This is a genomic window from Shinella sp. (genome assembly GCF_035998705.1).
Classification (GTDB): domain Bacteria; phylum Pseudomonadota; class Alphaproteobacteria; order Rhizobiales; family Rhizobiaceae; genus Shinella.
Map to the genome: position 1 here is coordinate 1 of NZ_DASYHH010000016.1, position 56,072 is coordinate 56,072.

The 56,072-nt window shown below is 63.7% G+C and carries 57 protein-coding genes (1 of these 57 running past the window's edge); 34 read left to right on the forward strand and 23 right to left on the reverse strand.

The annotated features are described in order from the left end of the window. The 9 genes from VGN93_RS12460 to VGN93_RS12500 all read left to right on the forward strand — a co-directional run. Positions 1-618: formyltetrahydrofolate deformylase (locus VGN93_RS12460; protein WP_327507749.1), on the forward strand; the 618-nt coding region annotated here is incomplete at its 5' end. Positions 619-751: 133 nt separating this feature from the next. Then, positions 752-1,885 (forward strand): aminomethyltransferase family protein, encoded by a 1,134-nt coding sequence (locus tag VGN93_RS12465; RefSeq protein WP_319314985.1) that lies wholly within the window; start codon positions 752-754, stop codon positions 1,883-1,885. Positions 1,886-1,895: 10 nt separating this feature from the next. Continuing rightward, on the forward strand, positions 1,896-2,501 hold the full coding sequence (locus tag VGN93_RS12470; protein ID WP_319314988.1) for a dimethylamine monooxygenase subunit DmmA family protein: 606 nt from the start codon (positions 1,896-1,898) through the stop codon (positions 2,499-2,501). 14 nt (positions 2,502-2,515) lie between these two features. Beyond that, the gene (locus tag VGN93_RS12475; RefSeq protein ID WP_413818633.1) at positions 2,516-3,463 is read left to right on the forward strand and encodes a PDR/VanB family oxidoreductase; all 948 of its coding nucleotides are present in this window, start codon (positions 2,516-2,518) and stop codon (positions 3,461-3,463) included. Between the two features lie 121 nt (positions 3,464-3,584). Beyond that, positions 3,585-4,625 (forward strand): DUF3445 domain-containing protein, encoded by a 1,041-nt coding sequence (locus tag VGN93_RS12480; protein ID WP_319314994.1) that lies wholly within the window; start codon positions 3,585-3,587, stop codon positions 4,623-4,625. A 45-nt stretch (positions 4,626-4,670) separates the two neighbouring features. Continuing rightward, positions 4,671-6,008 (forward strand): NAD(P)/FAD-dependent oxidoreductase, encoded by a 1,338-nt coding sequence (locus tag VGN93_RS12485; RefSeq protein WP_319314997.1) that lies wholly within the window; start codon positions 4,671-4,673, stop codon positions 6,006-6,008. 80 nt (positions 6,009-6,088) lie between these two features. Further along, the gene (locus VGN93_RS12490; RefSeq protein WP_319314998.1) at positions 6,089-6,688 is read left to right on the forward strand and encodes a PAS domain-containing protein; all 600 of its coding nucleotides are present in this window, start codon (positions 6,089-6,091) and stop codon (positions 6,686-6,688) included. Between the two features lie 104 nt (positions 6,689-6,792). Continuing rightward, entirely contained in the window at positions 6,793-7,059 is a 267-nt protein-coding gene (locus VGN93_RS12495) for a type II toxin-antitoxin system ParD family antitoxin (RefSeq protein ID WP_319315001.1), read from the forward strand. Then, positions 7,052-7,342 (forward strand): type II toxin-antitoxin system RelE/ParE family toxin, encoded by a 291-nt coding sequence (locus tag VGN93_RS12500; protein WP_327507750.1) that lies wholly within the window; start codon positions 7,052-7,054, stop codon positions 7,340-7,342. Before VGN93_RS12495 ends, VGN93_RS12500 begins: the two co-directional genes overlap by 8 nt. A gap of 3 nt (positions 7,343-7,345) precedes the next feature. Here VGN93_RS12500 and VGN93_RS12505 read toward each other — a convergent pair whose 3' ends face one another. Then, the gene (locus tag VGN93_RS12505; RefSeq protein WP_414714088.1) at positions 7,346-9,715 is read right to left on the reverse strand and encodes a DUF1989 domain-containing protein; all 2,370 of its coding nucleotides are present in this window, start codon (positions 9,713-9,715) and stop codon (positions 7,346-7,348) included. 290 nt (positions 9,716-10,005) lie between these two features. On the opposite strand from VGN93_RS12505, the gene VGN93_RS12510 reads away from it, so the two are divergent. Further along, complete coding sequence (locus VGN93_RS12510) at positions 10,006-11,793, forward strand: APC family permease (RefSeq protein ID WP_319315007.1); 1,788 nt, start codon at positions 10,006-10,008, stop codon at positions 11,791-11,793. Between the two features lie 58 nt (positions 11,794-11,851). Here the strand turns inward: VGN93_RS12510 and VGN93_RS12515 are convergent, their stop codons facing one another. From VGN93_RS12515 to VGN93_RS12550, 8 genes are all read right to left on the reverse strand, one after another. Next, the gene (locus VGN93_RS12515; RefSeq protein ID WP_319315009.1) at positions 11,852-12,034 is read right to left on the reverse strand and encodes a hypothetical protein; all 183 of its coding nucleotides are present in this window, start codon (positions 12,032-12,034) and stop codon (positions 11,852-11,854) included. A gap of 238 nt (positions 12,035-12,272) precedes the next feature. After that, the gene (locus VGN93_RS12520; protein WP_319315012.1) at positions 12,273-13,418 is read right to left on the reverse strand and encodes an NAD(P)/FAD-dependent oxidoreductase; all 1,146 of its coding nucleotides are present in this window, start codon (positions 13,416-13,418) and stop codon (positions 12,273-12,275) included. Between the two features lie 12 nt (positions 13,419-13,430). Beyond that, positions 13,431-14,216, reverse strand: coding sequence for an alpha/beta hydrolase (locus tag VGN93_RS12525; RefSeq protein WP_319315015.1), 786 nt, complete (start codon positions 14,214-14,216; stop codon positions 13,431-13,433). Between the two features lie 39 nt (positions 14,217-14,255). Continuing rightward, positions 14,256-14,960: an ABC transporter ATP-binding protein gene (locus tag VGN93_RS12530; RefSeq protein ID WP_319315667.1), complete on the reverse strand. Its 705-nt coding sequence runs from the start codon at positions 14,958-14,960 to the stop codon at positions 14,256-14,258. Positions 14,961-14,977: 17 nt separating this feature from the next. Then, complete coding sequence (locus tag VGN93_RS12535; RefSeq protein WP_319315018.1) at positions 14,978-15,697, reverse strand: ABC transporter ATP-binding protein; 720 nt, start codon at positions 15,695-15,697, stop codon at positions 14,978-14,980. Next, positions 15,694-16,602 carry a branched-chain amino acid ABC transporter permease gene (locus VGN93_RS12540; protein ID WP_319315021.1) on the reverse strand — a complete coding sequence of 303 codons (909 nt, stop codon included), beginning with the start codon at positions 16,600-16,602 and terminating at the stop codon, positions 15,694-15,696. The genes VGN93_RS12535 and VGN93_RS12540 overlap by 4 nt, the downstream gene beginning before the upstream one ends. After that, on the reverse strand, positions 16,599-17,477 hold the full coding sequence (locus tag VGN93_RS12545) for a branched-chain amino acid ABC transporter permease (RefSeq protein WP_319315024.1): 879 nt from the start codon (positions 17,475-17,477) through the stop codon (positions 16,599-16,601). The genes VGN93_RS12540 and VGN93_RS12545 overlap by 4 nt, the downstream gene beginning before the upstream one ends. Before the next feature lie 74 nt (positions 17,478-17,551). Next, positions 17,552-18,730, reverse strand: a complete 1,179-nt coding sequence (locus VGN93_RS12550; protein ID WP_319315025.1) for an amino acid ABC transporter substrate-binding protein — start codon at positions 18,728-18,730, stop codon at positions 17,552-17,554. A 307-nt stretch (positions 18,731-19,037) separates the two neighbouring features. Between VGN93_RS12550 and VGN93_RS12555 the strand changes: the two genes are divergently transcribed. Beyond that, positions 19,038-19,688 carry a TetR/AcrR family transcriptional regulator gene (locus VGN93_RS12555; RefSeq protein ID WP_319315670.1) on the forward strand — a complete coding sequence of 217 codons (651 nt, stop codon included), beginning with the start codon at positions 19,038-19,040 and terminating at the stop codon, positions 19,686-19,688. 35 nt (positions 19,689-19,723) lie between these two features. On the opposite strand, the gene VGN93_RS12560 is transcribed toward VGN93_RS12555, so the two are convergent. Next, positions 19,724-20,029 carry a hypothetical protein gene (locus tag VGN93_RS12560; RefSeq protein WP_319315028.1) on the reverse strand — a complete coding sequence of 102 codons (306 nt, stop codon included), beginning with the start codon at positions 20,027-20,029 and terminating at the stop codon, positions 19,724-19,726. A gap of 162 nt (positions 20,030-20,191) precedes the next feature. On the opposite strand from VGN93_RS12560, the gene VGN93_RS12565 reads away from it, so the two are divergent. Next, entirely contained in the window at positions 20,192-20,722 is a 531-nt protein-coding gene (locus tag VGN93_RS12565) for a dihydrofolate reductase family protein (protein ID WP_327507751.1), read from the forward strand. Between the two features lie 36 nt (positions 20,723-20,758). Here VGN93_RS12565 and VGN93_RS12570 read toward each other — a convergent pair whose 3' ends face one another. The 4 genes from VGN93_RS12570 to VGN93_RS12585 all read right to left on the reverse strand — a co-directional run bounded on the left by VGN93_RS12570 (position 20,759) and on the right by VGN93_RS12585 (position 22,514). Then, positions 20,759-20,890 (reverse strand): hypothetical protein, encoded by a 132-nt coding sequence (locus VGN93_RS12570; protein ID WP_319315033.1) that lies wholly within the window; start codon positions 20,888-20,890, stop codon positions 20,759-20,761. Between the two features lie 37 nt (positions 20,891-20,927). Next, a complete protein-coding gene (locus VGN93_RS12575) occupies positions 20,928-21,359 on the reverse strand; it encodes a GFA family protein (RefSeq protein ID WP_319315036.1) in 432 nt (143 codons plus the stop codon). A gap of 93 nt (positions 21,360-21,452) precedes the next feature. Next, the gene (locus VGN93_RS12580) at positions 21,453-22,349 is read right to left on the reverse strand and encodes a hypothetical protein (RefSeq protein ID WP_319315039.1); all 897 of its coding nucleotides are present in this window, start codon (positions 22,347-22,349) and stop codon (positions 21,453-21,455) included. A 9-nt stretch (positions 22,350-22,358) separates the two neighbouring features. Then, a complete protein-coding gene (locus tag VGN93_RS12585; RefSeq protein ID WP_319315042.1) occupies positions 22,359-22,514 on the reverse strand; it encodes a hypothetical protein in 156 nt (51 codons plus the stop codon). 108 nt (positions 22,515-22,622) lie between these two features. Between VGN93_RS12585 and VGN93_RS12590 the strand changes: the two genes are divergently transcribed. The 4 genes from VGN93_RS12590 to VGN93_RS12605 all read left to right on the forward strand — a co-directional run bounded on the left by VGN93_RS12590 (position 22,623) and on the right by VGN93_RS12605 (position 26,785). Next, positions 22,623-22,937, forward strand: a complete 315-nt coding sequence (locus tag VGN93_RS12590) for a PepSY domain-containing protein (RefSeq protein WP_319315044.1) — start codon at positions 22,623-22,625, stop codon at positions 22,935-22,937. Positions 22,938-22,959: 22 nt separating this feature from the next. Then, a complete protein-coding gene (locus VGN93_RS12595; protein ID WP_319315047.1) occupies positions 22,960-23,553 on the forward strand; it encodes a general stress protein in 594 nt (197 codons plus the stop codon). A 59-nt stretch (positions 23,554-23,612) separates the two neighbouring features. Continuing rightward, positions 23,613-24,308 (forward strand): DUF72 domain-containing protein, encoded by a 696-nt coding sequence (locus VGN93_RS12600; protein WP_319315050.1) that lies wholly within the window; start codon positions 23,613-23,615, stop codon positions 24,306-24,308. A gap of 275 nt (positions 24,309-24,583) precedes the next feature. Further along, positions 24,584-26,785 carry a methyl-accepting chemotaxis protein gene (locus VGN93_RS12605; protein ID WP_327507752.1) on the forward strand — a complete coding sequence of 734 codons (2,202 nt, stop codon included), beginning with the start codon at positions 24,584-24,586 and terminating at the stop codon, positions 26,783-26,785. A gap of 350 nt (positions 26,786-27,135) precedes the next feature. On the opposite strand, the gene VGN93_RS12610 is transcribed toward VGN93_RS12605, so the two are convergent. From VGN93_RS12610 to VGN93_RS12645, 8 genes are all read right to left on the reverse strand, one after another. Next, positions 27,136-28,110 carry a threonine/serine dehydratase gene (locus VGN93_RS12610; protein WP_319315055.1) on the reverse strand — a complete coding sequence of 325 codons (975 nt, stop codon included), beginning with the start codon at positions 28,108-28,110 and terminating at the stop codon, positions 27,136-27,138. A 365-nt stretch (positions 28,111-28,475) separates the two neighbouring features. Then, a complete protein-coding gene (locus VGN93_RS12615; protein ID WP_319315058.1) occupies positions 28,476-28,970 on the reverse strand; it encodes a ferritin-like domain-containing protein in 495 nt (164 codons plus the stop codon). A gap of 168 nt (positions 28,971-29,138) precedes the next feature. After that, positions 29,139-29,306, reverse strand: coding sequence for a Thivi_2564 family membrane protein (locus tag VGN93_RS12620; protein ID WP_257951385.1), 168 nt, complete (start codon positions 29,304-29,306; stop codon positions 29,139-29,141). A gap of 224 nt (positions 29,307-29,530) precedes the next feature. Continuing rightward, positions 29,531-30,562: a ribosome small subunit-dependent GTPase A gene (gene rsgA / locus VGN93_RS12625; protein WP_327507753.1), complete on the reverse strand. Its 1,032-nt coding sequence runs from the start codon at positions 30,560-30,562 to the stop codon at positions 29,531-29,533. Between the two features lie 349 nt (positions 30,563-30,911). Then, a complete protein-coding gene (ssuD, locus tag VGN93_RS12630; protein WP_319315066.1) occupies positions 30,912-32,081 on the reverse strand; it encodes an FMNH2-dependent alkanesulfonate monooxygenase in 1,170 nt (389 codons plus the stop codon). A 165-nt stretch (positions 32,082-32,246) separates the two neighbouring features. Beyond that, a complete protein-coding gene (locus tag VGN93_RS12635; protein WP_327507754.1) occupies positions 32,247-33,302 on the reverse strand; it encodes an amino acid ABC transporter permease in 1,056 nt (351 codons plus the stop codon). Then, a complete protein-coding gene (locus VGN93_RS12640) occupies positions 33,299-34,513 on the reverse strand; it encodes an ABC transporter permease subunit (RefSeq protein ID WP_327507755.1) in 1,215 nt (404 codons plus the stop codon). Before VGN93_RS12640 ends, VGN93_RS12635 begins: the two co-directional genes overlap by 4 nt. Next, positions 34,513-35,475 (reverse strand): amino acid ABC transporter substrate-binding protein, encoded by a 963-nt coding sequence (locus VGN93_RS12645; RefSeq protein WP_414714090.1) that lies wholly within the window; start codon positions 35,473-35,475, stop codon positions 34,513-34,515. The genes VGN93_RS12640 and VGN93_RS12645 overlap by 1 nt, the downstream gene beginning before the upstream one ends. 542 nt (positions 35,476-36,017) lie before the next feature. Between VGN93_RS12645 and VGN93_RS12650 the strand changes: the two genes are divergently transcribed. The 18 genes from VGN93_RS12650 to VGN93_RS12735 all read left to right on the forward strand — a co-directional run bounded on the left by VGN93_RS12650 (position 36,018) and on the right by VGN93_RS12735 (position 55,234). Continuing rightward, positions 36,018-37,052 (forward strand): ABC transporter substrate-binding protein, encoded by a 1,035-nt coding sequence (locus tag VGN93_RS12650; protein WP_327507757.1) that lies wholly within the window; start codon positions 36,018-36,020, stop codon positions 37,050-37,052. Between the two features lie 4 nt (positions 37,053-37,056). Beyond that, positions 37,057-38,058: an ABC transporter permease gene (locus VGN93_RS12655; RefSeq protein WP_327507758.1), complete on the forward strand. Its 1,002-nt coding sequence runs from the start codon at positions 37,057-37,059 to the stop codon at positions 38,056-38,058. After that, entirely contained in the window at positions 38,058-38,846 is a 789-nt protein-coding gene (locus tag VGN93_RS12660) for an ABC transporter ATP-binding protein (protein WP_327507759.1), read from the forward strand. Before VGN93_RS12655 ends, VGN93_RS12660 begins: the two co-directional genes overlap by 1 nt. Beyond that, positions 38,836-39,135 (forward strand): hypothetical protein, encoded by a 300-nt coding sequence (locus VGN93_RS12665; protein WP_327507760.1) that lies wholly within the window; start codon positions 38,836-38,838, stop codon positions 39,133-39,135. The genes VGN93_RS12660 and VGN93_RS12665 overlap by 11 nt, the downstream gene beginning before the upstream one ends. A 26-nt stretch (positions 39,136-39,161) precedes the next feature. After that, positions 39,162-40,523: an O-acetylhomoserine aminocarboxypropyltransferase/cysteine synthase family protein gene (locus tag VGN93_RS12670; RefSeq protein WP_327507761.1), complete on the forward strand. Its 1,362-nt coding sequence runs from the start codon at positions 39,162-39,164 to the stop codon at positions 40,521-40,523. A 216-nt stretch (positions 40,524-40,739) separates the two neighbouring features. After that, positions 40,740-41,972: an acyl-CoA dehydrogenase family protein gene (locus VGN93_RS12675; RefSeq protein WP_327507762.1), complete on the forward strand. Its 1,233-nt coding sequence runs from the start codon at positions 40,740-40,742 to the stop codon at positions 41,970-41,972. Positions 41,973-41,977: 5 nt separating this feature from the next. Further along, the gene (locus VGN93_RS12680; RefSeq protein ID WP_327507763.1) at positions 41,978-43,051 is read left to right on the forward strand and encodes a methionine ABC transporter ATP-binding protein; all 1,074 of its coding nucleotides are present in this window, start codon (positions 41,978-41,980) and stop codon (positions 43,049-43,051) included. Beyond that, positions 43,041-43,700 (forward strand): methionine ABC transporter permease, encoded by a 660-nt coding sequence (locus VGN93_RS12685; protein ID WP_327507764.1) that lies wholly within the window; start codon positions 43,041-43,043, stop codon positions 43,698-43,700. The genes VGN93_RS12680 and VGN93_RS12685 overlap by 11 nt, the downstream gene beginning before the upstream one ends. Positions 43,701-43,719: 19 nt before the next feature. Next, positions 43,720-44,532, forward strand: coding sequence for a MetQ/NlpA family ABC transporter substrate-binding protein (locus tag VGN93_RS12690; RefSeq protein ID WP_327507765.1), 813 nt, complete (start codon positions 43,720-43,722; stop codon positions 44,530-44,532). Between the two features lie 75 nt (positions 44,533-44,607). Next, complete coding sequence (locus VGN93_RS12695) at positions 44,608-45,873, forward strand: SfnB family sulfur acquisition oxidoreductase (RefSeq protein WP_327507766.1); 1,266 nt, start codon at positions 44,608-44,610, stop codon at positions 45,871-45,873. Positions 45,874-45,881: 8 nt separating this feature from the next. After that, complete coding sequence (locus VGN93_RS12700) at positions 45,882-47,276, forward strand: LLM class flavin-dependent oxidoreductase (protein WP_327507767.1); 1,395 nt, start codon at positions 45,882-45,884, stop codon at positions 47,274-47,276. Next, positions 47,273-48,313: an isopenicillin N synthase family dioxygenase gene (locus VGN93_RS12705; RefSeq protein ID WP_327507768.1), complete on the forward strand. Its 1,041-nt coding sequence runs from the start codon at positions 47,273-47,275 to the stop codon at positions 48,311-48,313. Before VGN93_RS12700 ends, VGN93_RS12705 begins: the two co-directional genes overlap by 4 nt. A gap of 54 nt (positions 48,314-48,367) precedes the next feature. Further along, on the forward strand, positions 48,368-49,216 hold the full coding sequence (gene cysE / locus VGN93_RS12710) for a serine O-acetyltransferase (RefSeq protein WP_327507769.1): 849 nt from the start codon (positions 48,368-48,370) through the stop codon (positions 49,214-49,216). 148 nt (positions 49,217-49,364) lie between these two features. Then, entirely contained in the window at positions 49,365-50,369 is a 1,005-nt protein-coding gene (locus VGN93_RS12715) for a sugar ABC transporter substrate-binding protein (RefSeq protein ID WP_327507770.1), read from the forward strand. Positions 50,370-50,438: 69 nt separating this feature from the next. Beyond that, a complete protein-coding gene (locus VGN93_RS12720; protein ID WP_327507771.1) occupies positions 50,439-51,974 on the forward strand; it encodes a sugar ABC transporter ATP-binding protein in 1,536 nt (511 codons plus the stop codon). Beyond that, positions 51,964-53,010 carry an ABC transporter permease gene (locus VGN93_RS12725; protein WP_327507772.1) on the forward strand — a complete coding sequence of 349 codons (1,047 nt, stop codon included), beginning with the start codon at positions 51,964-51,966 and terminating at the stop codon, positions 53,008-53,010. The genes VGN93_RS12720 and VGN93_RS12725 overlap by 11 nt, the downstream gene beginning before the upstream one ends. Before the next feature lies 1 nt (position 53,011). Next, positions 53,012-53,989 carry an ABC transporter permease gene (locus VGN93_RS12730; protein WP_327507773.1) on the forward strand — a complete coding sequence of 326 codons (978 nt, stop codon included), beginning with the start codon at positions 53,012-53,014 and terminating at the stop codon, positions 53,987-53,989. Between the two features lie 30 nt (positions 53,990-54,019). After that, entirely contained in the window at positions 54,020-55,234 is a 1,215-nt protein-coding gene (locus VGN93_RS12735) for an SfnB family sulfur acquisition oxidoreductase (protein WP_327507774.1), read from the forward strand. Positions 55,235-55,414: 180 nt separating this feature from the next. On the opposite strand, the gene VGN93_RS12740 is transcribed toward VGN93_RS12735, so the two are convergent. Beyond that, on the reverse strand, positions 55,415-56,072 hold the 3' portion of the coding sequence (locus VGN93_RS12740; RefSeq protein ID WP_327507775.1) for an acyl-CoA dehydrogenase family protein. 554 nt of this gene lie beyond the right edge of the window; 658 of the gene's 1,212 nt are visible here — the last part of the coding sequence; the start codon falls outside the window, past its right edge — the gene reads right to left on this strand; it ends in the stop codon at positions 55,415-55,417.

The window sequence follows — 56,072 nt, forward strand, 5'->3', positions numbered from 1 at the left end:
CTCATGGTGTCGCGCTTCGGCCATTGCCTGAACGACCTGCTCTACCGCTGGAAGATCGGCGCGCTGCCGATCGACATCGTCGGCGTCGTCTCCAACCACTTCGATTACCAGAAGGTCATCGTCAACCACGACATCCCCTTCTACCACATCAAGGTGACGAAGGAGAACAAGCCGCAGGCTGAAGCCCGGCTGATGGAAGTGGTCGAGCAGTCCGGCGCCGAGCTCATCGTGCTCGCCCGCTACATGCAGGTCCTGTCCGATGCCGTCTGCAAGAAGATGTCGGGCCGCATCATCAACATCCACCACTCGTTCCTGCCGTCCTTCAAGGGGGCGAACCCCTACAAGCAGGCCTTCGAGCGCGGCGTGAAGCTGATCGGTGCGACGGCGCACTACGTCACGGAAGACCTCGACGAAGGTCCGATCATCGAGCAGGACGTGGCGCGCATCACGCATGCGCAGTCGGCGGAGGATTATGTCTCGATCGGCCGCGACGTGGAGAGCCAGGTTCTGGCCCGCGCGGTGCACGCGCATATCCACCACCGCGTGTTCATGAACGGCAACAAGACCATCGTCTTCCCGCCGAGCCCCGGCTCCTACGCTTCCGAGCGCATGGGGTGAAGCGCCTGTGGTCGTGGACCACCATGGTTCATGCGTGGCGATGGCGATACTCGATTTAACACTCTTGCGAGTTTAAGCGGCGGCGGTATACTCAGGAAATAAATATTCCGCAAAAGAAAATGGGAACGAGGATATGAGTCTTAGCTGGCGTTTTTCCGCCCTTGCAGACCGGCATCGGGCACTGGGATCGAACCTCGAGGACTGGAGCGGCATGGGAACCGCCTGGACCTACGACAAGGACATCTACGAAGAGCACATCGCCGTGCGCACCAAGGCCGGCATCATGGATGTCTCAGGCCTGAAAAAGGTCCATCTCGTCGGCCCGCATGCCATCGCCATCCTGGAATATATCACCACCCGCGACATGACGAAGGTCTATCCCGGCAAGTCGGTCTATGCCTGCATGCTCAACGAGCGCGGCCATTTCACCGACGATTGCATCGTCTACCGCACCGGTCCCAATTCCTGGATGCTGGTGCACGGCTCGGGCTCCGGCTTCGAGGAAATCGTCAAGCAGGCACAGGGCCGCAATTGCGCCGTGCTGTTCGATGACGACCTGCACGACCTGTCGCTCCAGGGGCCGCTTGCCGTCGACTATCTCGAAAAATACGTGCCCGGCATCCGCGATCTCAAATATTTCCACCACATGCAGACGACGCTGTTCGGCGCCCCGGTGATGATCTCGCGCACCGGCTATACCGGCGAGCGCGGCTATGAAATCTTCGTGCGCGGCCAGGATGCCGGCATGGTCTGGGACCGGATCGTCGATGAAGGCAAGGCGATGGGCATCATCCCCGTCTGCTTCAGCGTTCTCGACATGCTGCGCGTCGAAAGCTACCTGCTGTTCTACCCCTACGACAATTCGCAGATGTACCCCTTCGCCAATGAGCAGCCCGGCGACAGCCTGTGGGAACTCGGCCTCGATTTCACCGTCAGCCCCGGCAAGACCGGATTTCGCGGCGCCGAGGAACATGCCCGCCTCAAGGGCAAGGAGCGCTTCAAGATCTTCGGTCTGCTGGTCGAGGCCGATGGTCCGACCGATCTCGGCGACGAGGTCTGGGCCGGTGACAAAAAGGTCGGCGTCATCACCTGCCCGTCCTATTCCAAGCTCACCAACCGCTCCATGGCGATCATGCGCGTCGACGTTCCCTATGCCGTGCAGGGCACCAAGCTCGAGGTGAGGGGCAAGACCGTCAACGCACCGGCCATCGCCCACACGATCACCTTCGACGATCCGAAGAAGACGAAACGGACGGCGCAAGGCTGAGGATATCGGCATGCTCGTACAAGGGATCAAAAGCAGGCCGGAATATAAGGGGCTCGATATTGATCCCCATGCCAAACGCCACCTCTTCGTCCTCGAGGGCGAAGGGGCCAAGGCGCTGATCGATCAGGTCGGGGCCAAGGGCAACGACTTCCTGGCAAAGTCGGAAATCCTCTATCTGGCGGCGGGCGCGGCCCCCAAGGCCTATGACATTGCGCTTTCGGCGCTCTCGCCCGATGTCTTCTGGCAGGCGCCGACGCTTCAGCCGCTGCTCTTTCGCCTGCGCGCCTGTCTCGATCTCGCGCGCATGGGAACGCGGCTCTATATCGCCGGCACCGAGGGCTTCATCGGCCAGATCATGCAGGTGGCGATCGAGTTTGGCATCGACTACCATTCGATCCACACCGAACATCGCGGCTCGACGGCGCGTCGGGTGCAATGCGTGCATTGCAAGGGTATCACCGACAATGTGACGACCAGCCCCTTTGCCTGCAGCCATTGCGGGCTGCCGCTTCTGGTGCGCGACCACTACTCCAGGCGCCTCGGAGCCTTCCAGGGTGTCAATATCGATGCAGAAGAACCGGGTACGGCGCCTGCCCCTGAGGAGATGTTCCCGTGAGCCTCAATACCGACATGCCTGTCCGGGTCGCGGCGGTGACGCAGGTGACCGATCTGGTCAAACGCTTCCGCTTCGAGCGGCTGGACGGCCATCCGATGCCGTTCTTCTCCGGCGGCGCCCATGTCGTCGTCTCGATGAACGACAATGGTCTCCTGCGCCGCAACCCCTATTCGCTGATGTCCAGTCCCGACGACAACAGCGCCTATCAAATCAGCGTGCTCCGGGTTCCCAATTCCCGCGGCGGCTCGATCTTCATGCACGAACAGGTGAGGCCCGGCGATCAACTGACCGTCAGCCAGCCGGTCAATCTCTTCGCGCCGGACCATCGCGGCCGCAAGCATATCCTGATTGCCGGCGGTATCGGCATCACGCCGTTCATCGCCATGATGGAACAGTTCAGCCGCGACACCATCGCGTTCGAACTGCACTACGCCATCCGCTCGCGCTCGCACGGCGCCTACTGGCAGCAACTGCTCGACCGCTACGGCCCGCGGCGGATCAAAATCTATGTCGACGAGGAAAAGACATTCATCCCCGTCGCCGAGATAGCCGACAACCAGCCGCTCGGCACGCATCTCTATGTCTGCGGCCCGGCCGGCATGATCGACGGCGTGCTGATGACGGCGCTGAAGGCCGGGTGGCCGAAGGAAAACCTGCATTCGGAACGGTTCCTTGCGCCGCCCGCCGGACTACCGTTCCAGGTCTACCTGGAGCGATCCAACATCCACATGACCGTCGGCGAACACCAGAGCATCCTGGAAGCGGCCGAGGCCCATGGCTGCGATGCGCCCTATATGTGCCGCGGCGGCGCCTGCGGCCAATGCGAGACGGAAGTGCTCTCCTGTGACGGCACTTTGCAGCACAACGACATCTACCTGTCGGACGAGGAAAAGGCGTCCGGCAAGAAGGTCATGATCTGCGTTTCGCGGTTCAGCGGCCAGCAACTCGTTCTTCAATTGTAGCCTAGAGCATTTCCGCTTTTCTTCGAAACGCGAAAACACTCTAATCTTTTGCTTTTACGCAATTCCGGACGCAAAACCGCTTCGCACTTTTGCTGGAATTGCTCTAAGGGGGACCGGACAGATGACCATCACGTTCAGGAGCGAAACGTTCCGCGACGACTTCACCTTCCGCAACAGCCTCTACAACATCAAGCGCTTTCCTTTTCCCTTCGACCGCGATGAATACATGTACTCCGTCAACATGGAGCCGCATGTGCGGGGCAGGGCGGACAGCGTTTTCGAAAACCTGATCGATGTCGACGAGCACTACGTCGCCGAGATGCAGGACCGGGCGATGGTGCTGAAGGAGGATCCACTGCGCTGCCAGGCGCTGCCGCATATGATGGCGGCGCAATGGGATGTGCTGGAGCTGTTGATGGAGCACCAGGCGCAGGATTACCCCGAGCATTTCACGCTGACGAAAGACGGTGATCGCTGGCGCTGGATCAACCGGCCGATGGGCATCGACGACACCTTCACCTTCGGCGATCCGGCGACACTTCCCCATCCGCCGATGGAATACATCACCCGGCAGGCCCAGGGCGATTTCTGCATCGTCGATCAGCGCGACAACAATCTCTGGATGGATGCCGGTATGGTCACCACCCAAGCCGACTGGTCGCTGGATTTCGACATCGGCATGAATTTTATGGAATGGCACGGTCCCGTGCCGCTCGCCCACCAGATCGGTGTGTTCGACCGGGCGCTGAAATTCCTGCTCAACCTGCAACAGGGCAAGCCGACGCGGCGCCTCAACTGGACGATGACGGTCAATCCGCGGCTCGATACCTCGCCGGAGAACTATCACAAATGGGGGCCGGACCGCACGACGGTGACGCCGGAGAATGTCGGCGACAAGATGCACCTTCGCGTCGAGTTGCAGAGCCTCTGGCGCCTGCCGCGCTCCAACGCCATCCTCTTCGTCATTCGCTGCTACCTGATCAGCCTGAACGAACTGGTGACCGTGCCCAAATGGGGCCGCCGCCTGCCGCGCGTGCTGAAAAGCCTGCCGCCGGAGATCGTCGACTACAAGGGCCTGACCCGCAACCGCCCGATCATGATCGACTGGTTGGCGCAGTATGACGACGGGGCGCCGACAAGTGCAGGAATCCATCCGGATTGACGGTCTTCACAAAGCCTACAACGACATAAAAGGGAACAGACACATATGACCAGAGTAGCCGTGATCGGCGCAGGGCCATCGGGCCTTGCACAATTGAGAGCCTTCCAGTCCGCCGCCCAGAAGGGTGCGGACATCCCCGAAGTTGTCTGCTTCGAAAAGCAGGCCGACTGGGGCGGTCTGTGGAACTACACCTGGCGCACCGGGCTCGATGAATATGGCGAGCCGGTCCATGGCAGCATGTACCGCTATCTCTGGTCGAACGGCCCCAAGGAGTGCCTGGAGTTCGCCGACTATTCCTTCGAGGAACATTTCGGCAAGCCGATCGGCTCCTATCCGCCCCGCGCCGTGCTGTGGGACTATATCAAGGGCCGCGTCGAAAAGGCCGACGTGCGCAAATGGGTGCGCTTCTCCACCCCGGTTCGCATGGTGCGGTTCGACGAGGCGACGAAGAAATTCACGGTGACGGCGCATAACCGCGTCGAGGACCGGATGTATGACGAGGAATTCGACTATGTCGTCGTCGCTTCCGGCCATTTCTCGACCCCGCACGTCCCCTATTTCGAGGGCGTGAAGACTTTTGGCGGTCGCGTGCTGCATGCCCACGATTTCCGCGATGCGCTGGAGTTCAAGGACAAGGACGTGCTGATCGTCGGCCGCAGCTATTCGGCAGAAGACATCGGTTCGCAATGCTGGAAATACGGCGCGAAATCGGTGACCACGAGCTACCGCTCCAAGCCGATGGGCTTCAAATGGCCGGAGCGCTTCGAGGAGCGACCGCTGTTGCAGAAGCTCGTCAACAAGACGGCCCATTTCGCCGACGGATCGACCAAGGAGGTCGATGCCCTGATCCTGTGCACCGGCTACCTCCACCATTTCCCGTTCCTGCCGGATGACCTGCGCCTGAAGACGGCCAACCGGCTTTGGTCCGACAACCTCTACAAGGGCGTCGTCTATGAGGACAATCCGCAGCTGATGTATATCGGCATGCAGGACCAGTTCTATACGTTCAACATGTTCGACGCCCAGGCCTGGTACGCCCGCGACGTCATCATGGGCCGCATCGATCTGCCCTCGAAGGAGGAGATGAAGGCCCATTTCGACACATGGCGTGCCCGCGAGGAAACGCTGGAGGATGCCGAGCAGATGATCTGGTTCCAGGGCGACTATGTCATCGAGCTTCTGGAGCACACCGATTATCCGAAGTTCGACGTCGAGGGCACCAACAAGACCTTCATGGAATGGGAGCATCACAAGGCCGAAAACATCATGGGCTTCCGCGACAACGCCTACAAGTCGCTGATGACCGGCACCTTGGCCCCCAAGCACCATACGCCCTGGCTGGAGGCTATGGACGATACGCTCGAGGTCTATCTGAAGAATTGATCGCGCGTTCGACGACGACAGAGCCGAAGACCATTTCAATGGTCTTCGGCTCATAATTTAAAACAACGGAATATCATCCCATGGACTTTCTGAGCAGCGTTCTCGGTCGCATGAATGGTTTTCTCTACCGGTGCCGGGCGGACGAGCATTATACAATGCTGGAGATGACCGACGGAATCCAGCGGATCTTCGGCTATCCAACCGACGAGATCGTCGGCAATCGCGTGCGCACCTTCACCTCTATCATGTGCGAGGAGGACGTGCCTGCCATGGACGAGGTGGTCGGCAAGGCGCTGGAAAGTCACACCGACTGGACGCTCGAATACCGCATCCGCCACAACGGGGGTCACTATCTCTGGGTCACGGAAACCGGCGGTGGCGTCTGGGATGCGAACGGTGACCTCCTCTATCTCGAAGGCAGCATCGTCAACATCGAATCCCTCTACCAGCGCATCGACGAACAGACCGCCGACATGCGCGCGACCGCCTCGCGCACCGCCGAAATCCTGCATTCCCTGCGCTACCTGAAACTGCTCGCCGTCAACGCCGGCATCGAGGCGGCGCGGGCCGGCACGGCCGGTGCCGGCTTCGCCGTCCTCGCCTCGGAAATGCGCGCCCTTGCCAATGATTCCGAGGCGGTCGCAAGGCAGATCGCGACGGCACAGGGCAAGTCGGGCTGAAGCTCTCCGCTCTTGAGAGCAACGCGATGGGTCGCGCAGCTCACAATAAGCGTTTTTGTGATTTATTCTTATTCATGCTAGGATGCCCAAAAGGAGTGTTCCGCATGGCGACCATGACCATATCCCTGCCTGATCCCATGAAGGAGTGGATCGAGGCCCAGATCAGCAAGGGCGAGTACGCGAGTACCAGCGACTATGTGCGCGATCTCGTGCGCCGCGATCGGTCTCGCAGAGATCAGGAACTGACGATCGAAGACTTGCGCCAGATCGTTTTGGAATCCCGGTCGAGTGGGCCTGGCAAGCAAAGCGTCGATGAGATTTTCGAGAATGCAGAGCGCCTTGCCAGGGCAAGGGGCGTCGTGCGTGATTAGCTACACGCTGACCGAGCGTGCCGAAGATGACCTGCTTACCCTGTTTCTCGATGGCATCGAGATGTTTGGCCTCGCCCAGGCCAATCGCTACAAGGATGAACTGGTACGCTGTTTTCAGTTGATAGCGTCGCGTCCACAGATGGGAAGGCTTGTCCCATCGATCGGCGAGCATGTACGGCGGCACACACATCAGAGCCACATCATTCTCTACGAGGAGGCGACAGATTGCATCCTCATCCTCGCAGTCGTACCTGCAAGGAGCGTGCGCCTTCTGAAACTCTAGACGCTATGACCGCGGCTTGAGCTTCTGCGGATCGTAGTGCGCAAAGGGCACGATTTTCGCCGGCAGCCGTTTCTGCTGGCCGTCCAGCTTGCCGATCTCGACGTCGGTGCCGATTTCCGAATGCAGGGCATCCAACCGCGCCAGCGCGATCGTCTTCTTCAGAAGGGGGGAACGCGTCGAACTGGTGACGACCCCGACCTGTGCCCGGCCGATATGCACCGTGTCGCCATGCCCGACGGCGTCGTTGGCATCGATGTCAAGACCGACCAGCTTGTAGCGCGGGTTCTCCTTGCGCTTGATCAGCGCCTCGCGGCCGATGAAATCCTCGGTCTTCGACTTCAGCGGCACGGTGAAGCCGATGCCGGCTTCGAACGGATCGGTCTGGTCGGAGAAGTCATAATGGGCAAAGACGAGCCCCGCCTCGATGCGCACCATGTCGAGCGCTTCCAGTCCCATCGGCTTCAGCCCATGCTTCTGGCCGGCCTCCCAGACAGCGTCGAACACGGCAAGTGCATCCTTCGGATGACAGAAGATTTCGTAGCCGAGTTCGCCTGTATAGCCGGTGCGCGAAACGACGACCGGCGCACCTTCGAAGTGACCGATGCGGCCGACGGCGAAGCGGAACCATTCGAGTTCGCCGATCGACGGCTGCGAAGGTGCTGTCCAGATGATCTCCTTGATGATCTCGCGGCTGTTCGGCCCCTGGACGGCGAGGTTGTGCATCTGGTCGGTGGAGGAGCGTACCCAGGCCTTGTAGCCCATCTTCTCCGCCTGCTCGCGCAGCCAGATGCCGCTGACGTCGTCGCCGCCGATCCAGCGGAAATTGTTCTGGCCCAGCCGGAACACCGTGCCGTCGTCGATCATGCCGCCATTCTCGTAGCACATGGCCGTGTAGACGACTTGTCCCGGTGACAGCTTGCGGATATCGCGGGTGACGCAATATTGCAGCAGCGCCTCCGCGTCCGGCCCGGTCACCTCGAATTTCCTGAGCGGCGACAGGTCCATCACCACGGCGTTTTCCCGGCAGGCCCAGTATTCCTCGATCGGCCCTTCATTGTTGAAGCGGTTCGCCAGCCAGTAGCCGCGATATTCCACGTGGTTGCGGGTCAGACCTGAGAAGCGGGGATGGAAGGCGGTTTCCTGGGTCATTTCGGGCTCTGCATCGGGGGTCATTCGGATGGCGACGGCGCGCGAGAATTTCTCCCTGTCCGAATAGGTGCGGACATGGATATCGGTCGGATCCCAGCCGTTCGCCGCATCGATATCGTCCGGGCAGGACGACGAGACGCAGACGAGATCGGTCAGCGCGCGCATCAGCACATAATCGCCCGGTCGCGACCAGGGTTCATCAAGATAGAGCTGGTTATGATGGTCGACATTGGTGTTGTAGAAATAGTTGAGCGCTTCCCAGCCCTTGCGCGGCGCGATGCCGTAGGGCGCCAGCGCATGGTTGAAATTGTCGGTGCAGTTGACATGCCCCGGATATCCCATGTCGTCGTAGTAGCGCGAATTGCAGGCGGTGGCGAAGGCATCATGGCGTCCGACCGTATCCTGCACGATTTCCACCAGCGGCTCGAAATCCCGGTCGAACGCCTTCGACGGTAATCCCGGCATCGGGTAGCTGCGCCCGAGAAGCGTGCGCGTCACCGTCGCATCGAGCGCCAGGTCCAGTCCGTTGTCGACCTTGCGGGCCGAAAAAGCCTGGAAATCCGTGCACTGCCGGCCTGAAACATCGATGACCTGGATGAATTCGCCGGCCCGCACGAAATAGGCCGAAGCGCGCGCCGCCTGAATGCGCAGATCCTGTATCGGATCGGCCATCGGCTCCGGCAGCATGTCCGCGTAAGCGCGCTCGATCGTGGAGCGGGCGACCCGCAGGTCGAGCGCGGTCGCGGTGTTCTGTGCTTCTGCGTCCATCGGTGGCGCCGGAGCCGCGACGATGAGCAGGCCGTCCAGCGCAATCGTCAACTCCGCCGAGGCGCCCGGCGAGGAGCTTTCACCGAACAGCACCAATGCCTGCGCGCCAGCGGGGTCGACATTGCGCCGTTTCAATGCGGCGAGCGTCCGCCGCGCGCTGTCCTCGTCCCGCCCGAGAATCTCCAGAAAACCGTCGGCGGATCGCGAGAAGGAGGTACCGAGGCCCGCGGCGTTGAACCGGCCGCCGGCATCAACGAAGCTTACTTCACAAAGCTGCCCGCCTTCGACATCCGTGATGACGACCCGATCGCCGGCAGCGACCTTGACCACCGTCGTGCCACGCCCCTTGACGCGGTAGCGCTCGACGCCGGCCGGTAGCGTCGGGATTCCTGGCCGCAGTATCGTGCTCGGCCTGGGCGGCATCAGGATGCCTGCAAATCGTCCGGACGTGTCCATCTCAGCTCCCACCCCGTGCACAGTCGTTTCGATGCCCTGAAAGGGCCGCCTTATGCACCGGCAATATGGCAAAACTATCCTACGGGAGGCCCCGAAAAGTAAAGAGAGACTTGACCCAGAAGAAAAAAAATTCACTATGAGAATAAGTTGCGGTCGCGAAATTTGGAAACGGGAACAGGTGGTGACACTGCGAAAACGCAGGCGCCACCCGGCGAAACACCGCAGCGTGAGCATCATTCAAGGGGACGCGCGGAACGCGCTTCAAGACAAACTGGTCGAGGAGACTGCTTATGGCATCTATCGTTGAGACCGAGGGATCGGCCGCTGCCCCAGGCACGGGGCTGATCCGCGCGCTGGACTGGAAAGGGGCATTCTGGGTCGCCGCCGGCGTACCGCCGCTGGTGCTGTTTTCCATCGGCGGCATCGCAGGCACGACGGGCAAGCTCGCCTTCGTCGTCTGGATCATTTCCATGGTGATGGGGTTCCTGCAATCCTTCACCTATGCCGAAATCGCGGGCATGTTCGGCAACAAATCGGGTGGCGCTTCGATCTATGGCGCCACTGCCTGGTTGCGCTATTCGAAATTCATCGCGCCGCTATCGGTGTGGTGCAACTGGTTCGCCTGGTCGCCGGTGCTGTCGCTGGGCTGCGCCATCGCGGCGGGATACATCCTCAACGCCCTGTTCCCCATTCCCGGCGCCACATCGCCGGCCGTCCTGGAATGGGTCACGGCCAATATGGCAACGCTGACGGCCGAAAGCCCGCGCGTCGCCGAATGGCTGGCCGCCAACGCCGGAAAAACGCCGCAAGACGCCATCACCGCCCTGTTGTCGACCGACGCGGTTGCGGCCCTGACGCCGGCGATCCGCAACTGGTCGCTTGTCACCTTCGACATTCCGTTCCTTGCGACGGCGAACCTGAACGCCACCTTCGTCATCGGCGGCATCCTGATGCTGATCATCTTCGCGATCCAGCATCGCGGTATCCAGGGAACGGCGAATGTCCAGAAATGGCTCGCCATCGTCGTTCTGCTGCCGCTCCTGATCATCGGCCTCTACCCGATCTTCTCCGGCCAGATCGACAGCGCCAACGTCACCAATCTCGTACCGCCGACAGCCGGTTATTCCGGCATCGATGGTGTGTGGAGCAATGGCGGCTGGACGCTGTTCCTCGGCGGCCTCTATATCGCCGCCTGGTCGACCTACGGCTTTGAAACCGCCGTCTGCTACACCCGCGAACTGAAGAACCCGAAAACCGATACGTTCAAGGCGATCTTCTATTCCGGCCTTCTTTGCTGCCTGTTCTTCTTCCTCATTCCCTTCACCTTCCAGGGCGTGCTTGGCCATGCGGGCATGCTCGCCCCCGGCATCGTCGATGGCACGGGCGTCGCGGAAGCCCTGGCCAGCCTCGTCCATGGTGGCCAGATCGTCACGCAGATCCTCGTTCTCCTGATGATCATGGCGCTGTTCCTCGCCATCATGACCGCAATGGCCGGCTCGTCGCGCACCCTCTATCAGGGCTCGAAGGACGGCTGGCTGCCGAAGTACCTCGATCACGTCAACGAACACGGCGCGCCGACCCGCGCCATGTGGACCGATTTCGGCTTCAACCTCATCCTGCTCGCGATCGCCTCCGACGCGGCCGGCTACTTCTTCGTGCTGGCCGTCTCCAATGTCGGCTACATCATCTTCAACTTCCTCAACCTCAATGCCGGCTGGATCCACCGCATGGATTCCGGCCACATTCCGCGCCCCTGGAAAGCGCCGACCTGGCTGATCGGCCTCAACACCGTTCTCGCCTTCGTCAACGCGCTGTTCCTCGGCGCCGGCGCCAAGGTCTGGGGTTACTCCAACGCGCTCTGGGTCGGCTTCATCTTCGCCGCCCTCATCCTGCCGGTCTTTGCCTATCGCCACTATGTGCGCGACGGCGGAAAATTCCCGGCAGGCGCCATGGAAGACCTTGGCCTCGTCGGCCAGGATCTTGGCGTCAAGAAAGCCGGCATTCTGCCCTATGCGGCGCTCGCAGCCGGCCTCGCCGTGGTCCTCGCCGCAAACGCCTACTTCCAGCTCCCGGCCTGACCGGACAACAGCCAAACAGACGGGCCGCGCATCGCAAGATGGCGCGGCCCGTCTGTTTTCATGGGCGCGCGACATGGCAGATTGGGATATGGACGGGCCCGGGCACGAGAAACGACGGAGGCTCGATCATGCTGACGTCGTCCATCATCGGCATTTCCGTCACGCCGGCTTCAACGAACCCTTCGGCGCGATCGATGATGCTTATTTGGTCAATCACCGTGCAGGCTTGCGCCAGGCGCATAGCTGTGCTGCGGCGGCGCCACTAACGCGCGCTGCGGAATACTGTATAAACAATCCAACGAAGCGATGCACCTCCTCCCGCAGAGCTTCGGATTTCAGGCGCCCCACTCCTCCTCCCAGGGGACGCCTGAGGGAACAGCGGCACTCCTCCTCCCAGTCGCTGTTCATCTATTATCGAAAAGCCTGCCGCTCCTCCCGCGGCAGGCTTTTTGGTTTTTGGCGCTCACTCCAATCGTTCGTCAGCCCAATGTTTCCGTACCCGTCGGGATGCTGCGCGCCGCCCGGAGTATCTCGTTTCGCACCCAGGCGTCGGCCATGCCGTTGCTGACCAGTTTTGCCCGCGTCGCGTCCGGCAGCATCGAGACTTCGCCGTAGAGGCAGGACCAGCGCTGGCAATGTTCGGCAAGCGGACGTTCCTTGGCCTCCCATTGGGCGAGGCGATCCGGAATGTCGCGGCGGTCCGCGATCCCTTCCAGATGCACGGCGAGGGCGAGCGCGCTCTGCATCGCCATGCCGCCGCCCTGGCCGAGGTTCGGCGGCTGCGCATGGGCGGCGTCGCCGATGATGGCCGTGCGGCCCGCAGACCATGAACGAACCTTGACGATGCTGTAGGGCGCCCAGGCGAGCATCTGGTCGGTGCGATCGATCAGGTGAGACCAGCGCGGGAAGGAAGTCTTCCAGCTGTCCTTGTCGAGCGGGCTCTTCTTGCCGGCAAGATCGGTTTTCTGGCAGGTCAGCGCCAGATAGATTTCCCGGTCGTTCAGGGGCGTGATCAGAAAGCGCCGCTCGCCGGACCAGCATTCGATATATTTGCCCTGGCCATCCGGCCCCAGGTCCTCCGGCGTGCCGGGGATGATGGTGCGCAATGCGCCCTCGTCGGTCTGCTGATGAAAAAGCTCCAGCCCCAGCGAGCGGCGGACCATCGACCACACGCCGTCCGCGCCGATCGCCAGATCCGCCTTTTCCGAATGCGCACCAGTGAAATGCAGGTCGCCTTCGCTGCCGGCGCCGATCACCTCGGCGCTCGTGCGGATTTCGACCCCGGCCTTTTCGGCAGCGGCGCGCAGCCCGGCGAGCAGATCCTTTCGGGTAACGGTGATAAGGCGGACGGAGGGCGGAAAATCGCCGGGATCGAGCACGCCGTCGTTATGGCCGCGCTGCTCCATCGCCAGGCCGCGAAACGAGTCCTTGGTGACGACGTCCGCGCCGAGCGCTTCGAGGATCCGGAGGCCGTTTTCCCAGATGTAGATGCCGGCGCCTGCGGCGCGCAGCTCAGGCTGGCGTTCGTAGATGGTCACCGACCAGCCCCTCTGCGCCAGCGCGGTTGCCGCCGTCAACCCTCCGAAGCCGCCGCCCGCGATGATCGCCCTGAATTTCCCCGACATGACATGCTCCTGTTATCGCTTGTAGAAATCGCGGATTGCCGCAGCGACCTGCACCGGGCTTTCGAGCGTCGGGAAATGGGTTTGGCCCGGAATGTGCACCGGCTCGAACCACGGATGTTCGTTGGCGAAATTGCGCTGGAACTGGCGATATTCCTCTGACAGCGGCTGCGAATAGACATGCATGATCTGCGGCTTGTCCTTCAGCGCCTTCATCCGCTCCAGCGGGCTTCCCCACTTGCGATAGGATTTTTCGATTTCGCGGCAGGCCCGCATCCACATCTCGCCCTTGAACCAGGGCATTTCCGTTCTGATGTGGTTGATGACGTCGGCATTGTCGGTGGCGGCCACCCATTCGTCGAAGAAGCTCTGGCGGCCGGCCTGGTAGTTCTCCGGATCCTGCCCGTCCTGCAACTGCTTGAAAAAGCCCGGATGCGGCTCCATCAGCCAGTCGATGACCACGGTGCGGTCGAGCTTGTAGCGATCGCAGAGCTCGATGTTGACCCAGCAGCCGTGCGAGGTCGAGACCAGATGGAAGGTGCCGGGGTCGAGGCGGTCGATGAACTCAGCCATGTCGTCGACCAGGTCGTCCGAGGTGAAGTCGCCGTGCAGCGTCTGTTCGGCGTCGTGGCCGCGATAGTTCGGGCAGAACACGTGGAAATCCTTGGCTAGTTCCGGCGCCAGCGTCTTGAACAGCCGCTCGTCCTGCGCCCAGCCGCTGAGCAGGATCAGCGTTTCCGCCTTTTCGTCCCCGAACTCGGCATAGGTGATGGGGTGGCCGTTGATCGTCATCGTCTTCATTGCGTCACCATTTCCCTTTCATTGTTTCAAAACAGGCTGTCAGCGTCCGAGATACAGCCGGCGGACATCCGGCATGTCGATGAGCTCGCGCCCCGGCCCGGACAGCTGGACGCGGCCGTTTTCGATGATGTAGCCGTGGTCGGCGGCTTCCAGCGCCAGGCGGGAGTTCTGCTCGGAGAGGAGGACCGTGTAGCCGTCCTTCCTCAGCTCCTCGATCACGGCGAAGACCTGCTTGACCATGATCGGCGCCAGCCCCAGCGTCGGTTCGTCGAGCAGGACGATGCGGGGTTTCGCCATCAGCCCGCGGCCGATCGCCAGCATCTGCTGCTCGCCGCCCGACATGCTGCCGGCCAGTTGCCGTCGGCGCTCCTCCAGCCGCGGGAAGCGCCTGAACATCGCCTCCAGTCGTTCGCCGATCCCGTCCCTTGCCCGCGGAGCGATGGCGCCGAGGCGCAGGTTCTGTTCGACCGACAGAAGGGTAAAGACCATGCGGCCTTCCGGCACCAGCACGATGCCGCGGTCGACCCGCTGGTGTGTCGGCACCGTCGTGATGTCCTGCCCGTCGAAGCGGATCGTGCCGGCCCAGGCCGGCAGCAGCCCGGCGATCGCCTTCATCAGCGTCGTCTTGCCGGCACCGTTGGCGCCGACGAGCGCCGTCACCGAGCCCGGCGCGACGGCGATGCCGATATCGCGCAGAATGGTCACCGGGCCGTAGCCGGATGAAAGACCGCTGACGGTCATCAAGGGTTCCGTTGCGCCGCTCATCCGAAATACACCTTCAAGACATCCGGGTTGGCGGCGATCTCGGCCGGCGGGCCGATCGCGATGGGAACGCCGTGGTCGAGCGCCAGGATGCGGTCGGAGAGCTGCATCAGTGCACCCATGACGTGTTCGACGAGCATGATGGTCAGGTTGCGGGCACGCCGCAGCTCCGACAGGGTCTCGATCATCTCCTCGACTTCGGTCGGCGTCAGGCCGGCCATCACCTCGTCGAGCAGCAGCATTTCCGCGCCGGTTGCGAGGGCGCGGGCGATTTCGAGCCGCTTCTGCCCCGAGAGCGTCAGCTCGCCGGCCATCTTTTCGGACGAGGCGGCAAGGCCGACGGCTTCCAGTGCCGCAAGACCCGCTTCCCTTGCCTCCGCATGGCTGCTGCTGGCAGCGGCGCCGTAGAGCGCGGAAACCACGACGTTGTCGAGCACCGAGATGCCGGCGAAGGGCCGGACGATCTGGAACGTCCGGCTGATGCCGAGCCGGCAGATCTGGTCCGGCCGTTTCCCGGTGATGGTGCGGTTGCGGAACGAGACGCTGCCGCTGCTCGGCTTGATCTGTCCGGCGATCACGGCGAACAATGTCGTCTTGCCGGCGCCGTTGGCGCCCATCAGGCCGAAGATCGAGCCTTCCTCGACGGAAAACGAAACGTTGGTCAGCGCCTTCAAACCGCCGAAACTCTTGGAGATGGCCTGGACATCGAGGATCGTCATGCGCGTGCCTTCTTGCGTTCGAAGAGGCCGGAGAGACCGCGCGGCAGGAACAGGATGAACAGGATGAGAAGCAAGCCGAGGATGATCATGTAGAGCTGCGGGAAGCGTGCCCATAGAAGCTCGGAGAGCAGCACGAAGGCGAACGAACCGAGGATCGGTCCGCGCACGGTACCCATGCCGCCGACGATCGCCATGGTGACGATGCTGAAGGAGACCACCGGATCGAAGGCCTGGGCCGCCTCGAAATAGCTGGTGCGCAGCAGGAGCACGCCGCCGACGATGCCCGGAATGATCGCCGCCGCGACGAAGGCGGTCAGCTTCAGCCGGGCCACCGGAACGCCGATCGCCTCGGCTGCCTCCTCGTTTTCACGGATGGCGATCAGGCCGCGGCCGAGCTTGGAATGCCGGATGAAAACGGCCGCGCCAGTGGCGATGACGGCGAGGCCCAGCATGATGTAGTAGAGCGTTTCGAGCGCCGGTGCGTCGAAGATCAGGCGGCTGAACTGCCCGAGGCTCGTCTCGATCTGCACGATGACGTTCTTGGCAAGCTCGGCGAGGCCGAAGGTGAGGATGACGAAATAGGGGCCGCGCACCCGCAGCACGGGCAGGCCGATCACCAGCGCGGCCACGCCGGCGGCAATGCCGGCGCAGGCGAGGGCGACGGGCAGGGGCAGCATGCCGTTGGTCAGGATGAAGACATAGGAGCCGATGCCGCAGAAGACGACATGTCCCAGCGAAACGTAGCCGGTCATCGCCGACAGGATCGACCAGCTCTGCACCAGCGCCACCCACATGGCGAGGTTGAAGGCGATGCCGACCACGTAGTCCATGCCGGCAAGGGGGAGCGCCAGACCGGCAATGACGAGCGCGAGGCCGCCGATAATATCGAAATTGAGCCTGTTCATCGGGTCTGGATCGCCTTTCCGAAAAGGCCTTGCGGGCGCAGCAGCAGCACGCCGACGAACAGCCCGTAGATCAGGATGGAGCGGTAGGTCGCCGAGGTCATAGCAATGCCGAAGGTCTCGATGAAGCCGAGCGCGAAACCCGCGACGATGCCGGCAAAGATGTTGCCGAGGCCGCCGAGCACGATGACGACGAAGGCGGCGATGGTGAACGGAAAGCCCATGAACGGGGTGATCTGCTCCGTCATGCTGACCAGCACGCCCGCCACCCCCGCGATGGCGAACCCGGTGCAGATGGTCACCATCTGCACGCGATCGACATCGACGCCGACCACGGCCGCGGCATCCCGCCGCTCGATGACGGCACGCAGGCTCCAGCCGAACAGGTGGAAGCGCAGGAACAGCAGCATGCCGAGGCAAAGCACCAGCGCCACGCCGAACAGCATCAACCGATTGCCGCTCGCAGCCACGCCGGCGAAACGATGCACCTCGTTGAGATACTGGTAGCCGCGCGCCGTCGAGGTGAAGGCAAGCGAGACGCCGTTCTGCAGGATGACGGACACGCCATAGAACAGGATGAGGGAATTGGCCTCCAGCCGGCGTGCCAGCGCCGGCGTCGCGAGCAGCTTGCGGAAGATGCCGACATAGATCAACCAGCCGAAGCCGCCGCACAGCGCGGCGGCCGCAAACAGCGAAAAGACCGGCGGCATGCCGAGAAGCGACAACATCCAGAAGGCGACATAGGCGCCGATCATCACCAGGTCGCCATGCGCGATATTCAACAGGCGCAGGGTGCCGTAGACGAGGTTGAGGCCGAGAGCGACAAGCGCATAGAGCGAGCCTGCAACCAGCGCTGCAAACAACAATTGGGCTGACAATGTAAGAACTCCAGCGGTTCGGTTCACCGACGGGGGAACGGCCGGTCAGCAGGCGCCGACCGGTGCTGCTGCTTTTACCACCCGGTCTTCGGGCGGAAGTCCTTGGTCTTGATCGCCTCCGGCCAGACCAGTTCCAGGCTGCCATCCTGGATCTGGAGGAGGGATGTCGGGGTCAGGGCGTTCTGAACGCCCTCGAACTTGACCGGACCGTTGATCGTGTCGAAGGTCATGGTCGACACCGCTTCGCGGATCTTTTCCTTGTCCAGGCCGGCCTTGGCGACGGCCTGCTGGAGGATCTCCATCGACATGTAGGCGAGAGCGCTGTCGAGCGCGTCGGGGGCCTCGTTGTACTTGGCCTTGTAGGCGTCGAAGAACGGTTTCGCCTTCGGCCAGGCGGCCTGGTTCGGCGACCAGTGGCCAACGGTGACGATGTTGTTGACGCTATCGCCCAGCGCCTGCTGGTAGGAGCCGAAGGTGGCGCCGATCAGCGACAGCACGAACGGCGCCTTGACGCCGAGTTCCTTGGCTTGCGCGGCGAAGAGGAAAGAGTCCGCCGGATAGCTCAGCATGATCACGGCATCGGCGCCGGAATCGTTGACCTGCGTCAAGAGCGTCGTCAGGTCCTTGATGTCGGGCGGATAGTTTTCGTTGACGGCGACCGTGACGGCCTGCTTTTCCAGTGCCGGCACCAGGAAGCTCTTGATTTCCTGCGACAGCGGCAGGACGTTGGACAGGATCGCCGCCGATGTGACGCCCTTGTTCTTCATGAAGGCCGCCAGTTCTTCGCCGACCTTGTCGGGGATGACGGCCGTCGGGAACCAGATGTAACCCGGCGCGACCTCGCGCAACTGCACCGACGCGGCTGTATTGCCGACCATCGGGAACTTGTGGCGGCTGAGGATCGGCGCCAGCGCCAGGTGGATGGGCGTGCTCCATGGTGCCGCCAGCAGGTCGACCTTGTCCTCGGTGATCAGTTTTTCATAGATGCGCACGGCATTGGCCGGATTGGACTGGTCGTCATAGGTGACGAATTCGACGGGCCGCTTCGTGCCGCCGACATCGAGGCCGCCGGCGGCATTGACCTGGTCCTTCCAGAGTTCGTAGGCGTTGACCTGCGAGGGTGCCGCCTGGGCGAAAAGGCCGGTCAGCGACATGGAATAGCCGATGCGAACCGGTTCTTCGGCCTGCACCGCGCCGGCCGCAAGGATCGCCCCGGCGGTTATGATGGACTTCAGCTTCCGCAGCAATGTCATCGTCGTTCCCCTTGATTTTTTACGTTCCCAAACCGGTCGGTTTTCCGTCCGGCCCTTCTCCAGGAAGATCACATGCGGGCTCACGCCGACGGCATGTCTGCCTGATCAGCCGCAAAGCCTTCCGTTATTTTCTCAATCCTCCGCAGCCTCGCCGTGGCGGTTATCCCGCACTTGATATCTGATAAGCGAATGCTGTTCGGTAATGAAAAGAAAGTCGGCGCGCTTGTCAATACCGAATGGCATTCGTTTTTGAATTGCGTTATCTCAGGGGCAGGCGCGGGGTTGAGCCTGCTGGCAAGTTTTGATTGTGGAAGAGTGGCGAGGTGCGGCGTTGGTACGTTTGAAGAGCGAGGCCGTCAGGGAAGCGATCCTGGCTTCGGCGGCAAAGGAAATTTCGGCCAACGGTTACCTGGATACGACGATCGGCCGGATTGCCAAGGGTGCGGGCATCGCGCCCTCGAACGTCTACGTCTATTTCGAATCCAAGTTGCAGATCTATTTCACCATCTACGAACCTTGGTTCAAGACACAGTTCGCGGTGCTGGAGCGGACGGTCAGCAAACAATCGACGCGGCAAAAGAAGATCAACGCGCTGGTGCAGGGAATATTGCGGGATATTGCCGACGACAAGACCGGTTATACGGCCGCTCTGATGGAGGCTCTGGCGGCGGTGAAGCCGAAGGACAAATATCGCCCCGACCTGCTGGCCTGGGCGGAGGAAAGGATAGAAGACATCGTCGTCCAATCAATCGGCGGCTACCATCATGGACATCCCGATCTCAAGGCGTTCGCGCATCTCATGATGCTGACCTTCGACGGAAGCGCTTTGCGGGCAAAAATCCTGCGTGCGAATGCCCAGGAAGACAAGACCATGGAGGCTGTCGAGGCGATGCTGAAGCAGATCATCATGGTTCCGCAGGACGAACCGGCGGGCCGGGAAAATAGCGCTGCTGTCTAGCGACCGGATCCTTGCCACATGGCGAAACGGGTCCGCTATATCCCCGACCCGTCAAGCTGCTGTGCATCGTCGCCTTCCCAGGGCGAGGGCACGGCGGCGCGGTTGAGACTGGCCGACGGCATCGGCATCCAACACTTCAGCTCCGGTTCGGCATATTCAATGATGGCGCCGGGCGAGGAATCGGAGGCGCGCCAGCCTTCTGCGCCGAACCGATCGCCATTCGACCAGTAGGCGACGTCGACTTCCGCCGGCCCCTGTTCGGATGAGCGGACTGTGATGAGGATCCGGCTACCGTCCCTCGGTGCGCTTGCCATGTGACGCCACCGTTCTGGTTCATCCATCGATTTTCCTCCTGCCTTGCCTCGGATTGAAGTGTCGCCTCGCCATCGAAGGCGGTCAACCCAAACTTTGCACAACCCATGCGCATGCCAAAACCAATTGCAATATAAAACCAGTCAATTTAGCTTGTGACACGGATGCGCCGCTGAGGAGAGGAAGTGGGTATGGCCAAGCTCGTGTTCGGAATGAACCAGTCCCTGGACGGCTATGTGGATCATACGGAGTTCGCGCCAAGTCCTACGCTCTTTCGCCACTTCATCAAGGAGGCCGAGCGGCAGGCGGGCAGTCTGTACGGTCGCCGAATATACGAGATCATGCGTTACTGGGACGAAGACCATCCTGAATGGGATGCAGATAGACGGGCCTTTGCGGCGGCGTGGCGGAAGCAGCCGAAATGGGTCGTCTCGCGCTCGTTGACGGCGGTTGGTCCCAACGCCGCGCTTGTCGAGGGTGATCTCGAAGGAGCGGTCCACAAATTGAAGGCCGAACGCGACGGGGAGATCGAAGTTGCAGGCCCGGACCTGGCGCGAAGCCTCACAGACCTTGGCTTGATCGACGAGTACCGAATCTACCTGCACCCGGTCGTGCTCGGCCGCGGCACGCCGTATTTCGCCGGCCCCCGGCCGCCGCTCCGCCTTATGACGAGTGATCGCATTGGTGAGGATGTGATCAGGCTAACCTACGCTCCTGCCTGAACAGAAGAAGCGCGGCTCGCTGTCTCTCGCCGTGGCTCATCCCCGCAGATCGAGGAAGAACAGAACCATCTCGGCGGCAGCGTCCGGTCCGCGGGGATCCGTATAGGAGCCATCGGCCTTGCCGCCGGACCGGGCATGGCCGGTGCCGTTTACCAGCCAGCATTCCACGGCCGGCCTTCCCGCCTGGCCCGTGACAATGGTTCTTTCATAGGTCCGGCCGCCCAAGCGGCGCCGTCCGGCGGCGCGTATAGGCGTCGACCCTGGCCAGGCCGTCATCCATTTTGATGAACGGGAGGCGTTGGCGCCAGAAGCCGTGCGCTTGGGGCGGGAAACGTTCGGGAGCGTCCATGAAACCGATGCAAACATAGATTTCACCGGGAAGCCCTTCATCCGTATAGGCGATCGACGTGCCGCACTTGCCGCAGAATTGCCTCACCACACCGCGCGTTTTCGAGAATGTCTGCGGCTGGCCCCGCGAGAACGTCACCTGATCATGGCTGTAGCCGATCCATATGGTCATCGGGCCGCCGATCGCCCGGCGGCAATCGTCGTCATGGTCGAAGCATATCCAGAACGGATCGCCCGTAAATGTCGCCGCGATCGCCCCGCAGAAACAATGTCCGTGTTCGGTTCGCATGTTTCACCTCGCAGCAAGTGGATGGGGTGGCTTCACGAACGGATCAGGCGCGAACTTGCCGCGCCTGATCGTTAGGATGCCTTTTTGAAACGCCTAGCGTTCGAAGGCAGCTTGTTCGTCGTCGCGCTGGCGTCCGCCAAGGGCGGCGGCGGCAGAGGCGATGAACGCGCCGACAAGGAGGGATAGGGCGCCCAGCATCGCTGTCGTCGCACCCGCCTTTCGTGCGTCGTCGGCAGCCTTCAGGGCGGCGTTCTTCGCATCCTCGATCTGCTGCAGCGTCTGGTCCACGCGTGCCCTTGCTTCCTCCGGCGTCACGCCGGCGCGTGACGCAACGATGGCGGCAATATAGGCCCGGTCGGCTTCCGGAACGCCATCGCTGACCGCGCCGCGCATCAGGATGCGGGAAACTTCGGCCGTTGCGGACGCGTCGTCGGCCTGCGCCCGGGTGGTCAGATCCTGCGGGCGGAGCAGCAGGTCCGTGAAGTATCCGGTCGCTGCATCCGGTGTCGTCGCATCGCTGTTTGCCGCAGCGGCCGCGCCCGTCGCGGTTGCCGTCACCGCAGCCGTCGAGACGGCCTGCACACCCGTGCCCGCCAGCGACGTGAAGGCGGAGCCGGCCAGACCCATGACGACGACCGTCGCCAGCGCCCAGCTCAGGAAGCCGTGGGCGGTATCGCGGAAGAAGACCTCGTCCGTGTGGACACCAACCCACTTGGTGCGCAGGCGACCGGTGAGATAACCGCCAAATGCCGACGCCAGCCATTGCACCACGACAAACCAGATCGCGGCCGTGACACTGACCGTGGTGAAGGACGCGCTTTCTCCAGCCCAAGGCGAAACCATCGTCAGGCCGACGCCGGAGCCGAGAAGAAGCAGAATGATCGTCGTGGCCGATGCCGCGACCGACCCGCCGATGACGGGACCCCAGGCCAAGGCCGGTGTGCTGGATTCGACGCCGACGTCGGAGACGCCCGATGTATAAAGTGCCATATCCGCCCCCTATCGCAGGAAGAGAACGAGCAGGATGACGATCGGCAGCGGAATGCCAAGAAGCCAGAGAAGAATACCACGACCCATTTTGAAGACCTCCAGTAGTGTGCGAGCGAATGCGCGCAGCGTGATCCCTTCAACTGTTTGAATCGGCTGATGTTCCATGCGCGTGAAAACCTTTTTTTAACATTTTCTATTCGCGATCCGCGGAACCATGTCCGTGATCGGGTGTTTCTAGTGGGCCTGCTCTCAGGTTCCAACGAGGAAAAAATCATGAAAAAACTTCTTCTAGCCGCAGCGCTTGTGGGCGCGTCGACCTTTGGCGCCTTCGCTCAGACCACAACCCCGACGACCGATGGCGACACGCCCGCGGTTGCCACGCCGGATAGCAAGAATGCGACGGCCCCGGTCGAGGGTGCAAACAGCTTCACCGAGGAACAGGCGAAGGAACGCATCATCGAAGGCGGATATGCGGACGTCACGGGCCTCACCCTCGACGACAAGGGCGTGTGGCAGGGCAAGGCGATGAAGGACGGCAAGTCCGTCACTGTCGCGCTCGACTACCAGGGCAACATCGTCGCCAACTAATTCCAGCGTTCAGGAGATTTCCATGAAGACCGTTACCGGACTTTTCGACGACTATTCCGATGCCAGCGCCGCCGTCAGCGCCCTTGAAGCGCGCGGTGTGCCTTCCAGCGATATCAGCATCGTTTCCAACAATGCGGATGAGCGCCATGGCAAGGATTCCAATGCTGCGGAAGGTGCGGGCACAGGCGCCGGCATCGGCGCCGCTGTCGGCGGCGTCGGCGGCCTGCTGACGGGGCTCGGCATCATGGCGATACCCGGCGTCGGCCCTGTCGTTGCGGCAGGCTGGCTTGCGGCCACGGCAGCGGGTGCTGTTGCCGGTGCCGTCGCAGGCGGTGCCGCCGGCGGCCTGATCGGCGCACTGACGTCCTCCGGCGTTCCGGAAGAGCATGCCCACGTTTATGCGGAAGGCGTGCGTCGCGGCGGAACGCTCGTTACCGCGAAGGTCGATGAAAGCCTCCATGCCGAGGCGGAAGCCATCCTTCGCGACGCCAACTGGGTCGATCCGGGCCAGCGGCGTGCGGCCTATGCCGAAGAAGGCTGGACGCAGTTCGACGAGACCAAGCCGCCCTATGGCACTGCGGAAATCGAACAGGAACGCCTGCGCTACAGGCGTTAAAGGTTCCAGGGAAAGGCCGGCATCTGCCGGCCTTTCTTCGATGCGAAGGACAGACGACGGTGCCGGTTATCGCGACAGCTGCATGGTCGATCCCCAGGACGGTGGCGCATCGATTCCCCGAAACAGGGAGCGGGCTCACCCGCTATGCCGCTGTCTTCAGCGGGGTGGAGATCAATTCGACATTCTACCGTCATCACCGGACAACGACGTTCGAGCGCTGGGCGCAATCGGTGCCGGATGACTTTCGTTTTGCCGTCAAGGTGCCGCGCGCGATCACCCATGAACACCGGTTGCGCGATATCCATCCGCTCTTCACGACGTTTCTGGACGAGATCTCACCCCTGACCGGCAAGCTCGGACCGTTGTTGTGCCAACTGCCACCCGGTCTCGAATTCGATGCCGCCGAGGCCGAGAGTGCCTTCGCAGCGATGCGTGCTGCGTTTGCCGGCATGCTGGTGCTCGAGCCGCGCCACGAAAGCTGGGCTTCGCAATCGGCGCGCGCGGTTCTTCAACGCCATGACATCGATCGCGTTCTCGCTGATCCGGCGCCCGTCTGGCCGATCCCCGATTTTCCCGATCCGCCCAAATATATTCGGCTGCACGGCACACCCAGGATCTACTATTCCAACTATAGCGATGAAGAAATCCGGTCCTTTGGCAAGCGTCTTGCGCCCGACAGCTGGTGCGTATTCGACAACACGGCGTCCGGCGCCGCTATTCAAAACGCGCTGACGATGCGTGATCAACTGGCGTGAGGCTGCGATCGGTTTATGTCATGCGGCGTGAGATCGCCTGCTGCCAGGTCATCGGCTTTTCGAAACAAGAACGAAATGGCGGCCGACGGCCTGCCGAACGATCTCGGCGCCGGCTGCTTTCGCGGAGGCGATTGGCCGCTACAAGAAATTACGAGGTATTTTTCACCTGAACAAATTTACTTAAAATTGAAGAGTTACTCCTCATCAGTAGTGCAACTCAAGTTGTATCAAGGTGGGGTTCAATGCCTGAAGTCGAGATTAGACGTCCTCTGTGGATGACGATCACGGCCTGCGGTTTCGCAGCCGTTCTGTTTTCCAGCATCGCGATTGGAGGCACGGCCTGGTATCGGCAGTCGCTCGCGACCAACGACGCCTTGCAGCGCGAAGTCGCAAGCGACCTCGCGCTCATCGAAACGGACATGGCGGCCCAGCGCAAGGCCGCCTCCGCCCTGGCCCTGATGATTGCCGGCGAACCCGAGGTCGCCGACCTGATCACCACGAACGCTCGCGACGAGATCGTCGCCCGGCACGCGCCGACATTGCCGGCCGTCGTGCGTGACGGCGGCCCGCAATTGATGACGTTCGTCAATGCCAAGGGCGAGGCTGTCGCCCGCATTCACACGCCGGACAAATTCGGCGACGACATGAAGGCGCGCCGCAAGACCGTCGTGGAGGCGCTGTCCAGCGGCAAGCTGGTGGCGGGTATCGAACCCGGTCGCGCCGCCGTCAGCATGTTCGCGTCGGCTCCGGTCATCAGCGGCGGCCAGACGGTCGGCGTCGTCGATGTCGGAACCAGCCTGGCGAACGCCTATTTCGAGCCTCTCGCGAAACGGATCGACGGCGCTGTCGCGGTCCATATCCTCGTCGATGGGAAATTGGAAAAGCAGGCTTCGACGACCGATTCCGTGTTCCTTTCCGACGATGAGCTGAAGGCCGCCTTCGATGGGAAGGCCCTTCAAAAGCAGGTTGTGTCCAACGACGTGACGTATGTCGTCAAGGCCGTGCCTTTCAACAACTACTCTGGCGCCACGATCGGCATCCTGGAGATCGCGTCCGACGTCAGCTCGATCGTTAACGAGGGCAAGACGGCTCTGTGGATGACGGTCATCGGCACGGCCGTGGTTTCGCTCCTGTCCCTTCTCGGCTTCCTCCTCTTCGCCCGCTCGCTGGCCGGCACGCTCGGCCGCCTCACGGGAACGATGACGAGCCTGGCCGCCGGCGATCTCACGGCGACGATCGAAGGCGATTCCCGTCGCGACGAAGTCGGCGCGATGGCCCGGGCGGTCAAGGTGTTCAAGGATAATGGCTTGAAGACGCGTGACCTGGAGCGCCAGGCGGAAGCCCAGCGCAACGAGTCCGAGGAGCATCGACGTGTTGCCGCCGAGCAGGATCGCGTCCGCGCGGAGGCGATGGCGCAGGCGACCGACGGCCTTGCTTCCGGGCTGCAACAGCTCGCCTCCGGCAATCTCGGCGCCCAGCTGAGCCAGCCGTTCTCCGAGGAGTTCGAAAGCCTGCGCAACGACTTCAACCGCGCCGTGGCGCAGCTGCGCGATACGATGGCCGCCGTTGCGGATGCAACCGGCTCCATCGACAGCGGATCACGCGAGATCAGCCAGAGCGCCGACGATCTTTCCAAGCGCACCGAGCAGCAGGCTGCCTCGCTTGAGGAAACGGCCGCGGCCCTCGACCAGATCACGACCAATGTGGGCAATTCCTCCAAGCGCGTCGAGGAGGCGCGCACGGTGGCCATCCAGGCGAACCAGAGCGCCCGGCAGTCAGGCGAGGTCGTTGCGAATGCGGTCGATGCCATGGGCAAGATCGAGCAGTCTTCCAACCAGATTTCCAGCATTATCGGCGTCATCGATGATATCGCCTTCCAGACCAACCTGCTGGCTCTGAACGCGGGCGTTGAAGCGGCGCGCGCCGGCGAAGCCGGCAAGGGCTTCGCGGTCGTCGCACAGGAGGTCCGCGAGCTGGCACAGCGTTCGGCAAAGGCTGCCAAGGAAATCAAGGGCCTGATCAGCAACTCGTCGGCCGAGGTTGGAAATGGCGTTCATCTGGTGAGCCAGACGGGCGAAGCGCTGAGAACTATCGAAGGCTATATCGTCTCGATCAACCAGCACATGGACGCCATCGCGACATCGTCAAGAGAGCAGTCGATCGGACTGACGGAGGTCAACACCGCCGTCAACCAGATGGACCAGGTCACCCAGCAGAACGCGGCGATGGTGGAAGAAGCCAATGCCGCCGGCGCAACGCTGGCCAACGAGGCGACCCGGCTGCGCGACCTGGTCGGACAGTTCCAGTTGGGAAGCGGCACATCGGCGGATTATTCCGCGCGCCCGGCTGCACCCGTCGCCAAAGCGGCTCCATCTGGCTCACCCGCCCGCAGCATGGTCAACCGCATCGCCAGCGCCTTCGGGGCACGGGGTTCGGCCGCCGTCGCCGTCCAGAACGACTCCTGGGAAGAGTTCTGAGCGCGTCGCTGGCAACGATTTAGCAAGAAGGCTGGGAGCCGTCGGGTTCCCAGCCTTTTCTTTCGTGCGTCGTCAGTCGCGTTCGCCGGCACCGTATTCATGGGCCTGCTTGAGGTGCTGGCGCAGCAGGGCTTCCGCCCATTCGAGGTCGCCGTTTTCCACTGCGTCGAGTTGTGAGCCGGAAGCCCCTGCCGAAGACTTCGGCAGGGGGGCGCGAACCGTTGACCCGGACGTAACTCTGGACCCATGCGATGGAGTCCACAAAGGCGCAGCAATGCCGGGTGCTGGCGGAGATTAGCGGCATCCTGATTGTATCCGGATGGGTCACGGGCGGGACTGTCGAAAGACAGTCAGCCGAAACGCTCCAGCGCGGAGGCGAAGATCGGCATATCGACATTGCCGCCGGAAGCGACAGCGATGATCGTATCGCTTCCCAGCGCGGTGCCATGGAACAGGGCGGCTGCCAGAGCGACCGCGCCGCCCGGCTCGATGACGATCTTCAGGCGCTTGAAGGCAAGCGCCATGGCACGGAGAGCCTCGTCGTCGGACACCGCGATGCCGGCGCCGGCGAGCCGCTTCAAGATTGGAAACGTGATCTTGCCCGGTTCCGGCGTGAGGATCGCGTCGCAGATCGAACCTGTAAGGGCACTGTTGCGCCCGATCTCTCCGGACGTCAGCGAGCGGGCGAAGTCGTCGAAATTCTCCGGCTCGCAGGTGCGCACGATAAAGCCGGGCGCGCGCGTTTCGAGCGCCAGTGCAATGCCCGAACTCAACCCGCCGCCGCCACAGGGCACGAGCACCTCTGCCGCGCTCACGCCTTCTTCCTCGGCCTGTTCGGCAATCTCAAGTCCCGCCGTGCCCTGGCCGGCGATGACCATCGGTTCATCGAAAGGTTTGACCAGCGTCAGCCCCCGTTCCGCGGAAAGCCGCGCACCGATGGCGTCGCGATCTTCGTTGAGGCGGTCGTATAAGACGACCTCGGCGCCGAAGGCCCGGGTATTTTCAATCTTCGTCTTCGGTGCGTCGGAGGGCATGACGATCACGGATGCCACGCCATGCAGCTTCGCCGCCAGGGCTACGCCCTGTGCGTGGTTGCCGGAAGAAAACGCGATCACGCCGTTTTTGCGGATTTCCGGTGGCAAGGCGGAGAGTGCCGACCAGCCGCCGCGAAACTTGAAGGATCCGGTATGCTGGAGACATTCCGCTTTTACCAGGATGCGCCGCCCTGCCATGTCATCGAGAAACGGGGACGACAGCAAGGGAGTGCGCCTTACATGTCCACGAAGGCGCGCAGAAGCGGATGTGATCATTTCAAAGGATGCCATCGGGGTCTCTCGGCTGATCGGCTCGCTCGTGAATAGACTGTAGGACAGCGGCAGGAAAGCCGATCCTTGTCAGGGTGACAAGGTCGCACCGGGCGCGCGCTTTTCTAGAGCGCTGCGCGCTTGTCGTACTTCGCAAGGCGTGAGAGCAGGTAGTCCACCTCTGTCTTGGCGACAGGGAGACAGCACGCGGACCTCCCGGGCGACGGCGACGCGTGATCTTCATGACCTGGTGGTGAAGGGTGCGCTGACGCGCATCGGCGAACGCAGGCACACGCGCTATTCGCTGAACACGAGCGGGCTATAAGGATGGGTCGTTTGACCCGCTATGGCGGCCTCGGTCCGGAGGCCGTCATAGCGATGAGCCATTATGCGGCCTTCCTGGCCGCCGACGTCTTGTTGACGGATGTGACGGCGAGGTTGGTCAGTTTGTTGTTCGTCGCTTTTTCCTCGTCGAGGATTTCGCTGAGCAATTTGTGGGCTTCATCATGACCGAGGTCCTTGGCCCATTCGCGAAGCGAGCCGTAGCGCGAAATCTCGTAGTGCTCGACAGCCTGGCAGGCGGCAAGCAAGCCCGCGTCGAGTGCCGTGCCGGATGCTTCCTTCATGAGGCCGTCGGCCTCCTTGATCAGGCCTTCAATGGCATCGCACTTTTCGCCGGAAGCCTTTTTGCCGATCGACTTGAAAACCTGCTCCAGCTTCTTGATCTGGCCCTTGGTTTCTTCAAGGTGATCCTCGGCCGCCTTCTTCAGCTTCGGGTCCGTTGCCGCCTTCGCAACTTTCGGCAGCGCCTTCGTGATGGCGTTCTCGGCGTAGTAGATGTCCTGAAGCGTGTGCTCGAAAATGTCGGCTAGGGTTTTCATTGGAATCTCCTTGGTGCGCAAACTTGCACGGAGGACAATGTTGCGAGGCCGAAATTGTTCCTCGCTGGAATTCAGTCTACAGGCCAGCGCTGGAAGCACATGACGGTTCAGATATGGGCGACGGAAAGGTCAATCCCTCCGCCGCCCGCCATCTTGCGGGCATAATGGCTAGAACACCGCAATATACTTCAGCAGGGCAATAATGCCGATGATGATGACGACCACCTGGGCGATCTGCTTCGCGCGGCCATCGAGGGGTAAACGTCCGATGAGATAAAGAACCAGCACGATCACAAGGAAGGTGATCAAGATGCTGATGAGAACAGATGTAGCCAAAGCCCAAACTCCTTAATCCAGCGCAGAATTGCACCGTAGAGGCGTAACTATGGCTGCAATCGCGGGAGGGAAGCCCGCAGGGTAAAAAAATTAGGAGAAGATGCGACCACCCGGACGTGATGGCGACCCCGGACAAGGGACTGGTTGGGCGCTCGGAATTCTTGCCTGCCAGCCGAAGTCAAACGGAGATGCGCACGTCCCCGGCCTGCGGGTCGGCATCAGGCCTACGAACCTCGATATTTATTCTTGCGGACGATCTTGTTGCCCCGCGGTCCGCTGACCACCGGCGTTCTGCCGCGGTTTTCTGCCTGCAGACTGCGCCAGCGTTCCAGGCGATCGGCGGCGAGCGTCCCGCCGGCGATCGCTGCCTGCACGGCGCAGCCCGGCTCGTGGGCATGGGTGCAATCGCGAAATTTACAAAGCGGCGCCAGATCGGTGATTTCGGCAAACAGGGTATCGATGCCATCGGTCACGTCGCTGACGTAGAGCGTCCGTATCCCCGGCGTATCGATAACCCAGCCGCCGGCTGAAATGGCGTGCAGCGATCGCGCGGTCGTGGTGTGCCGGCCCTTTGCATCACGTTCGCGGATGCTTCCGGTCTTCTGCATCGTGTCGGGTGCAAGCCCGGCAAGCGTGTTCACCAGCGTCGATTTTCCGACACCGGAGGATCCCACCAGCGCCACGGTCTGGCCGACGCCGCACCAGCGTTTCAACAGGGAAGCGGCATCGGCCGAGCGCGCATTCAAGACGACGACAGGCAGGTCACGCTGCAGCGCCTTGGCCTGCTGCTCGAATGTGCCTGCGTCTTCGGCGGTGTCAGCCTTGGTCAGCACGATCACCGGATCGGTCCCGGCCTGGTTGGCCATGATCAGGTAGCGCTCCAGCCTCCCGACGTTGAAATCGGCATTGCACGAGGTCACGATAAAGAGGGTATCGACATTGGCTGCAGCAAGTTGCTGGCCCTGTGCGCCTTCCGCGCGCCGCTGAAACACTGTCTTTCGGTCGAGACGGCGGACCAACATGCCTGTCAGGGGATCGGCAAGAACCCAGTCGCCCACCGCGAACTCCGCGGTGTTGCTATTCGGCGGAAGCTCGAGCCCGACCGGTCCGGTGACGCCGATCGCGTCGATGCGCGCCCGGTGAACCGAAGCGACGCGCCTGGGCGCGAGCTCCGCTTCGCCTGGCTCGACCTGAACCGCGAAGAAATCGGACCAGCCAAGCAGGTCAAGCGACAAGGGCGGGCTGGAATCGGTCAAAGCGTGATCCGAATATTCGGTTGCGCCGTCATGAATAGGGTCTTCGCAGGTTGAAATTGCATGAGATATTATCCGCGATCGAACGCTATCGATTGTCGGTAATGCAATATAGCAAACGTTCAACGGTGGAAATGCCGCAACAAGGAAGAACGGCCCCGGAGGGTCAATCGCGGTTCGCTTGACCTTAAACCCCGGGCCGGGCGGTCCTGCGGCGTTGCCATGGCAAGCCGCAGGCCGTGACCAGACGGCTAGAGTATGTCTGGTTCAGACTGAACCAGACATACTCTAGGTTCTTTTGTTTTCGTTTGTCTTTTCGGGAAAACCGGTTCCCACTTTTCCCTGACAAACGCTACGATGCCGAGGTCAGCTTGACGTTGCCGCCGTGGCCGCCGCCGCCGAAGACCTGGCGGTCGCCGAAGGAGGCGCGCAGCTGGCCGCGCGGGCCGGGAAGGCCGAGTTCCGGGAAGAGCAGTTCGGAAACGCGGTAGGCCTCTTCCACATGCGGATAACCGGAAGCGATCACCGTATCGATGCCGAGTGCCTGGTATTCGCGCAGCCGCGCGGCGACGGTCTTGGGCGAGCCCACCAATGCGGTGCCTGCGCCGGAACGCACGAGGCCGATGCCGGCCCACAGGTTCGGCGACACTTCCAGCTTGTCGCGCCGGCCGTTGTGCAGGGCCACCATGCGCGCCTGGCCGACGGAGTCGGAATTCTTGGTCAGCACCTCCTGCGCCGAGGCGATGGCCTCGTCCGAAAGCCTGGAAATCAGCCGGTCGGCGGCTTCCCACGCTTCGTCATCCGTCTCGCGCACGATGAAATGCAGGCGGATGCCGAAGGTCGCCTCGCGGCCCTTGCTGGCGGCGACCTTGCGCGCATGGGCGATCTTTTCCGCGACCTGTGCCGGCGGTTCGCCCCAGGTCAGGTATTTGTCGACGAGGCCGCCGGCAAAATCGATCGCCGCTTCGGACGATCCGCCGAAATAGATCGGCGGGCGCGGCTGCTGCACCGGCGGCAGGCCGAGCTGCGCGTTGATCGCCTTGATATATTTGCCGTCGAGGGTGGACTTGCCGGTCTCGATCAGCTCGTTGAAGACCTGGAAGAATTCGCTCGCATGGTCGTAGCGCTCGTCATGCGGCAGGAAGATGCCGTCGCCGGCAAGTTCCTGTGCGCTGCCGCCGACCACGATATTGAGTAGCAGCCGGCCGTTCGACACGCGGTCGAGCGTGGCGGCGAGGCGCGCATAATAGGCCGGCGTCGCCGTGCCGGGGCGGATCGCCACGAGGAATTTCAGCCTCTCCGTGCGCGCGGCAAGGTCGGCGGCCAGCACGAAGGATTCTTCGCAGGCAGCACCGACCGGAATGAGCACGCCCGAATAGCCGAGACGGTCGACGGCGACCGCGATCTCGCGAAGATATCCCGGATCCGGCGGGCGGCTGAGTTCGTCCGAGCCGAGATAGGAACCATCGCCGGAACTCGGGATGAACCAGAGGAAATCAAGGGGCTGGTCGGTCTTGGTCATGACATGTCTTCCTGCCGCGGCGGGCTGCCGATCATCTGGAGAGCCTCCGCATGCCGGCGGCAAGTGGAGCTATGGGTAAAATAATAATTTCTATAGTTTCAGTAAGGAAATCTATTCTCTTATGGAACGCCTGCAAGGATTATTCATCGCGCGCCAATCGTCCCGTCATGGCTCGCGCCGGCCGGCCTTCAACCTGTCCTCCAGCCACCGGCTGTAACGGGAGGCTGCAAAGCAGATGACGAAATAGACGGCAGCGACGACGAGATAGGCCTCGTTGTAGAAGCCGAGCCATTTCGGATCGGCGGCGGAGGCGCGGGCGGCGTTGAGAAGGTCGAAGATGCCGATGACCGCCAGCAGCGACGTCGCCAGAAGGAAGCCGATGGCGAGATTGACCATGGCCGGAATGACGATGCGCAGGGCCTGTGGCAGGATGACGAGCTGCTGCGTGCGCCAGTAGGAGAGGCCGAGCGCGGTTGCCGCTTCCGTCTGCCCGCCGGGAATGGCCTGGAGGCCGGCGCGGATGACTTCGGCGATATAGGCGGCCCAGAACAGCGTCACCATGACGATGGCGCGCAGCATCTTGTCGATGGAAAGCCCGTCCGGCAGGGCCATCGGCAGGATCAGCATGGCAACATAGAGGATGCCGACCATCGGCGTGCCGCGCATCAGCTCGATATAGAGCACGGAAAAGGTGCGCAGGCCCCCGAGCTTCGAACGGCGGGCGAGCGCCAGCAGCACGGCGATGGGCGTCGCGGCGGCAAAACACACGGCCCAGACGAAGAGCGTGACCGGCAGGCCGCCCCACTGGTTGGAAGGGATCTGCGTATCGGTGAAGGCGCCCTGCATCAGCAGCCAGCAGGCGAGGATGGTCAGCGGCCAGGCGAAGAGCAGCGGGCGACCCCAGAAGCGCGGCAGCGCACTCAAAGACAGGATGGCCGCGAGAAGCAGGATGACGAGCGTCGGCCGCCATTGCAGGTCGGGCGGGTAGAAAGCGAAGAGGATGAAGCGAAGTTTCGCCGTGACGAAGGCCCAGCAGGCGCCGTCGCGCGTGCAGGCATCCGCATTGCCGGTAAACGTGGCGTCGAGCAAGGCCCAGCGCAACAGCGGCGGCACGACCTGGGACAGCAGCAGCAGCGTCGCAAGCGTAATGAGCGTGTTGGCGCGGGTGCCGAACAGGCCGGTTCTGAGCCCTGTCAGGAGGCGGGCCGGGGCGGCGCTCATCGCACGGTTCCCCTTAGAGCGACGCGGTTGTTATAGGCGTTCATCAGGGCGGAAAGGCTGAGGTTTATCACGAGGAAGGTGCCGATGAGGATGATCAGCGCCTCCATCGACTGGCCGGTCGTGTTGGCTGTCGTGTTGATGATGCTGACGAGGTCGGGAAAGCCGATGGCGACGGCAAGGCTCGAATCCTTGGTGAGGTCGAGATAGCTCGATGTCGTCAGAGGGGTGATGACGCGCAGCGCCTGCGGCAGCACGATGAGGCGAATGATGTGCCCGTCATGCAGGCCGAGTGCGCGCGCCGCCTCCCACTGGCCGCCGCCGACCGACTGGATGCCCGCCCGCACGATCTCCGCGATGAGGGCCGAGAATTTCACGACGAGGCCGGTGAGGAGGGCCGCAAATTCCGGCGAGAGATTGAGGCCGCCGCGAATGTTGAAGCCGGAGAGCGCCGGCACCTCGGCAACGGGCCGCGCACCGGAGAGGACGAGGAAGGCAAGGCTCGCCACGAAGACGACGGCGGTCGCCAGCGCTCCAGAGCGGTGGGTCAGGCGGCCGGAAAGGCGGAGCAGCAGGATGAGGGCAAGACCGAGAGCCGCCGCAAGCGCCAGGGTCGCGAGGAGGCCGAAAGGGCCACCCTCCAGCGACAGCGAGGGCAGGTAGACGCCGCGGCTGGTGAGGAAGACGGTGCCGAAAAGGGCGGAGGCCTGGCGCGGCGCCGGCAGGGCCTTGGCGAGCGACATCCAGAAGAAGAGTTGGAGCAGCAAGGGCGTGTTGCGGGTGATCTCGATGAACCAGCGCACGAGCCCGGACAAAAGCAGGTTGCGCGAAAGCCCGGCAATGCCGATGGCGACGCCGCAGATCGTGGCGAGCAGGCAGCCGAGCAGCGAGACTTTCAGCGTGTTGAGAAGCCCGGCAAGGATCGCCCGCAGATAGGTATCGCCCGCCCGAAACGCGATGGCGCTTTCGCCGATCTCGAAATTGGCCGAACCGGTGAGGAAACCGAAGCCGGGCAGGATGCCGACGCGGGCCATGGTCTCGACCACATTCGCGACGAACAGCGCGCCAAGCGCGGCGAGTGCCACGAGAAAGGCGAGCTGGCCGAATGGCCAGTCGCCCCACCAGACGCGGAATTTGCCCAGGATGCCAGGCCCCAGTATGCCGGGCCTTGGAGGGCCCGGCACGATGGCGTGGAACACGCGTCTGTCGGACATCAGCGGAAGGGCGGCGAATAGAGCAGGCCGCCATTGGTCCACAGGCTGTTATAGCCGCGCTCCCAGCCGAGCGGCTTCAGGTTGCGATCGTAGATCTCGCCGTAATTGCCGAGCGTCTTGATGATGTTGTAGGCCCATTTCGGATCGAGCCCGAGCTCCGTGCCGAAGGACGGATCGACGCCCAGGAAGCGCTGGATGGCCGGATCGTCCGATTCCAGGAATTCGTCGACATTCGCCGAGGTGATGCCCCATTCCTCGGCCTGGATGGTGGCGTTCACCGTCCAGTTGACCAGTTCCAGCCAGCGGTCGTCGCCGCCGGCGATCGCCGGTGCGAGCGGCTCCTTGGACAGGCGCTCGGGCAGGAGCACGTAGTCGTCGGGGTTCTTCAGTTGGGTGCGCTTGCCAACGAGGTCGGAAGAATCCTGCGTGATCGCATCGACACGGCCGGATTCCAGGGCATCGATGAACTGCCCGGTGTCCTCGATGGTGACCGGCGTGAAGGTCTTGCTGGTCTTGCGGAAGAAGTCGGCGACGTTGAGCTCGCCCGTCGTGCCGCTCTGCGCACCGATGGTCGCGCCGTCCAGATCGGCCGCCTTCGTCACGCCGAGGTCCTTGCGCACGAGAATGCCCTGGCCGTCATAGAAGACCGTCGGGCCGAAGTGGAAGCCGAGCTTGAAGGCACGGGTGGTGGTGACCGTCACGCCGGACAGCAGGATGTCGAACTCGCCGCTCTGGAGGGCAGGAAGGCGCTGCTGCGGCGAGGAGGAGGTGAACTCCACCTTGTCCGGCGTGCCGAACACGGCGATCGACAGGGCGCGGCCGAAATCGATGAAGAAGCCCTGCCACTTGCCGTTGCTGTCCGGCGCGAAGAAGCCGGGCGTCGTGCCGACGCCGACCTTGATGGCGCCGCGCTGGTTAATCTTGTCGAGCGTCGGGCCAGCATGGGCGAAACCGGCAAGCATCGTAGTAGCCAGGAAGGCGGCCGCCGCTGCCGACTGGATCGCCCTTCGGAAGGTTTTCTGCACTATCATATTGAAATGTCCCCATTTTCAAAAAGAACCGAGCTTCCGGCGGATGGGCGTAGGGCCGATTGGCGAAAGGTATATTTATATTATCTATAAAATTAGTGTATTTAAGAAACGTGCGTGCCAATTTGTGGGGCAAGGAGGGAAATTGCTTCCCGTGGGATGAGGTTTGAAGAGCCGTTTCGATCCGTTTTCGCGAAAAAAACATCACGGGCGTCTTAAGTCGTCCGGAGCGTGCCGGCCGATTGTGCATGGAGACCTTGCCCCACAAGCGACGTTCACCGGAATTGGGGGGCTGGATCAGAGGGCGCCTATGCAATCTCCGACCCGCCCGATGAAGCCTCCTGAGGACGTCAATCCAAGGGAGCCGCCGTGCGCGGAAGGAAATTCCTCGCGGGCGCCAAGATATAATCCATAAAATCTATAAACTATATATAATACTGTTAATCTGGCTCCATCAATTTCCGAGGGGACCGCCGATGAGCCAGCAATCCGAAACCATCTTCTCCAAAGGCCTTTCGCGCCGCGGCCTGATCAAGGCGGCGGGTGTCACCGCCGTTGCCGCCACGGCCGGTGTAATCGGCGCGCGCTCCACGCGCTACGCCATTGCCGGCAACCTCGTTCCGATCAAGCTGGAATGGACGGAAGTCGCCGCCTGCCATTCTCCCGTTGGTTTCGGCCTTGCCAAGGGCATTTATGCCAAACACGGCCTCGATGTGGAACTGTTCTACCAGGGTGCCAGCGGCCAGACCTTGATCCAGGCGCTCGCCACCCGCAAGGCGGAAGCTGGCCCCGGCCTGCTCTACGATTGGCTGAAGCCGATCGAGCAGGGTTTTGACGTGCGGCTTTTCGCCGGTTCGCATGGCGGTTGCCAGAGCATTCTGGTCAAGCCGGACTCCGACATCAAGACGCTGACGGACCTCAAGGGCAAGACGATCGGCACCTTCGACGTCATGTCGCCCTCGCGCGTCGCCTTCTCGGTGGCGCTCGCCAAGGCGGGCCTCAATCCGGAAACCGACGTCACCTGGAAGGTCTTCCCCTTCGATCTCGTCGCCGAAGGCGTGCTGAAGGGCGAGGCGGACGCCGTCGCCCACATGGACCCCTGGGCCTATTCCTACGAGAAGCAGCACGGCTTTCGCCGCGTCGCGGATACGCAGACCGGCACGTTCAAGGATCGCGTCTGCTGCGTGCTCGGCGTCAACGGCGACTATTATGAAGCAAACAAGGACGCCATCAAGCGCGTGGCGTCGGCAAATCTCGAAATCCACCAGTACACGTCCACGCATCCGGACGAGGTGGCCAAGTGGTATTTCGACACGCTGCGGCCCGGCCTGCCGCTGGAGGACCTGACCGAGGTTCTCGCCTCCTTCACCTACCACGACCACTGGTTCGGCAAGGAGCTGCTGAAGGAAGTGAAGATCGGCTACGAGGATCTCAAGCTGACGGGGGTCATCGACGCCGGCACCGATCCTGACGAGATCGCCAACCGCATCACCATCGACATCTTCGCGTGACCCGATGAGTGCGGCGGTCGAGGAAACATTCGGCGGGGCAGCGCGGCGATCCTTCGCCCTGCCGCCCGGGGGCATCTGGCGCAACGGGCTCTTTGCGGCAGGGACGTGGCTGCTCCTCTCGGCGCTGACCTATGGGCTGCCCGATGTCATCACATGGGGCGCGACGGAATTGTTCGCGGCCGTCACGCTCGTCGGCGCCGGCATATTCCTGGCGCTGTCGGTCTCGGTGCATCGGCTCGGCAGCGCTGGGCGCACGCTCGTGCACTACGGCCCCTGGTTCATCGTGCTCGGGCTCTGGCTTGCGATCTGGGAAGTGCTGACGGCCAAGCTCGGCTGGCTGCCGAAACCCTTCTTCTCGCCGCCGCAGGGCCTGCTGCATGTCTACGTCACGGACTGGGACCGGCTGCTGATCTGCATCGCCTATACCGGACGCCTCTGGGGTCTCGGATTCTTTTCAGGCATCCTCGTCGGCTTTGCCGGCGGTGTGGCGCTCGGCTGGTCGAAGCGGTTCGCCTATTGGGGCATGCCGCTGCTGAAGCTCATCGGCCCGGTGCCGGCGAGCGCCTGGATTCCCTGCACCTTCTTCATCTTCCCCTCGACCTTCCACGCCTCGATCTTTCTCGTGGCGCTCGCCTCCGGCATCCCGGTCGCGATCCTCACGGCGGCGGGCGTCGGCCAGGTGAACCGGTCATATTACGATGTCGCCCGCACGCTCGGGGCGGACAATCGCTTCCTCATCTTCAAGGTCGCGATCCCGGCGTCCCTGCCGAACGTCTTCGTCGGCCTCTTCATGGGGCTCTACTATTCCTTCGCGGTGCTGGTCGTCGCCGAAATGCTCGGCGCCAAGTTCGGGCTCGGCTGGTATCTCCAGTTCAACACGGCCTATTCGGCCTATGCCAATGTCTATGCCGCCCTCATCGTCATGGCCCTGATCTGCGCGGGCTTGGTGCGCCTGCTCTTCGTGGCCCGCGATCGCCTTCTCAACTGGCAGAAGGGGATCCTCTGATGTCGCTCGCCCTTGCGGAGCCTGCGGCCTCCACCAGCATCGCGCTCGACGTCGAGACCGTTTCCCATCGCTATGATGTCGACGGCAAGGATCTTCAGGTTCTCGACGATGTGAGTCTCTCTATCGCGCCCGGCGAATTTGTCGCCCTGCTCGGTCCCTCTGGTTGCGGCAAGTCCACGCTGCTGCGGCTTGCCGCCGGGCTGGAGACGCCCACCACCGGCAGCGTGCGCGAGGACGGCCGGCCGATCGCGGCACCCGACCCCGACCGCATCCTCGTCTTCCAGGACCCGACACTGTTTCCCTGGCGCACCGTGCGCGGCAATATCGCGATCGGGCTTGAAGCCCGCGGCCTCATCCGCGAGCGCGAATACCGCATCGACGAGGTCTTGAAACTGGTCAAGCTGGAAGGCTTTTCCGATTTCTACCCGCACCAGTTGTCCGGCGGCATGGCGCAGCGGGCGGCACTCGCCCGCGCGCTCGTCAACGATCCGAAGCTGCTGCTGCTCGACGAGCCCTTCGGCAAGCTCGACTCGCTGACCCGGCTGCGCATGCAGAACGAGTTGCTCGACCTTTGGAAGAGCGCCGGCTTTACGGCGCTGCTCGTGACCCACGATGTCGAGGAAGCGCTGCTGCTTGCCGACCGGGTCATCGTGCTTTCCGACCGGCCGGCCTCCATCGTCGCGGAAGTGCGTGTCGACCAGTCCCATCCGCGCCGGCGGGATGATGCCGATCTCATTGCACTGCGCCGTTCGCTGCTCGAAAAGCTGGGCATATCCCATGACGTCTAACGGCCGCGCGACCGATTTCATCATTGCCATTGCCGGCTGCGTCTTCGCGCTGCTGGCGCTCGGCTGGTGGTGGCTGATCTTCAGCAAGGTCGTCGAGAACGATTACCTCACCGTCGGCCAGGCCGTGACCTGCATCGCGGGCGCGACCGACCTCTGCTCGCTCGCTCAGGCGCTCTGCACCAACGACCATCTCTACGGCATCCGGTGGTACGCGCCGGAAGCCTTCTGGGCGGCCGCGGCCATTCTCGTCGCGGGCGTTGTTCTATCGGCCCGTCCCTCGCGCGCCTGAGGGCGCCTTATCCAAGGAGAAGCTTCATGACGATCCACCAGTCACCCGAGGTCGCCGAGCAGGATGTCGTCCAGGTCCCGGCTGGAACCGCCACCTTCAAGAGCCGGCATCCGGAGACCATCGCGCTGCATGGCGGCAGCTTCCGCTTCGATCCGACGAGCGGCGCGGTCGCCGTGCCGATCTACCAGACCTCGTCCTTCCAGCTGCCCGGCACGGACGGCGCCGACAAGCTCTTCGCGCTCGAAGCCGCCGGCCATCTCTACACCCGCGTCTCCAACCCGACGCAGGATGCCTTCGAACAGCGTCTCGCCGAGCTGGAAGGCGGTGCAGCGGCGCTGGCGCTCTCCTCCGGCCAGGCCGCCTCGGCCTATGCGATCCTCAACGTGGCGCGGGCGGGCGACAACATCGTCAGTGCGGCCGGCCTCTATGGCGGCACCTGGGCGCTGTTCGCCGCGACGCTGAAAAGCTTCGGCATCGAAACGCGCTTCGTCGATGCATCGGACCCGGAAGCCTTCGAGACGGCGACAGACGAGCGCACGCGCGCCTATTACGCGGAATCCCTGCCGAACCCGAAGCTGGAGGTCTTCCCGATCGCCGAGGTCGCCGCCATCGGCCGCCGCCACGGCATTCCGCTCATCGTCGACAACACGGCCGCACCCCTGATCATTCGGCCGCTGGAACATGGCGCCGCGGTGGTCGTCTATTCGACGACGAAATATATCGGCGGCCACGGCACCTCGATCGGCGGTGCGATCGTCGACAGCGGCACCTTCCCCTGGGCCGAGCATGCCGAGCGCCAGCCGAACCTCAACGAGCCCGATCCGAGCTACCAGGGCAAGACCTGGATCGAGAAGGCCGCGACGATCGCTTTCCATCCCTATATCCTGCGCGCCCGCGCCGTCCTGCTGCGCGATCTTGGCGCGGCGATCAGCCCGCAGAACGCCTTCCAGTTCATCCAGGGTCTCGAAACCCTGCCGCTGCGCCTGCGCCAGCACAATGAGAACGCGGTGAAGGTCGCCGACTATCTCAAGGGCCACGCCAAGGTGGAGCGGGTGATTTTCCCGAAATTCCAGGACGGGACCGCGCAGGCGCGGGCGGAAAAATACTTCAAGCCCGGCTATTTCGGCGCGCTGGTCGGCTTTGAGCTGAAGGGCGGGCGCGAGGCCGGCCGCCGCTTCATCGACAGCCTCCAGCTCTTCTACCATCTCGCGAATATCGGCGACGCCCGCTCGCTGGCGATCCACCCGTCGACGACGACCCATTCGCAGCTTTCGCTGGAGGACCAGCTCGCAACCGGCGTCACGCCCGGCTACGTGCGCCTTTCCATCGGCCTCGAACACCCGGACGATTTGATCGCCGATCTGGAGCGGGCCATCGCGCTGGCCTGACGCCAGCGACCCCTTCGGAGCACGACCCCGGCGCTTCCTCCTCGCGCCGGGGTTTTGCGTTCCGGGCGTGACATCTCAGCAAAAAGAAATGCCATTCCCTTTTATAATATATAAAAAAGATAGAATTTCTGTATTTGAGCCGGGCAAACGCTACTCTCGCCGTCAATTCCAAGCGTGACGGGCCTTTCGCCTGTTCACGGCAGCGATGAGTAGACAATGACGCAGATCGACGATGCCTGGGGCGCTGGTCCCGGAGAAGACTACGAGGCGCTTGCCGCGCCGTTCCGGCCGATTTTCGCTGAAATCGCCGACCGCGCCACGGAGCGTGACCTTGTGCGCGACCTGCCGCACGAGGCGATCCGCCGCCTGAAGGAGGCGGGCTTTGGCGCCGTGCGCCTTCCGGTCGCCGATAGCGGCAAGGGTGCCAGCCTGCCGCAGTTCTTCAACCTGCTCGTTGAGCTTTCCGAGGCCGATTCGAACATCACGCAGGCCCTGCGCGGCCATTTCGGCTTCACCGAGGATATCCTGAACACCAAGGATGCCGAGCGGCGCGCCCTCTGGGTCGGCCGCATTGCGCGCGGCGAGATCACGGGCAATGCCTGGAGCGAGATCGGCACCGGTGCGGCCCTTGAACGCTTCGCCACCAATGTCGCCGAGAAGGACGGCAGGCTCGTCCTCAATGGTGCGAAATACTATACGACCGGCTCGTTCTTCGCCGATTGGATCGATGTCGGCGCGTCGAATTCCGATGGAGAAGGCATCTCCGTCGCGGTGCGGCGCGAGGCCGAGGGTGTCGATGTGATCGACGACTGGGACGGTTTCGGTCAGACGCTGACGGCGAGCGGCACGACCACCTTCCGCGATGTGGCGGTCCAGCCGGAAGACGTCATCATCGATGACGATCGCTTCAAATACAGCGCGGCCTTCTACCAGCTCGTGCATCTCGCCACGCTCGCCGGCATCGGCCGGGCGATTACGGGCGATGTGGCAAAGGCAGTGGCGGAGCGCCGCCGCACTTACACCCACGCCGCCGCCGCGCGCTCCAGCCAGGACCCGCAGGTGCTGCAGGTCGTCGGCCGCATCCGCGCCGCCGCCTATGCCGCAAGCGCCATCACCCTTCAGGCGGCGGCCAGCGTCCAGCGCGCCTACGACGCCCATTTCAATAACGATGCCGAGGCCGAGGAAAAGGCGAATGCGATCGCCGAACTGGAGGCCGCGCAGGCCCAGACCGTCGTCTCGGACCTGATCCTCGACGCATCGACCCTGCTTTTCGATGCGCTCGGCGCGTCCGCGACGAAGAAGCCGGCGGGTCTCGACCGGCACTGGCGCAATGCCCGCACGCTCGCCTCGCACAATCCGCGCATCTACAAGCACCGCATCATCGGTGATTTCGCCGTCAACGGCACGCCGCCGCCCTATCAGTGGCGCATTGGCGCGAGCGCGGGCTGACGGCGATGATCAGGCTCGAGGGCATCACCAAAAGCTTTGCCGGCAAGGATGGTTTGGTTGCCGCGCTCGACGGCATCGACCTCGTGGTCGCCAAGGGCGAGATCTTTGGCATCATCGGCTCCTCCGGGGCGGGCAAATCGACGCTGGTGCGCCTCATCAATCTTCTGGAGCGCCCGACGGGCGGCGAGGTCTTCGTCGCGGGCGTGCGGGTGACGGACGCCAAGGGCCAGCGCCTGCGCGAGCTTCGCCGCTCGATCGGCATGATCTTCCAGCATTTCAACCTGTTGAGTGCGCGCACCGTCGCCGGCAATGTCGCCTATCCACTGGAACTCACCGGTGAGTTTGGCAAGATCGAGATCGCCGAGCGGGTGGCGGCGCTGCTCGCCCGCGTCGGGCTCACCGAGCACGCCCACAAATATCCCCGCCAGCTTTCCGGCGGCCAGAAGCAGCGCGTCGGCATTGCACGGGCGCTTGCCTGCGAGCCGCAGGTGCTGCTCTGCGACGAGGCGACGAGCGCGCTCGACCCGCAGACGACGGGCTCCGTGCTCGACCTGCTGCGCCAGATCAACCGCGAGCTCGGCGTCACCATCGTGCTCATCACCCATGAGATGGACGTCATCCGCCGCACCTGCGACCGCGTCGCCGTGCTCGATCGCGGCCGCGTCGTGGAGGAGGGGCCGGTGACCGACGTCTTCCTGCATCCGCGCCATTCTGCAACGCTGCGGCTGGTGCGCGAGGCGGAGCCCGATGGCGGTTCGCTGGATGCCGTCGCCGTGTCCGACCTCGGCGGCCGCACCGTTCGGCTCACCTTCACGGGGCCGGCCGCACACAAGCCGATCCTCGGCCGTATCGCGCGTGAGAATCTTGTCGACTACAGCATCCTCGGCGGCCGCATCGGGCATATTCGCGAGACGCCCTATGCGCAGTTCGTCGTGTCGTTGAGCGGTCGCGACGTGGCGGGCGCCATTGCCGGCCTGCGCGCCAGCGGCGTCGATGTGGAATTGCAGGGCGGGGCGCTTGCCGAGGAGCTTCCCGTCGTGCCGCCCCGCCTTCAGGAAAGGCCGCTTCATGTCGTTTGAAAACCTCTATTGGGGCGATATCGGCGCGGCACTCGGCCAGACGCTGGCCATGGTCGGCGGCGCGCTGCTGCTCACCGTTCTCGTCGGCCTGCCGCTTGGCATCCTGCTGTTCCTCACCGGCCGCCAGCAGCTGTTCCAGGCGCCGGTCGCCTATGGCGGCCTGTCCTTCGTGCTGAACATCATCCGTTCGGTGCCGTTCATCATCCTGCTCATCGTGCTGATGCCGGTCACGGTGCTGGTCACCGGCACCTCGCTCGGCATTCGCGGCGTCATCTTCCCGCTCGTCGTCGGCACGTCGCCCTTCTTCGCGCGGCTCGTCGAGACGGCGCTACGCGAGGTCGACCGCGGCATCATCGAGGCGAGCCTTGCCATGGGCGCTTCGACCTCGCAGACGATTTTTCGCGCCGTGCTGCCCGAAGCTCTGCCGAGCCTCTTGGCCGCCGTCACCGTCACCGCGATCGTGCTCGTCGATTACACGGCCATGTCTGGCGCCATCGGCGGCGGCGGGCTCGGGGATCTGGCGATCCGTTACGGCTACCACCGTTTCCAGACGGAAATCATGCTGGTCTGCGTCGCGATCCTCATCGTCTTCGTCCAGCTCATCCAGGCGAGCGGCAACCGGCTCGTCACCCGCTTTTCCCGCAAATAACCCGCAATAGGAGGACCATATGCGCATTCTGAAATCGCTTGCCCTTGCCGCCGCCTTGGCGCTCGCCGCCTCTGGCGCCGCCAAGGCGGATGAAACCCTCGTCGTCGGCGCCACCGCCATCCCGCACGCCGAGATCCTCGAATTCGTCAAACCGATCCTCGCCAAGGACGGCCTCGACCTCGATATCCGCGTCTTCACCGATTACATCCAGCCGAACGCCCAGCTCGTCTCCGGCGAACTCGACGCCAACTACTACCAGTACCGGCCGTTCCTGAACGACTACAACAAGCAGCGCGGCACGGAACTCGTGCCGATCGTGCCTGTGCATATCGAGCCTTTCGTCGCCTATTCGACGAAGATCGACGCGGTCGACAAGCTCGAGGACGGTGCCACGGTCGCCATCCCGAACGATCCGGTCAATGGCGGCCGCGGGCTGCTGCTGCTTCAGAAGCTCGGCCTCATCAAGGTCTCCGGCAAGCCGGAACTGACCTCGCCGGACGACGTGCTGCCGACCATCAAGGACATCACCGAAAACCCGAAGAACCTGAAGATCGTCGAACTCGAATCCGCGCTCCTGCCGCGCGCGCTCGGCGAGGTCGATCTGGCCGCGCTCAACGGCAACTACGTCTTCGAGGCGAAGCTCGACATCTCCAAGGCGTTGCTCATCGACCGCGGCCAGGACGGCTACAACGTCTGGAGCGAATATCTCGTGACGCGCCCGGAGACCAAGGACGACGCGCGTGTCGCCAAGCTCGCCAAGGTGCTGAACAGCGAGGAGACCCGGGCGTTCATCGAGGAGCGCTACAAGGGGCAAGTGGTCGCCGCCTTCTGAACATCCAGTCCTTCGCCGCCGGGTGCGCGCTGTCGCAGCCCGGCCCATTCTTTCCGACCTGACGACGGCTGCACCATGACTCTGAGCAATGCGACTGCAAGAAGCCTCCCCACCGATCCGGCACCGGGCGAACCGGGCTGGGTGCCCAACCCGCCGGTTGTCGCCGCGCATGTCATCCGTGACGATGCGGAGGCGATCGCCGTTGCAGAGCAGCTGAGGCCGCTCTTTGCCGCCGAGGCGAAGGAGCGCGACCGCGAGCGCCTTCTGCCGTTCCGGGAGGTGGACCTGTTTTCGCAGAGCGGGCTGTGGGGCATCACCATTCCCAAGGCCTATGGTGGCGCTGGCGTCTCGCAGGTCACGCTGGCAAAGGTTTTTGCGACGCTTGCGGCCGGCGATCCCTCGCTGACGCAGATCGCGCAGAACAGTTTCGAGATCATCGACGTCATCCGCCAGACGGCGAGCGAAGAGCAGAAACGTGAACTTTTCGGCGCCGTGCTCGCCGGCAAACGTCTCGGAAATGCCTTCTCCGAATTCGGCGGCAAGAATGTCGAGACCTTCGAGACGAAGCTCGTGCGCAAGGGCGAGCATTTCGTCGTCTCCGGCCGCAAGTTCTATTCGACGGGTGCGCTCTTTGCCCATCTCGTGCCGATCGTCGCGCTGGATGAGGAAGGCCATGTCGTCGTCGCCGTCGCCGATCGCGATGCCGAGGGGCTGGAGGTCGTCAACGACTGGTCGGCCTTCGGCCAGCGCACCACGGCAAGCGGCACGGTCATCCTCGACGCGGTGGCGATCCCGGCGAGCCGGGTGCTGCCGGCCCATATCGTCTACGAGAACCAGAGCGCCGTCGGCCCGCAGAGCCAGCTCATCCACGCGGCGATCGATGCCGGCATTGCGCGCGGCGCGATCGACGCGACGATCGATCTCGTGCGCAACCATGCAAGGCCATGGATCGACAGCGGTGCCGACCGGGCGGCGGACGATCCCTATACGATCGCCGCGATCGGCGACTTGAAGATCCGCCTGCACGCCGCCGAGGCGCTGCTAGAGCGCGCCGGCCGGCAGCTCGACGAGACGATTGCCGACGTCAACGACGAGACGATCGGCAAGGCGAAGATCGCCGTTGCCGAGGCCAAGGTGCTGACGACGGAAGTGGCGCTTGCCGCCGCCAACAAGCTCTTCGAACTCGCCGGCACCCGCTCGACGCTCGGCACCCACAATCTCGACCGCTTCTGGCGCGATGCGCGCACGCACACGCTGCACGATCCCGTGCGCTGGAAGTTCCACGCGGTGGGCCAATATTACCTCAACGGCGTGCAGCCGCCGCTGCATTCCTGGATCTGATCGCGGCTATGCCAAAGGAAATCCTGCTCAACGCGTTCAACATGAACTCCGTCGGCCATATCAACCATGGCCTGTGGACCCATCCGCGCGACCAGTCGCATCGCTATACGCGGCTCGACTACTGGACATCGCTGGCGGCGACGCTGGAGCGCGGCCTGTTCGACGGCCTGTTCCTGGCGGATATCGTCGGGGTCTATGACGTCTACCAGCAGTCCGTCGACCTGACCTTGCGCGAATCCGTCCAGCTTCCGGTCAACGATCCGCTGATGCTGGTCTCGGCCATGGCGGCGGTGACCAAGGGGCTCGGCTTCGGCGTCACGGTCAATGTACAGGCCGAAGAACCTTACATCTTCGCCCGGCGCATCTCGACGCTCGATCACCTGACGGACGGCCGCATCGGCTGGAACATCGTGACCGGCTATCTCGACAGCGCTGCCCGTGCGGTGGGCGAGAAGGCGCTCGGCGAGCACGATACGCGCTATGACCGGGCGGACGAATGCCTCGACCTGCTCTATGCGCTCTGGGAAGGCAGTTGGGACGACGACGCCGTGCTGCGCGATCGCAAGGCGCGCCTCTATGCCGACCCGTCGCGTGTGCGAAAAATCCGGCACGAGGGCACCTATTACCGAGCCGAGGGCTATCACCTGAGCGCGCCGTCGCGGCAGCGCACGCCGGTGATCTACCAGGCGGGCACATCGGGCCGCGGCCGCACCTTTGCCTCGCGCCACGCCGAATGCGTCTTCATCTCCTCGCCGGACACCACCGTCGCCCGCGCCGCATCCCGTGGGATCCGCCAGGGCGCGGTCGAGGCGGGCCGGCGGGCGGAGGACGTGCGCATCTTTGCCGGCATCACCGTCGTCGTCGACCGGATGGAAAAGGCGGCGCAGGAGAAGTACGAAGAGTATGTGCGCCATGCGAGCCCGGAGGCAGGCCTTGCCCATTTCTCCGCCGGCACAGGCATCGACTTCTCCGAGTACGAGCTCGACGAGCCGATCACCTACGGCAAGGGCAATTTCGTGCAGACCTCCGTCGATCTCGCGCGCGAACGCGGCTGGACGAAGCGCAGCATCCTGTCCGGCATGGCGCTCGGTGGGCGTTATCCGCTGATCGTCGGCGATCCAAAGCAGGTTGCGGACGTGCTGGAGGCGTGGATCGACGAGGGCGAGATCGACGGCTTCAACCTTGCCCGCACCGTGACGCCGGAAAGCTACGAGGATTTCGTCGACCTCGTGGTGCCCGTGCTGCAGGAGCGCGGCCGCTACAAGACCGGCTATGGCGCGGGAAGCCTGCGCAATCGTCTGTTCGGCGCGGGCGACCGGCTGCCGGACCGTCATCCCGCCGCGGGTTTTCGCAAGGGCGACAGCGCCGCGCCCAACACATTCATCCGAGGAGCAAGATCATGACCATTCACACCAAGCCCACCCACCTGCCGACGATCGACTTCTCGCGCTTCTACGGCAGCCCCGCCGAGCGCGACGGCTTCGTCAAGGAACTGACCCGCGTCCTGCACGATCACGGCTTCTTCTACCTGACCGGCCACGGCGTGCCGCAGAGCCTGATCGACGAGGTGCTCGCCGTTTCCAAGCGCTTCTTCGCGCTGCCGGAGGCGGACAAGCTCGCGATCGAAATGGTGAACACGTCGCATTTCCGTGGCTACAACCGCGCCGGCTACGAGCGCACCTGTGGCGAACAGGACTGGCGCGAGCAGCTCGACATCAACACGGAAGGCGAGCCGGTCGAGGCCGGCCCGGACACGCCGTGGAACCGGCTCTACGGCCCGAACCAGTGGCCGGAGGCCCTGCCGGAGCTGAAGCCGCTGCTGCTGCGCTACCAGGCGGAAGTCACCCGCATCGGCATCGATGTCCTGAAGGCGATCGCGCTGTCGCTCGGCCAGCCGGAAAACGCTTTCGCCGATATCTACGAGCCGTCGCCCTCGCAGCTCCTGAAGATCATCCGCTATCCCGGCCGCGATGCCGCCGGCAGCGATCAGGGCGTGGGTGCGCATAAGGACGGTGGTTTCGTCACGGTTCTGCTTCAGGATACGACGCCGGGTCTGCGCATCCGCACGGAGGAGGGCGAGTGGATCGAGGCTCCTCCCGTGCCCGGCACCTTCGTCATCAACAGCGGCGAGCTGCTGGAGCTGGCGACCAACGGTTTTGTGCGCGCGGACGTGCACGGTGTCGTCACGCCGCCCTCCGGCACGGAGCGTTTCTCTGTCGCCTTCTTCCTCGGCGCCCGCTACGACGCGACGATCCCGGTCATTCCGCTGCCGGAGGAGCTGAAGCGCGGCGAGCGCGGCGTGACGGTCGATCCGCTCAACCCGATCTTCCGCGAGGTCGGCATCAATCACCTGAAGAGCCGCCTGCGTTCCCATCCCGACGTCGCGGCGAAACATCATCCCGACCTGCTCCATCTCCTGGAAAAGCCGGTGAAGGCCTGAACCCTTCGCCCGCCCGGCAAGGGCGGGCGTTTCTCTTTTGCGTGAGGCAGGACCATGTCCGGACAGGAAAGCAACATCGTCCTCCTCCCGGTGGAGGACGCGTCCCGCCGCGAGGTGGCGGCCCTCTGGGAGACGCTTCGGCGGGAGGCGGCCGCCGCCGTCCATCGCGATCAGGCGCTGGCCCGCGCGATGAACTCGGCCGTGCTGATGCATTCAAGCTTCGGCCATGCGCTCTCGCACCGCCTGGCCATCAAGCTTGCCGATCACGATGTCGACCGCGACGAACTGCTGGCGCTGATCTACGGCGCCTATACGGACAAGCCGGGCCTGCTGGGTGCTGCCGCCGCCGATCTCCAGGCGGTGAAGGACCGCGATCCGAGCAACACGGAGGTGCTGACACCCTTCCTCTACTTCAAGGGCTTTTCCGCCCTGCAAGGCCACCGCGTCGCCCATTGGCTCTGGACGACCGGCCGCGGCCATCTCGCCCGGCACATCCAGAGCCGGATTTCCGAAATCTTCTCCATCGACATCCATCCGGCCGCCGTCATGGGGCGCGGCATCATGCTCGATCACGGCAGCGGGCTGGTCATCGGCGAGACGGCCGTCGTGGAGGACGAGGTCTCGATCCTCCAGAACGTCACGCTCGGCGGCACCGGCAAGGACATGGGCGACCGCCATCCGAAGGTGCGCCGTGGCGCGCTGATCGGTGCCGGCGCGAAGGTGCTCGGCAATATCGAGGTAGGCATCGGCGCCAAGATCGGCGCCGGCAGCGTCGTCGTCGCACCGGTGGCACCCTATACATCGGTGGTCGGTGTTCCCGCCCGCCCGGTCGGCAAGCCGCATACCGCGCTGCCGGGCATCACGATGGACCAGACGCTGAGCGAGCCGGAATACATCATCTGAGCGCGCGGCTTGTGCCGGATGTCGGCGTGCCCTTCGGCAAGCGGATTATTTTCACGAGCCCCCGCGATTTGGAAAATTCTGCCTGTCCTGCGCCAATAATGCATCTAATTTATAGATTATATCATTAAACGCATGGATGGGGACCACCATGACTGACGAACGCACCGCCGGCGTGAACCGCCGCAACCTCCTGAAACTCACCGCCGTCGCTGGCGTCGTCGCCGGTGCAGAGCTCCTGTCCGCGCGCTCGGCGTCGGCCGCGGGCGAGCTTTCTCTCAAGGGCAAGCGCATCGGCATCAGCGCGACCGGCACCGACCATTTCTTCGATCTCCAGGCCTACAATGCCCAGATCGAGGAGGTGAAGCGCCTCGGCGGCGAACCGATCGCGGTCGATGCCGGCCGCAATGACGGCAAGCTCGTCTCCCAGCTCCAGACGCTGATCGCCCAGAAGCCCGATGCCATCGTCCAGCTGCTCGGCACGCTGAGCGTCATCGACCCGTGGCTGAAGAAGGCGCGCGAGGCGGATATCCCGGTCCTGACCATCGACGTCGGCTCGGTGAACTCGATCAACAACGCGACCTCGGACAATTGGGGCATCGGCAAGGATCTCGCGCTCCAGCTCGTCTCGGATATCGGCGGCGAGGGCAATATCGTCGTCTTCAACGGCTTCTACGGTGTGACGCCCTGCGCGATCCGCTACGACCAGCTCGTCAATGTCGTCAAATATTTCCCGAAGGTGCAGATCATCCAGCCGGAACTGCGCGATGTGATCCCGAACACGGTGCAGGATGCCTTCACACAGATCACGGCGATCCTCGCCAAATATCCGGAAAAGGGCTCGATCAAGGCCATCTGGTCGGCCTGGGACATCCCGCAGCTCGGCGCCACGCAGGCCCTCACGGCCGCCGGCCGCACCGAGATCAGGACCTACGGTGTCGACGGCAGCCCGGAAGTGTTGCAGCTCGTCGCCGACCCGAATTCGCCGGCCGCCGCCGACGTTGCCCAGCAGCCGGCCGAACTCGGCCGCGTGGCGATCCAGAACGTCGCCCGCTACCTCGCCGGCGAGACCCTGCCGCGCGAGACCTATGTGCCGGCGCTGCTCGCCAACAAGCAGACCGTTGGCGAAGTGTCGAAGAAGCTCGGCATCGGCTGAACCTTTTGACGGCGGACCGCGGCCGATCGGCCGCGGTCCCTCCGGTTTCTCGATGCAGGGAATATGACGATGGTGGATGCGGTAGAGAACGGCGGCGACGCGATCCTTCGTTTCGAAGGGATCGTCAAGCGGTTCGGCGGTGCGGCAGCCCTTTCCGGCGCGTCGCTCACGGTGCGGCGCGGCACGGTGCATGGCTTGGTCGGCCAGAACGGCGCCGGCAAGTCGACGCTGATCAAGCTCCTGGCCGGCCTGCACCGGGCGGACGAGGGCACGATCGAGATCGACGGCAAGGGCTATGACCGGCTGACGCCGCATCTTGCCGAGGCGCTCGGCATCCACTTCATCCACCAGGACCGCCTGCTGGTGCCGACCTTCACGGTCGGCGAAACGCTCTTCCTCGGCCGCGAGCCGCGCATTGCCGGCACGCCCTTCCTCGACCGCGCGGCGATGCGCCGGAAGGCGGCGGAGCTGCTCGATCGTTATTTCGGCCTGCAATTGCCCGCCTCGGCCCTCATCGCGGATCTTTCCGCGGCCGAAAAGCAGATCGTGCAGATCACGCGGGCGCTGATCGCCAATCCAAAAGTGCTGGTCTTCGACGAGCCGACGGCGGCGCTCGTGCGGCGCGAGGCGGATCTTCTCTTCCGGCTCATCCGGCGTCTCAGCGAAGAAGGCATCACCATCCTCTATATCTCGCACTATCTCGGCGAGATCGTCGATCTCTGCGACACCGTGACGGTGCTGCGCAACGGCCGCGACGTCGCGACCCTGCCGGTAGCCGAAACCTCGGCATCGAAGATCGGCGCGCTGATGGTCAACCGCGCGATCGGCGAGCTCTATCCAAAGCCGCAGGTCACGCCCGGCGAGACGCTGTTGCAGGTGGAAAACCTGGCACTCGCCGACCGCTACGACGAGGTGTCCTTCACGCTGCGCCGGGGCGAGGTGCTGGGGCTCACCGGCCTCGTCGGCTCGGGCGCCAAGGAGGTCGTGCGCACGCTCTTCGGGCTCGACCGTCCGACCGGCGGCACCGTCTCGGTCAAGGCCGAGGCCGTCTTTGCCACCGATCCGGCGAAGGCCACGGCAAAACGCCTCGCCCTCGTGCCGGAAGACCGCCGCCGCGACGGCGTGGCGCTCGATCTTGCGGTGACGGAGAACACCACGCTCGCCAGCCTCGGCCGGTTTTCCCGCGGCCTTATCGACCGCGGCGCCGAGCGGCGCCAGACCGAGGACCTCGTCAAGCGGCTGGAGATCAAGACCGACGGTATCGATGCGCTTGTGCGCACGCTTTCCGGCGGCAACCAGCAGAAGGTGGCGATCGCCAAATGGCTGAGCCGCCAGTCGGAAATCTACCTGCTGGACGAGCCCACCGTCGGCGTCGACATCGCCGCCAAGGTCGAGATCTACCGGCTGATCGGCGAGCTTGCCGAGCGCGGCGCGGGCATCCTCGTGCTCTCCTCCGACATCGAGGAACTGCTCGGCATCACCGACCGGGTCCTCGTCTTCTTCCGCGGCCGGGTGACGCGGGAATTCATCTCTTCCGAAACGAGCCCCGATCAGGTCCTCACCGACGTGACGGGCGCCCACGAGACGCTGCGCCATGCTGGTTGATGCCCCCTATATTCCGCCCTCTGTGTTCGGGCTCGAAGAGAAAACGTCCCCGGAGCCTGATAAGCCCGGCCCGGCGCTCGGGCGACGGCTGGCGACGCTTGCGCTTCGTGGCGGTTCGCTCGCCGTCTTTGCCGGCGTGCTGGTGTTCTTCTCCATATCAGCACCGTTCTTCCTGACGGTCGGCAATATCGGCAACGTGCTCGGCCAGTCCGCCATTGCCGGGGTGCTGGCGATCGGCCTCACCATCGTGGTCATCGCGGGCGGCTCGAACGTCGTCAGGGGCGGCATCGACCTGTCGCTTGCCGCCAATATGGGCCTCAGCGCCGCCGTCTATGCGACGCTCTCGCAAGCGGGGCAGGGCGACGCGGTGGCGATCCTCGGGGCGCTCGGCACGGGGCTTGCGATCGGCGCGGTCAATGCCGCAGCGGTGACGCTCGCCGGCATCGTGCCGCTGCTGGCGACGCTTGCCGTGATGAATGTCGTGGCCGGCCTCGAACTCGTGCTGACCCAGAACACTGTCGTGCCGGCTTCGGGCGAATTCCTTTCGACGCTTTCCGCAAGCGGCCCATTCGGCGTTCCCGTCCTCGCCTATGTCCTGCTCGGTTTCACGCTGTTCGTCGCGGCCATCGTACAATATACGCCGCTCGGCCTCAGGCTCTATGCGGTCGGCGAATATCCCGATGCGGCGCGCGCCGCCGGTCTGCCGGTCCGCTCCTTCGTCGCCGGCTCGTTCCTCGCAAGCGGCCTTTGCGGTGGCTTCGCCGGCATCCTGTCGGTGTCCTATCTCAGCGGCAGCACGACGGGCGCGGGCGAGATGCTGCTGCCGGTCGTCGTGACGGCGCTGCTCGGCGTGGTGTTTTCCCGCCGGCTGGTGCCGACGATCACCGGAACCTTGCTGTCTGCACTCTTCGTCGGCTTCCTCATCAACGGCTTCCAGCTTCTCAACATTTCCAGCACGCTGGTGAGCGGCGTGCAGGGCCTGCTGATCCTGCTCGTGGTGTCCGCCACCACGCTGCTGCGCCGGGAGACGATCTGATATGGCAACGGCATCCCTCTCGGCCTTCACACGCGGCATCGGTCGTTATGCGCTGGTCGCGGCCCTTGCCGCCGTCTTCGCCACCTTCGCGGCGCTTGCCCCGGGCTTCCTCTCCGGCGCCAATCTGGTCAGCGTGCTGGTGAACAATTTCGCGCTGCTCGCCATCGTCGCCGTCGCCATGACCTTCGCCGTCTCGGCCGGCGGCATCGACCTGTCGGTCGGCACGGCCATCGATTTTGCGAGCTTCGCCTTCGTCTCCCTCGTTCTTGCCGGGCAGCCGATCCCGCTGGCAGCCCTCGGCGGGCTTGCCGGCGGGGCTCTCGTCGGCCTGTTCAATGCCGTGCTGATCGCCGGCATCGGCATTTCGCCCTTCCTCGCCACGCTCGGCACGCTGTTCGTCGGCCGCAGCGTGCAGCAATTGCTGACGAACGGCGGCAATCCGGTCTACCTGCCGCCCGCCGGCGTGCCGGAGGCCTTCCGGTTCCTCGGCCACGGCTCGGTTGCCGGCCTTCCCGTGCCGCTGCTGGTCGCCGCCCTCGTGATTGCCGGCGCCTGGCTCGTCCTGTCGCGCACGCGTTTCGGCCGGGTGGTGCTCGCCACCGGCATCCAGGCGAGTGTCGTGCGCTATTCCGGCATCCGGCTGTCGCGCGTCACCGCCGCCACCTATGTGCTGGTCTCGGCCATATCAGCGATTGTCGGGCTGATCCTCACCTCGACGGTGACCGTCTACATCCCGTCCTCCGGCAATGCCTTCCTGCTTAACGCCATCGGCGCCACCTTCATCGGCACGACGTTCGATCCGCATGGCCGGCCGAACGTCCCGGGCACGGTGCTCGGCGTGCTGCTGCTCGGCGTCGTCGCCAACGGCCTGCTGCTCTCCGGCCTGAACTTCTACTGGCAGCAGGTCGGCACCGGGCTCCTCATCTTCTCGGTCCTTGCCATCGGCTTCGCCAACCGCAAGGCCGCCGCCCGGGCGTAAGCCCGGCAGCCTCTCTCGAAAGGAACGATCATGAGCAGCGTTACCCAGCTCGCCCAACCCCAGCAGACCGCCCACCGCATCGCGAGCGAAGAGGAAGCGCTCTCCGTCGCGCGCACACTTGCCGACGAGTTCGCAAACGGCGCGAGCCGGCGCGACTATGAGCGTGCGCTTCCCTATGAGGAGCTCGACCGGCTCTCCGCCTCCGGCCTGCTCGCCATCACGGTGCCTTCCGACTATGGCGGCATCGACGTGTCGAATGTGGTGCTCGCCGAGGTTACGGCCATTCTCTCAGAAGCCGACAGCTCGATCGGCCAGATCCCGCAGAACCATTTCTACATTCTCGAAGCGCTCCGTCACGACGGCAGCGAGGCGCAGAAGCGGTTCTATTTTGGCCGGGCGCTGGCCGGCGACCGCTTCGGCAATGCGCTCTCCGAGGTCGGCACCAAGACCGTCGGCAACTACAACACGCGGATCACGCCTGATGGCGCGGGCTTCCGCATCAACGGGCGGAAATTCTATTCGACGGGCGTGCTTTTCGCCCATTGGGTGGTGATCTTTGCACTCGACGGCGAGGAGCGGCTGACCATGTCCTTTGCACCGCGCGAGACGGAGGGCATCGAGATCGTCGACGACTGGGACGGCTTCGGCCAGCGTACGACCGGCAGCGGCACGACGATCCTGCGCGACGTCTATGTGCCGGCCGATGCCGTGGTCCAGCACCAGAAGGGTTTCGAGCGCCCCGGCACGATCGGCTCGGTCGGGCAGATCATCCATGCCGCCGTCGACCTCGGCATCGCCCGGGCGGCGCTGAAGGAAACCATCGGCTTCGTGCGCGACAAGGCGCGGCCCTGGACGGATAGCGGTGTCGAGCGTGCGGCGGACGATCCGCTGACGATTTCGCGCATCGGCGAACTCGCCATCCGCATCGAGGCCGCCGAGGCGACGCTGGAGCGGGCAGGGCGCAGGGTCGACCAGGCGCAGGTCAGCCTCAGCCAGGAAAATTCCGTGGCGGCGACCCTTGCGGTGGCCGCGGCCAAGGTGCTGACCACGGAACTCGCCATCGACGCGACGAACGTGCTGTTCGAGCTTGCCGGAACCGCCGCCACGAAACGCGGCCTCAATCTCGAACGTCACTGGCGCAATGCGCGCACCCATACGCTGCACGACCCGGTGCGCTGGAAATACCACGTCGTCGGCAACTATCACCTGAACGGCGTCACGCCGCCGCGAAACGGCGCGCTCTAGAGTTTTCGTTTGTCTTTTCGGGAAAACCGGATTCCACTTTTCCCTGACAAACTCTGACATCCAACCCTCGTGGTGGGGGGTGGTCGCCTGGCCGCAATCCTTCGGGATTGCGGCCCTTTTTTTATGCGAGAACGAAAAAGGCGGCCGGTGGCCGCCTTTCCTTTCTGCTGGCTGGTCGCCTCAGCTATAGAGGCTCGGCTCCGGCACGCGGCCGTTAAGCGCGAAATCGCCGACTTCGCGTGCCTTGTAGAACACCGGGTCGTGCAGCGTGTGGGTGCGCACGTTGCGCCAGTAGCGGTCGAAACGATAGTGCGAGGCCGTCGAGCGGGCGCCGGTCAACTCGAAGACACGCGCGGTGACGTCGAGTGCCACATGGGTGGCGTTGACCTTGGCCGCATAGGCCTCGATCGCCGCTTCGCCGCGCTCCTGCGCGGTAACCGCCCGGCCACGCGCCAACACCGATTGCACGGTGGACGCGGCGGCATCGGCAAGTGCTGCGGAGGCCTTCAGCGCTGCGCGGAATTCGCCGATGCGCTCCAGGATATAGGGGTCCTCGCTCGCCTTCTCGACGCCGGAGGTCAGCCAGGGACGGGTCGTCGTGCGCACATAGTCGATGGCCGTATCGAGTGCGCCTTCCGCCGTGCCGATATAGAAGTTGACGAAGACGAGCTGGATGAGCGGCGTGTTGAAGGTCGCCTGCACCGCAGGTGCGGCATCCCTGGCCGCAAGCGGCAGCAGGAAGTCGCTCTCATAGACCGGGAAATCGCGGAATTCGACGCTGCCGCTGTCGGAGAGCCGCTGGCCGATATTGTCCCAGTCGTCATTGGCCACATAACCC

Excerpts from the sequence above, each read along its gene's own strand:
- VGN93_RS12615 (WP_319315058.1), bottom strand. The coding sequence starts at position 28,970 with ATGAAAACCCTAGCCGACATTTTCGAGCACACGCTTCAGGACATCTAC.
- VGN93_RS12540 (WP_319315021.1), bottom strand. The coding sequence starts at position 16,602 with ATGAACAGGCTCAATTTCGATATTATCGGCGGCCTCGCGCTCGTCATT.
- VGN93_RS12655 (WP_327507758.1), top strand. The coding sequence starts at position 37,057 with ATGAGTGCGGCGGTCGAGGAAACATTCGGCGGGGCAGCGCGGCGATCC.
- VGN93_RS12550 (WP_319315025.1), bottom strand. The coding sequence starts at position 18,730 with ATGACATTGCTGCGGAAGCTGAAGTCCATCATAACCGCCGGGGCGATC.
- VGN93_RS12495 (WP_319315001.1), top strand. The coding sequence starts at position 6,793 with ATGGCGACCATGACCATATCCCTGCCTGATCCCATGAAGGAGTGGATC.
- VGN93_RS12480 (WP_319314994.1), top strand. The coding sequence starts at position 3,585 with ATGACCATCACGTTCAGGAGCGAAACGTTCCGCGACGACTTCACCTTC.
- VGN93_RS12695 (WP_327507766.1), top strand. The coding sequence starts at position 44,608 with ATGACTCTGAGCAATGCGACTGCAAGAAGCCTCCCCACCGATCCGGCA.
- VGN93_RS12720 (WP_327507771.1), top strand. The coding sequence starts at position 50,439 with ATGGTGGATGCGGTAGAGAACGGCGGCGACGCGATCCTTCGTTTCGAA.
- VGN93_RS12610 (WP_319315055.1), bottom strand. The coding sequence starts at position 28,110 with ATGGCATCCTTTGAAATGATCACATCCGCTTCTGCGCGCCTTCGTGGA.
- VGN93_RS12635 (WP_327507754.1), bottom strand. The coding sequence starts at position 33,302 with ATGAGCGCCGCCCCGGCCCGCCTCCTGACAGGGCTCAGAACCGGCCTG.
- VGN93_RS12465 (WP_319314985.1), top strand. The coding sequence starts at position 752 with ATGAGTCTTAGCTGGCGTTTTTCCGCCCTTGCAGACCGGCATCGGGCA.
- VGN93_RS12680 (WP_327507763.1), top strand. The coding sequence starts at position 41,978 with ATGATCAGGCTCGAGGGCATCACCAAAAGCTTTGCCGGCAAGGATGGT.
- VGN93_RS12725 (WP_327507772.1), top strand. The coding sequence starts at position 51,964 with ATGCTGGTTGATGCCCCCTATATTCCGCCCTCTGTGTTCGGGCTCGAA.
- VGN93_RS12675 (WP_327507762.1), top strand. The coding sequence starts at position 40,740 with ATGACGCAGATCGACGATGCCTGGGGCGCTGGTCCCGGAGAAGACTAC.
- VGN93_RS12575 (WP_319315036.1), bottom strand. The coding sequence starts at position 21,359 with ATGCGAACCGAACACGGACATTGTTTCTGCGGGGCGATCGCGGCGACA.
- VGN93_RS12520 (WP_319315012.1), bottom strand. The coding sequence starts at position 13,418 with ATGTCGGGGAAATTCAGGGCGATCATCGCGGGCGGCGGCTTCGGAGGG.
- VGN93_RS12505 (WP_414714088.1), bottom strand. The coding sequence starts at position 9,715 with ATGGACACGTCCGGACGATTTGCAGGCATCCTGATGCCGCCCAGGCCG.
- VGN93_RS12685 (WP_327507764.1), top strand. The coding sequence starts at position 43,041 with ATGTCGTTTGAAAACCTCTATTGGGGCGATATCGGCGCGGCACTCGGC.
- VGN93_RS12650 (WP_327507757.1), top strand. The coding sequence starts at position 36,018 with ATGAGCCAGCAATCCGAAACCATCTTCTCCAAAGGCCTTTCGCGCCGC.
- VGN93_RS12690 (WP_327507765.1), top strand. The coding sequence starts at position 43,720 with ATGCGCATTCTGAAATCGCTTGCCCTTGCCGCCGCCTTGGCGCTCGCC.
- VGN93_RS12730 (WP_327507773.1), top strand. The coding sequence starts at position 53,012 with ATGGCAACGGCATCCCTCTCGGCCTTCACACGCGGCATCGGTCGTTAT.
- VGN93_RS12580 (WP_319315039.1), bottom strand. The coding sequence starts at position 22,349 with ATGGCACTTTATACATCGGGCGTCTCCGACGTCGGCGTCGAATCCAGC.
- VGN93_RS12535 (WP_319315018.1), bottom strand. The coding sequence starts at position 15,697 with ATGACGATCCTCGATGTCCAGGCCATCTCCAAGAGTTTCGGCGGTTTG.
- VGN93_RS12665 (WP_327507760.1), top strand. The coding sequence starts at position 38,836 with ATGACGTCTAACGGCCGCGCGACCGATTTCATCATTGCCATTGCCGGC.
- VGN93_RS12490 (WP_319314998.1), top strand. The coding sequence starts at position 6,089 with ATGGACTTTCTGAGCAGCGTTCTCGGTCGCATGAATGGTTTTCTCTAC.
- VGN93_RS12705 (WP_327507768.1), top strand. The coding sequence starts at position 47,273 with ATGACCATTCACACCAAGCCCACCCACCTGCCGACGATCGACTTCTCG.
- VGN93_RS12560 (WP_319315028.1), bottom strand. The coding sequence starts at position 20,029 with ATGGATGAACCAGAACGGTGGCGTCACATGGCAAGCGCACCGAGGGAC.
- VGN93_RS12735 (WP_327507774.1), top strand. The coding sequence starts at position 54,020 with ATGAGCAGCGTTACCCAGCTCGCCCAACCCCAGCAGACCGCCCACCGC.
- VGN93_RS12645 (WP_414714090.1), bottom strand. The coding sequence starts at position 35,475 with ATGCTTGCCGGTTTCGCCCATGCTGGCCCGACGCTCGACAAGATTAAC.
- VGN93_RS12585 (WP_319315042.1), bottom strand. The coding sequence starts at position 22,514 with ATGGAACATCAGCCGATTCAAACAGTTGAAGGGATCACGCTGCGCGCA.
- VGN93_RS12700 (WP_327507767.1), top strand. The coding sequence starts at position 45,882 with ATGCCAAAGGAAATCCTGCTCAACGCGTTCAACATGAACTCCGTCGGC.
- ssuD (WP_319315066.1), bottom strand. The coding sequence starts at position 32,081 with ATGACCAAGACCGACCAGCCCCTTGATTTCCTCTGGTTCATCCCGAGT.
- VGN93_RS12565 (WP_327507751.1), top strand. The coding sequence starts at position 20,192 with ATGGCCAAGCTCGTGTTCGGAATGAACCAGTCCCTGGACGGCTATGTG.
- VGN93_RS12595 (WP_319315047.1), top strand. The coding sequence starts at position 22,960 with ATGAAGACCGTTACCGGACTTTTCGACGACTATTCCGATGCCAGCGCC.
- VGN93_RS12525 (WP_319315015.1), bottom strand. The coding sequence starts at position 14,216 with ATGAAGACGATGACGATCAACGGCCACCCCATCACCTATGCCGAGTTC.
- VGN93_RS12485 (WP_319314997.1), top strand. The coding sequence starts at position 4,671 with ATGACCAGAGTAGCCGTGATCGGCGCAGGGCCATCGGGCCTTGCACAA.
- VGN93_RS12515 (WP_319315009.1), bottom strand. The coding sequence starts at position 12,034 with ATGCGCCTGGCGCAAGCCTGCACGGTGATTGACCAAATAAGCATCATC.
- VGN93_RS12510 (WP_319315007.1), top strand. The coding sequence starts at position 10,006 with ATGGCATCTATCGTTGAGACCGAGGGATCGGCCGCTGCCCCAGGCACG.
- VGN93_RS12605 (WP_327507752.1), top strand. The coding sequence starts at position 24,584 with ATGACGATCACGGCCTGCGGTTTCGCAGCCGTTCTGTTTTCCAGCATC.
- VGN93_RS12470 (WP_319314988.1), top strand. The coding sequence starts at position 1,896 with ATGCTCGTACAAGGGATCAAAAGCAGGCCGGAATATAAGGGGCTCGAT.
- VGN93_RS12660 (WP_327507759.1), top strand. The coding sequence starts at position 38,058 with ATGTCGCTCGCCCTTGCGGAGCCTGCGGCCTCCACCAGCATCGCGCTC.
- VGN93_RS12640 (WP_327507755.1), bottom strand. The coding sequence starts at position 34,513 with ATGTCCGACAGACGCGTGTTCCACGCCATCGTGCCGGGCCCTCCAAGG.
- VGN93_RS12475 (WP_413818633.1), top strand. The coding sequence starts at position 2,516 with ATGCCTGTCCGGGTCGCGGCGGTGACGCAGGTGACCGATCTGGTCAAA.
- VGN93_RS12590 (WP_319315044.1), top strand. The coding sequence starts at position 22,623 with ATGAAAAAACTTCTTCTAGCCGCAGCGCTTGTGGGCGCGTCGACCTTT.
- VGN93_RS12715 (WP_327507770.1), top strand. The coding sequence starts at position 49,365 with ATGACTGACGAACGCACCGCCGGCGTGAACCGCCGCAACCTCCTGAAA.
- VGN93_RS12670 (WP_327507761.1), top strand. The coding sequence starts at position 39,162 with ATGACGATCCACCAGTCACCCGAGGTCGCCGAGCAGGATGTCGTCCAG.
- cysE (WP_327507769.1), top strand. The coding sequence starts at position 48,368 with ATGTCCGGACAGGAAAGCAACATCGTCCTCCTCCCGGTGGAGGACGCG.